This window comes from Azospirillum cavernae, assembly GCF_003590795.1.
GTDB classification, from domain to species: Bacteria; Pseudomonadota; Alphaproteobacteria; order Azospirillales; family Azospirillaceae; genus Azospirillum; species Azospirillum cavernae.
On sequence record NZ_QYUL01000002.1, the window covers coordinates 954,744 to 1,008,948 of the forward strand.

Below are 54,205 nucleotides of genomic sequence, written 5' to 3' on the forward strand. Positions count from 1 at the left end.
ATCCGGCGGCGCGCAACGCGCTCTATGGCCAGCAACAGCGGCTGTTGGCCGACGACGCGGTCAACGGCTTCCTGTTCATGCTGCCCGCCGTCACCGTGCAGAACGCGAAAATCAGCGGCCTGTGGGTCAACCGCCCGATCCAGGCCAACGACGTCACCGGCGTGACCTGGAAGTGAGGGGGGAAATGACCGGGGAATCGGGGAGGATCGCGGCGTGCTGGCCTTCGCCCTGCGCCGGTCGCTGACGCTGGCGCTGACGGCGTGGCTGGCGACCATCGTCGTCTTCGCCGTGCTGGAGCTTGTGCCGGGCGATCCGGCCCTGCTGATGCTGGGCGTCAACGCGCAAGCCGACACGCTGGCCGCCCTGCGCGCCCAGATGGGCTTGGACCATCCGCCGGTCGAACGCTATCTGCGCTGGGTCGGCGGGTTGCTGCGCGGCGATCTCGGCGTCAGCCTGACCTACGCCCGGCCCGTCGCCGATCTGGTGGCGGAGCGGCTGGTGGTGACTCTGCCGCTGGCGCTGTTGTCCCTGGCGCTGAGCACGGCGGCGGCGATTCCGCTGGGGCTGCTGGCGGTGGCGCGGCGCGGGCGCGGCGGCGATTGGGCGGTGCTGGGCTTCGCGCAAATCGGCGTGGCGCTGCCCAGTTTTTGGATCGCCATCCTGTTGATCCTGGTCTTTTCCGTCACGCTCGGCTGGTTTCCCGCCGGGGGCTTTCCGGGGTGGGAGGCCGGGGCGCTGCCCGCGCTGCGCGCCCTGACCCTGCCCGCGCTGGCGCTGGCGATTCCCGAGGCGGCGATTCTGGCCCGCGTCACCCGCACCGCGATCCTCGACACGCTGGGGGAGGACCACATCCGCACCGCGCGGGCCAAGGGCGTCAGCCGGACGGCGGTGCTGCTGCGCCACGCCCTGCCCAACGCGCTGTTGCCGGTGGCGACCGTGCTGGGGCTGCAACTGTCCTTTCTGGTCGCCGGGGCGGTGGTGGTGGAGAATGTCTTCACCCTGCCGGGTCTGGGGCGGCTGCTCTATCAGGCCATCGGCCAGCGGGATTTGATCGTGGTTCAGGGGGTGGTCGTGCTGCTGGCGGTCTTCGTCGTGCTGGTCAACGCCCTGGTGGACATCGCCTGCGCGGCGGCGGACCCCCGGCCCAAGGCGGCGTCGTGAGGCGGCGGCTTCCCTGGTCCTTCTGGTTGGGGCTGGCCCTGGTCGGGCTGCTGCTGGCGGTGGCGCTGCTGTCGCTGCTGTGGACGCCCTTTCCGGTCGGGCAGGTGCGGGTGGTCGCCCGGCTGCGCCCGCCGGGGGGCGCCAACTGGTTGGGCACCGACCATTTCGGGCGCGACGTGCTGTCGCTGCTGATGGTCGGCGCCCGCAACTCGCTGGCCGTCGCGGCGGCGGCGGTTGGGCTGGGGGCGGCGCTGGGCGTGCCGCTGGGCTTGGCGGCGGCGGCGCTGGGGCGCTGGGGGGACGAGCTGGTGGCGCGGCTGGGCGATCTGGTCTTCGCCTTTCCCGCTGTGCTGTCGGCCATTCTGCTGACTGCCGTTCTGGGCGCGGGGGCGGTCAACGTCGTGCTGGCTTTGGGCCTGTTCAACGCCGCCGTGCTGGCGCGGGTGACGCGCGGCGCGGCGCTGGCGGTGTGGCGGCGGGAGTTCGTCCGCGCCGCGCTGGCGCTGGGGCGCGGGCCGCTGTCGGTCACGCTGGTCCATGTGCTGCCCAACGTTCTGGGCGTGGTGGTGGTGCAGACGACGGTGCTGTTCGCCGTCGCCATCGTGAACGAGGCGGCGCTCAGCTACCTTGGCCTTGGCGTCCAGCCGCCCAACCCAAGCTGGGGCAAGATGCTGGGCGACGCGCAAACCCACCTGTTCACCGCGCCCTTGCAGGCGGTGTTTCCGGGACTCGCCATCGCGCTCAGCGTTCTGGGCTTGACCCTGTTGGGCGACGGTCTGCGCGACTGGCTCGACCCGCGCCATCGCTCGTCTGGATTGCTTTAGCTGGCGGCGCGGCTGGCGCGGTCGGACAGCTCGATCAGGTCCATCAGCTCGTTGCTTTTCCAATAGCGCGACTTGCCGACCTCGGCGCGGGCGGTGGCGACCAGATCGTCGATGATCGTCTGTTCTTCGGGGCAGCGGTCACGGACCCGCTCCAGCCGGTGCGACAGCAGCGTCGTCATGTTCTGGCTGAAGGTGGGAATCCAGGCGCTGACCCGTTGGCCGAACACGCCGCTCAGCTCGTTGATGCGCAGCAGATGCTCCATCCGTTCGTCGAGCGGGTCGTTTTCCTCGAACTTCATCGCCTTTTCGACGTTGGCGCGCATCTCCTCCAGCAGGGTGTCGCGCCATTTCACCAGATCATAGGTCTCGAAACCGAAATCCCGCGTCATGCTCTGCCAGCGCCACAGCAGCCGGTCCAGCCACACCACGTCGGCGTGGTCGATCACCGGCTGACGCCGGGCCGCCGCCGCCTGGCCTGACCGCTCCATCGCCACCGCCGCGACCCGCGCGCCGATGAGCTTGCTGGCGTTGCCCCAGGCGTTGCGGAAGGCCGGTTCGCTGCGACGGTCCTCCATCAGACCGGCGGCGGCGGCGGCGTGGCTCAACTCGACCAACCGTTCGGTCAGCGCCTCCAACCGGGCCTTTTCCTTGGCGCTGGGGCGGATGGCCGAACCGGGAACCCGCTCGTTCAGCTTCAGAATGACGTTCAGCGCCGCCGTCAGGGCGCGGGTGACGCCGATGAAATGGCCGGTCAACGCCGCCGTCACCGCGTCGCCGCGTCCGGGATCGACGCCGCTCTGCCGGATGTACAGGGCGATGACGCCGTAATTGCGGTGGACGGACAGCACCGACAGCGGCAGCAGATTGGCCGCCTCGTCGCCGCAGCGTTCGCGCAGCGTCTCCGTGGCGTCGATCAGAGCGTCGGCCTTGCGGTTGTGTTCGGCCTCGCTGGCGTGGGGGCTGGCGGCGAAGCCGTCCAACCGTTCGGCGACCAGCTTCATCGGCCCGTCCGACCCGGTCAGGATGGCGTGCATCAGGCGCAGCGTGCCGATCTCGACCGGCGGGGTTTTTTCCAGGAAGCCCGACATCAGGCGGGTGCGGCGGGGCCGGTTGCGCGACAGGGTGGCCAGAGCCTCGTCGGTCGTCTTTTTGGCGGCGAGCAGGGTGTCGAGATGCTTGATCGCCGCCACCCGCATCCGCTCGCGCAAGACCATGGCGACCGGCGATTTCAGCACGCGGTCGATCACCTCGCCGCGCGCCATTTCGTCGAGCAGCTCTTGCGCCTCCACCGCCAGCAGGGGGAAGGCGTCGCGGCTCAACAGCTCCCACAAGGCGCCGGCGTCAACCCGCTGGACCATGCCGGGGATGGCGACGCCGGAATGGTAGAGCACGTCGTCGTCGATCAGGAAGGTTTCAAACAGGTTGGTGAACAGGCGGCGGGCGCGGTTGGTGCGCTGCCGGTTCAAAAATTCGATGACGTATTGGCGGACCAACTGGACGCGGTCGGTCGGCTCGCCGTCCATGCCCTCGATTTCGCTCAACAGGCTGTAGACGAGGCTGGACGGCAGGCGGTTGACCAACGCGTCGATCTTGCTGCGCAACGGGTCTGGGGGAGCGTCGGTCATACGCGGGGCGTCACGGAGGCAAAGGGTGGGCTGAAAACAGATCCGACCGGCCCGGTGGGGCGCCGGGCGATTCAGCCGAGGGGTTCAGCCGATCAAACGACGGCGGTGGTTAATTTTAGCGTAACGAATCAGTCGCGTCGATCAGGGTTGGCCCCCAAGTTTTGGAACTGGCCAGCCCCGATCCGACGTTGAGGACGCGATCAGCCGTTGTTGCGCTGCTTGGCGATCGGCTGGGAGAATTGCAGTTCGATGTCCCAGGGGAAGTGAATCCAGGTGTCCTGGCTGACCTCGGTGATGAAGGTGTCGACCAGCGGGCGCCCGGCGGGCTTGGCGTAGACGGTGGCGAAATGCGCCTTGGGCAGCATCTTGCGCACGATCACTGCCGTTTTTCCAGTGTCCACCAGATCGTCGATGATGAGCCAACCCTCGCCATCCCCGGCGTTGGAGCCTTCGGTCCCCTTCAGGACCATCGCCTCGCGCTGGTTCTGGTGGTCGTAGCTGGACACGCAAACGGTGTCGATCATGCGGATTTCCAGCTCGCGCGCGATGATCGCAGCGGGCACCAGACCACCGCGCGTGATGGCGATGATGCCCTTCCACGGGCCTTTGTCGATCAAACGCCAGGCCAGCGCCTTGGCGTTGCGGTGCATCTCTTCCCAGGACACCGGGAAATGCTTGTTGAAGGGGGCTTCGGCCACGGGATGGACACTCCAAAAACAGGTGAACCCTGTATATCGCAGGCGGGCGGGGCGGGCAATCCGGGCGGCGGTCGCGAAATTGGACAAAAAAAGCTCTTGCGGGGTGGGCGGCTTTTGAGTAGGTTGCGCGCCTCGACGCCGACGGCCTCCGCCGACGCCGGGACGCGTGATGGTTCAGGTATGCGCCCGTAGCTCAGCTGGATAGAGCATCAGACTACGAATCTGAGGGTCAGGAGTTCGAATCTCTTCGGGCGCGCCACCTGAAACACTCCGCACACGACGACAAGGCCGCCTTCGGGTGGCCTTCGTTGTTTTGAGAGAGAGTTTCGCGTCTTGGCGGCGTCCGCCGCTGGTGACGAAATTCTTTCAGAGAAGGGCTTGCGCGGCCCGATGGATTTGAGTAGGTTGCGCGCCTCGACGCCAATGGCGTTCGAGACATGGTTGGACAAGGCGCCCGTAGCTCAGCTGGATAGAGCATCAGACTACGAATCTGAGGGTCAGGAGTTCGAATCTCTTCGGGCGCGCCATCCTCCCAAAACAGCACGATACGACGACAAGGCCGCCTCAGGGCGGCCTTCGTCGTTTCCGGGCGTCGTTTTCAGGGGCGGCTTGTCGTCGCCGCGCCCAGCAGCGTAACGGCGTCCGGCCCGGCCCGATCCGCGAGGACTCGGTCGAACGTGACCAAACGCGCCGCCTTGGCCTTGCCCGCTTCAAACAGAATCACCCCGTCGGCGAAGTCGCCACCGGCTTCCAACAGGCGCAGACCGGCTTCGGCGGCGGCCCGGTTGGTGTCTATGCTGCGGCTTTCGATCAGGCGGCGGATGGCGGTCGCGATGTCCGCCGTCGGGTAGCGGTAGGCGCGTTTGAGGACCCAGACCAGTTCGCACAGCACGATTGTGGAAATGAAAATTGCTTCGGCGCTCTCAATCACGCGGGCCGCTTCGGTGGCTTGCGCCTCGTCGTCCCAGGTCAGAAAGCGAACCAGAACGTTGGTGTCCGCCGCGATTTTCACCGTTCGCCCGCCTCTTCGATGGCGCTTTGCATCTCTTCCAGAGACAGGGGGCGCTGCCCCACCCGCCGCAGAGCGCCGCGCAGGTCGGCCACATCGGCGCGCGCGCCAGCGGGCCGCAACTCCACCCGGCCATCGGGCAACAGTTCCACATCGACTCGTCCGCCGGGCTTGACGCCGAGATGGTCAAGCACAGCCTGCCGCAGCGTCACTTGCCCTTTCGCGGTCACGGTCAGTTCGGCTCTCATGGCGCGCCTCAAAGTAAGGGGAAGGCTGCCTTACTTTAAGGCGGCGGGCGCCGAGCGTCAAGAACGCCCCCGCCTCCGCTCAATGCGTGTGGCTGTGGTGGGCGTCGGGGAAGTGCGGGTGGCTGTGGCGCAGCGGGCGGTGCCGGTGCGGGTGGCTGTGCGCGGCTTCGGCGGCGGCGGGGAGCGGGCCGTCATGCTCATGCTGGTGATGCGCGTCATGGACGTGCGGGTGGTCGTGGTCGAGGTCGCTATGGTCATGCTCGTGCGCGTGGGATTCGGTCAGATGCAGCCAGACGCCCAACCCCATCAGGGCCGCCGCGATCAGCAGAGGAATGGTCACGGGTTCCCGGAACAGCGCCAGCGCGGCCAGTGCGCCGACGAAGGGCGCGGTCGAGAAATAGGCCCCCGTTCGCGCCGCGCCAATCCAGCGCAGGGCCAGCACGAACAGCGCCAGACTGACGCCATAGCCCAGCAGGCCGACGGCCATCGTCGCCGCCATCAGGGCGGGGCCGGGCAAGGAATCGCCAAGTGCGAGCGCCAGGGCGACGTTGACGCTTCCCGCTGCCAGCCCCTTGATCATGGCGACGTCCACCGGATCGGCCAGCGCGACCTTGCGGGTCAGATTGTTGTCGAGCGCCCACATCAGGCAGGCCCCGATGATGGCGGGCGGCCCCCATCCGGCGAAAAGCCCGCCCAACGACAGGGTGGCCAGCGACGGGGCGGCGCCATCCCCGGGCCAGGACAGCGCGACGGCCCCAGCGACGATGGCGGCCATTCCGGCGACCAGACGGCGGTCGAAGCCTTCCTGAAAGACGAACCATGCCAGCAGGGCGGTCAACACCCCTTCCAGAGTCAGCAGCAGTGAGGCGGTGGAGGCCGCCGTGCTGGTCAAACCGATCATCAGCAGCACCGGCCCGGCGATTCCGCCAGCGGCGACGGCGGCCAGCAGCCAGCCCCATTCGGCGCCGCGCAGGTTCCGTTCCCCGCGCTTGCCCGGTCGCGTCAGGCCGCGACCCAGGCGGAAGGCCCCAAGGCCAAGGCCGGAGCCAAGATAGAGCGTCCCGGCCAGCATCCAGGGCGACAGGTCGGCGACCAGCAATTTGGCCAGCGGCGTGCTGAGGCCGAACAGAACCGCCGCCGCGATGGCGAGCGATGGGCCAAGACCGATCATGATAACGACGCCTTGTTGTGGAGTCAGCGGGGGCGGGCCAGTGTAGGCGCTTCGCCCGGCGCGGATCCCGCAAAGTTTTCGTGATGGCGGACCCGAGTCGGGTGATCCGGCGGAGCGTGGGGGGCGTAGCAAGCACAGCCGGAGCGCCAAGACGTCCCTCTGGCGTCCACGATCACGAACGGATCACCGCGATGACCGCCCGCACCCGCTTTCGCTCCAGCGCGCTCGCCGCTGTCCTTGTCCTGATGGGAGGCGCTTCCGCCATGGCCGCCACCGCCTATGACTTCACCTTTCAAGGCATCGACGGCCAGCCGCTGCCGCTGTCGCAATTCGCGGGCAAGACCGTTCTGGTGGTCAACACCGCCTCGCAATGCGGCTTCACCCCGCAATACAAGGGGCTGGAAGCGCTGTGGGAAAAATACCGCGCCCGTGGGCTGGTGGTGCTGGGCGTGCCGTCGGACGATTTCGGCGGGCAGGAGCCGGGCAACGCCGCGACGATCAAGGATTTCTGCGAGGTCAATTACAAGATCGACTTCCCGCTGGCCGACAAGACGGTGGTGTCGGGCGACAAGGCCCACCCCTTTTACCGCTGGGCCGGGGATGAACTGGGCATCCTGGCCAAGCCGCGCTGGAACTTTCACAAATATCTGATCGGCCCGGACGGCAAGCTGGTCTCCTGGTTCTCGACCATGACCGACCCGGAATCGGACAAGGTCCGGGAGGCGATTGAGAAGCTTTTGCCGAAATCGTGAGGCGCGCTCACTCCACCGCTTGGCGCAGAGCCGCCGCACCGGCCCAGGGGGCCAGCGGCAGGGCGGCGGCGAGGATGCCGGCCAGCAGCAGCAGGTGCGGGCGCGGCGTCAGCCCGTTGATGGCGGCGTCGATGGCGCCCGCCCCGAAAATCAGCACCGGGATGTAAAGCGGCAGGATCAACAACGACAGCAGGACCCCGCCGCGCCGCGCCCCCAGCGTCAGGGCCGCGCCGATGGCCCCGATCAGGCTGAGAATCGGCGTGCCGATGGCCAGCGTCAGCACCAGAACGCCAAAGCCCGCCCCGTCCATGTTCAACAGAACCGCCAACAGCGGGGCGGCGGCGATCAGCGGCAGGCCCGTCACCAGCCAATGGGCCAAGGTCTTCGCCAGCACCACCGCCTCCAGCGGCAGGGCGGTCAGCGACATGAGTTCCAGCGAGCCGTCCTCATAATCAGTTTGGAACAGCCGCTCCAACGACAGGAGCGAGGCGAGCAGGGCGGCGACCCAGATCACCCCCGGCGCGATGCGGGCCAAAATGTTCGGCTCCGGCCCGACGCCGAAGGGAAACAGCACGACGCACAGCACAAAGAACATCACGGCGATGGTGGCGTCGGAGCCTTGGCGCAGCGCCAGCCGCAGGTCGCGCCCGACCAGACGCAGAAAGCGGTTCATGGCGCGGCACCCTCTCGAACGTCATCATCCTGGCCGCCATCATCCTGGCCGTCGTCTTCGTCGTCCGTCTGCGGCGTGAAGTCGTCGAGTCGCAGCTCCTCCCCGCCCGGAGTCGCGATGTCGGTGTGGGTGGACAGCGCCACCATGCCGCCCGTGGCGCGATGCTCGGCGATCAGCCCCTCGAACAGGGCGATGGCGGCGCGGTCGAGCGCGACGGTGGGTTCGTCCAGCAGCCACAAGGGCGCGGGCGCGGCCAGCAGGCGGGCGAGATTCAGGCGGCGTTTCTGCCCGGCGGACAGGCAGCGGCCCGGCACGTCGGCGATCTGCGGCACCCCCAGCCGGTTCAGCGCGTCGCGCGCGCGCGCCATTGGGTCGGCGGCCCCGCCCAACGCCGCCCAGAAGGCGAGGTTTTCGGCGGCGGTCAGCACCGGCTTCACCGCGTCGAGATGGCCGACATATTGAACGTTGGCGCGGTGGGCGTCGGGATCGTCGGCCACCAGGGCGCCGTCCCAGCGCAAGGCCCCGCGAAAGGGCCTCAACAGCCCGCCCATCACCCGCAGCAGGCTGGATTTGCCGCTGCCGTTGGGGCCAAGCAGCACCAGCGCGCCGCCGGGTTCCAGGCGGAAATCCAATCCGGTGAACACCAGCCGGTCGCCGCGCAGGCAGGTCAGCTCGGATCCGGTGAAAACGGGCATGGCGGTTCGGCGGGCGGAGCGGTGGAGGGGGAAAGGGGACCGGCGCTGCTATAGCACAGCCCAGGACCGGAGCCGGAAAAAAGAAACGGCCACCGCGAGGGGGTTCTCACGATGGCCGCGCGTCCAGTCGGGGTCTGACTGGTGACTGCTCGGTCGTACAGCGGCCTGTCCGGTTGCGGGTGGCGTTAGGGGGGACGCCCAATGTGCAACAGGCGGCTGCCGTTTGGTTGCCACTACGACTAATCCAAGAAAGTGGCAAAATTTGGATGAATTGGGGCGGCGGCGTCCCTCTTGTGATTTTTTTGAGGCATTGTTCTGAATCAATGGTTTCCCAAGGCGGTTTGGCCATCGTTCCCCGGCAGCCGTGCCCTGGTTGCGCCGTGGCGCTGGACTCGCTCGGTCGCCGTATTTCGTCCCTCTTTGCCGGATTGGCCTCGCATGACCACGCTGCTCGCCCTGTTCAACGGTCTGCCCGACATCGCGCGGATCATGCTGCTGCTCAGTCTGATCGCCGCCGCCGGATTGGCGTTTGGGCAAATCAAGATCAAGGGCGTGGGGTTGGGCATCGGCGGGGTGCTGTTCGCGGGAATCGCGGGCGGGCATCTGGCGGCCGTCGCCGGGGTGAAATTCGACCTGCACGTCCTGCATTTCCTGCGGGAGTTCGGGCTGATCCTGTTCGTCTACACCATCGGGGTTCAGGTCGGGCCGGGCTTCTTCGCGGCGCTGAAGCGGTCGGGGTTGACGCTGAATCTGCTGGCGGCGGCGCTGGTCGGCTTGGGCGTTCTGGTGGCGGTCGTCATTCACAAGGTCGCGGGCGTGCCGCTGCCCGCCGTGCTCGGCCTGTTTTCCGGGGCCGTCACCAACACCCCCTCCCTGGGCGCGGCGCAACAGATTTTGGCGGAGGTCGGCGCGCCCGCCGCCGCGCTGGAGACGCCGAGTCTCGGCTACGCCATCGCCTATCCCTTCGGCATTGTCGGCATTCTGATCGCCATGATGACGGTGCGCGCCGTCTTCCGCCTGGATCCGGCAGCCGAAGCGAAAATCTTCGACGACCGCCGCCGGGCGGAGGCGGAGACCCTGGAAACGCTAGACGTCGCCGTGCGCAACCCGACGGTCTTCGGTTCGGCCCTGCGCGACATCCACCTGTTCGGCGATCTGGGCATCGTCGCCTCGCGCATGATGCGCGGCGGGCGGCTGTGCGTGCCGCACCCCGACACGACGGTCCAACCGGGCGACGTCTTTCATCTGGTCGGCCCGCGCGCCAAGCTGGAACGCCTCCGCGCCTTTCTGGGCGAGGTGTCGGATGTGACGTTGACCACCAAGGGCACGGATGTGCGGTGGGACCGGCTGGTCGTCACCAGCAACCATGTGCTGGGCAAGACCATCGGGCAGTTGAACCTAGCCGACGCTTACGACGTGGTGGTCAGCCGGGTGAATCGCGCGGGCGTCGAGCTGGTGCCGTCCCCGGCCCTGACGCTGCAATTCGGCGACATCATGACCGCCATCGGCAAGCCGGAGGATCTGGCCCGCGTCGCCCATCTGGTCGGCAACGCGCCGCGCCGCTTGCAGCAGGTCGATTTCATCCCGGTGTTCATCGGTATCGCGCTGGGCGTGCTGCTCGGCTCGATTCCCGTCTATGTGCCGGGGATGCCCGCGCCGTTGAAGCTGGGGTTGGCGGGCGGGCCGCTGGTGGTGGCGATCATTCTGGCGCGGCTGGGGCATTTCGGCCCGCTGGTCTGGTTCATGCCGCCCGCCGCCAATCTGGCCCTGCGCGAGATCGGCATCGTGCTGTTTCTGGCGGTGGTCGGCTTTCTGTCGGGCGACCGCTTCCTCGACACCCTGCTGCACGGCGACGGGCTGGCCTGGATCGGCTATGGCGCGGCCATCACCTTGATTCCGTTGCTGATTGTCGGGCTGGTCGCGCGGGCGGTCTTCAAGCTGAACTATCTTACGGTCTGCGGCCTGCTGGCGGGCAGCATGACCGATCCGCCCGCGCTGGCCTTCGCCAACGCCTTGTCGCCGTGCGAAGCGCCGTCGCTGGCCTACGCCACCGTTTACCCGCTGGTGATGTTCCTGCGCATCCTGGCCCCGCAACTGATTGTGCTGTTTCTGTGGTAAGGGCGTGAAAAACTGTGAAATCCGCGTTGCGGAACCTATGCGTCACGGTCTAGCCTGTGTTGCATTGGTACGACCACAACCGATCCGGTCCTTCGCATGCATCGACACCCGCCTGTCAGTGACGCCGCCACCGCCGCCGTCGTCGTCGAGGATCTCCACAAACGGTTTGGTGAACTGGAAGTTCTGAAAGGGGTGTCGCTGACCGCGCGGGAGGGCGACGTCATCACGATGATCGGCTCGTCGGGATCGGGCAAAAGCACGCTGCTCCGCTGCATCAACATGCTGGAGATCCCCGACGATGGTCGCGTGACCATCAGCGGCGAGACCATCGGCCTGAAGAAGATCCGCAACGGCCGCGCCACCGTCCCCGCCGACGCCCGCCAGGTGGAGCGCATCCGCACCAAGCTTGGCATGGTGTTCCAGAGCTTCAACCTGTGGACCCACATGACGATCCTGGAGAACGTCATCGAGGCGCCGGTTCATGTGCTGGGCGTGCCGAAGGCCGAGGCCATCGACCGGGGCCGCATGCTGCTGGACAAGGTCGGCATTCTGGCCAAGGCGGAATCCTACCCCATTCAACTGTCCGGCGGTCAGCAGCAGCGCGCCGCCATCGCGCGCGCGCTGGCGATGGAACCGAAGGTCATGCTGTTCGACGAGCCGACCTCCGCCCTGGATCCCGAACTGGTCGGCGAGGTGCTGCGCGTCATCCGCCAATTGGCGGACGAGGGCAACACCATGATTCTGGTGACGCACGAGATGGGCTTCGCCCGCGAGGTGGCGTCCAAGGTCGTCTTCCTGCACCAAGGCCGGATCGAGGAGGAGGGCGCGCCCGACAAGGTGCTGACCAACCCCGATTCCGAGCGGGTGCGGCAATTCCTCGCCCGTCACCTGTCGGGAGCGGCGTGAAGCGCGGTTTCGCTTGAAACTTTTGACGAAATGGTCAGCTTTGTCGCGGGGGGTCCGCAGAACCCTCGACCAGACCAAACACCACGCAACCGCTTGAATCAACCATGCCCGAATCAACAAGGGCAATCCTGAACAGAGGAGAGTTTCCGTGAAGAAGATCGTTGCCGCTCTGGCGCTTGGCGCCCTGATGGTTGTCACCGGCGGCGCCGCCGAAGCCAAGGATTGGAAGAAGATCCGCATCGCCACCGAGGGCGCCTACGCCCCCTGGAACGCCACCGATCCGTCGGGCAAGCTGGTCGGCTTTGAAATCGACCTCGCCCAGGATCTGTGCAAGCGCATCGGCGCCGAATGCGAAGTGGTCGCCCAGGATTGGGACGGCATCATCCCGGCGCTCCAGCAGGGCAAATACGACGGCATCATGGCCGCCATGTCGATCACCGCCGAGCGCAAGAAGGTGATCGAATTCTCGAACCCCTACGGCACCGAGCCGTCGATGTTCGGCATCCCGAAGACCTCGCCGCTGGCCGCCGCCAAGTTCGGCGCCGAGCGCGTCGATCTGACCAAGGACACGGCCGAGAACAAGGCGGCGCTTGCCAAGCTGGGCGAAGTCCTGAAGGGCAAGACGGTCGGCGTCCAGACCTCGACCATTCAGGCCAACTTCATGGAAAAGCTGCTGCCGTCGGTGGCGATCCGCACCTATGACAAGCTGGACAACGCGGGCATCGACATGGCCGCCGGTCGTGTCGACGCGATCTTCGGCGACCGTTCGGCGGTCAGCGCCGTTCTGGAAGCCGACGCGGCCAAGGGCATGGTTCTGTTTGGCCCGGCCTTCTCGCGCGGCGTGCTGGGCGACGGCGTCGGCGTCGGTCTGCGCAAGGCCGACAAGGACCTGAAGGAGAAGTTCAACAAGGCGATCGCCGACGCCACGAAGGACGGCACGATCACCAAGCTGAGCACCAAGCATTTCGGCTACGACATCGCCATCAAGTAAGGATACCGGCCCCTTTCCCATCCCGTGGGAGAGGGGCCGTCCGTTTTCGCCCTCACGTCCTACCTTGAGCGGCCCATGCTCGAACTTCTTTCATTCGGCCCGAACGGCTGGGGCGGACAGCTTTTGAGCGGATTGGCGATGACCATCGCCGTGTCCGTCTCGTCCTTCACGCTGGGCATTCTGTTCGGCTCGGCAGGGGCGGCGGCCAAGCTCAGCCACAGCCTGATCCTGAACGGGATCGCCGAACTTTACACCACCGTGGTGCGCGGCGTTCCCGAGTTGCTGGTCATCTATCTGCTGTTCTTCGGCGGCAGCGGCATGATTATGGCCGTCGCCGGGATCTTCGGCTACGACGGCTACATTGAGATCAACGCCTTCTCCATCGGCGTCGCCTCGGTCGGTCTGATTTCCGGGGCCTATTCGACCGAGGTCATTCGCGGCGCGGTCCAGTCGGTTCCCTTTGGCCAGATCGAAGCGGCGCGCGCCTGCGGGATGAGCCGTTGGCTGATCCTGCGCCGGGTGCTCGTGCCGCAGACCTTGCGCTACGCCCTGCCGGGGCTGGGCAATGTCTGGCAATTGACGCTGAAGGACACGGCGCTGATTTCGGTGACGGCGCTGGCCGAGATCATGCGCGTCGCGCATGTCGCCGCCGGATCAACCCGCCAGCCTTTCCTGTTCTACACCACCGCCGCCGTTCTCTATCTGCTGCTGACCACCGTTTCGACGGTCGCCTTCGAGCAGGCCGAACGGCGCGCGAATCGCGGCGTGCGGAGGGCCTGAGGCATGGATTGGGAACTGATGTGGGACAGCCTGCCCCGCCTGTTGGGGGCCATGCCGCTGACCCTGCTCCTGGTCTTCGCCGCGCTGTTCTTTGGCGCGGGCGTGGCCTTCGCCACGGCGCTGCTGCGGCTGTCGGGGAATCGCGTGGCGGAAACCCTGACCGCGGCCTATGTCTTCGTCTTTCGCGGCACGCCGCTGCTGGTCCAGATCTTTTTGATCTATTACGGGTTGGGCCAGTTCGAGGCGGTGCGCGACAGCTTTCTGTGGCCGATGCTGCGCGAGCCGATGTGGTGCGCCATTCTGGCCCTGACGCTGAACACCGGGGCTTACACCAGCGAGATTCTGCGCGGGGCCATCCTGTCGGTGCCGCTGGGGCAGGTGGAGGCGGCGCGGGCCTGCGGCATGTCGCGGGTGTTGACCTTCCGCCGGATCGTGCTGCCGGTGGCGATTCGCCAGATGCTGCCCGCCTATGGCAACGAGATGATCTTGATGGTGAAGGCCAGTTCGCTGGCCAGCACCATCACCATGCTGGAAATCACCGGGCTGGCCCGCAAGATCATTTCGCAAAGCTTCGCCGTGTTCGAGATCTTCATCCTGGCCGGGGCGATCTATCTGCTGCTGAACTTCCTGGCCGCGCGCTTTATCAAATACACCGAATGGCGGTTGACGCCCTATCTGCGGGCGCGGGCGTGATTTTGGCGGCTTGATCCCGCCCCGCGTTGGTCCACCTTGAGGATGAGAGGGGCGGTTCGCTCCCCTCTCAACAACTGACGGGCAATCAGCAGATGGGGAGGGAGCACGCCATGACCGTTCTTCTGCGTTCCGCCGCCAATCCGAGCGGATCCACCACCGAACAGCTTCTGAAAACCGTGCGCGCCGATGTGATCGAGCGGATGCAGGCCTACGCCGCCGATCCCCGCCCGGAAATCGCCCGCATCCTGGCCAACAACATCCGCATTTTGACGCTGCTGACCGAATCCATCGAGTTGGCGGAGGCCAACACGAGGATTCTGTCGTCCAACGATTGAGGGCGTTTGGCGGGCTTGATCCGTCGGCCTGACGCTCCATCTGACGGGGCATGACCGACACGACCCACTCCCCCGCCAAGCCGCCCCCGTCTTTCGTTCCGCTTCGGCAACGATGGTGGCCGCCCCTGCTGTTCTGGCTGCTGGTCAATGTCTGGGGCTTTGTCGAGCGGGGCGGGCAGCCCTTCGCCGGGCATCAGCCCTCGCCGTTGCAGCCGCCGGGCTGGGTGTTTCCGGTGATGTGGTTCACCCTGAACGTCTTTCAGATCTGGGGCGGTTTGCGCCTGCTCGACCCGGCGCGGCCGATCCGCCACCGGCGGGCGGTGATCGCGCTTCAGGCCGTCACCTGGGTGATCTACGCCACCTTCAGCGCCGTCTATTTCACCTTGGGCAGCTCGATTCTGGCGGCGGGCTGGACGGTCGGCTTTTTCGTGCTGACGGTGGCGTCCATCGCGCTGGTGGCGCGCGACGACCGCAGCCTCGCGGCGATCTGGCTGCCGCTGATCCTGTGGACCGGCTTCGCGTCGGTCGTCGGGGTTCACAACGCCCTCATCAACCCCGACCCGCTGTTCGGCACGGCGGCGCTGAGGCTCAGCCGCGATAGCGGTGGGTTTGGCCGGTAAAGTCCGTCACGCTGTAAACCCCGGCCTCGTCCGTTTCCTGGATCCAGGCCGGGGCGGCGGGGGCCTTGCCGTGGCCACCGGGGATGTCCAACACGTACGTTGGCTGGCACAGGCCCGACACCCGCCCGCGCAGGCTTTTGACCAGGGCCTGCCCCTCGGCCAGCGTGCCTCGGAAATGGCTGGTTCCGGCGGCCAGATCGGGGTGATGCAGGTAATAGGGCTTCACCCGGTTGCGGACCAGGCCGCGAAACAGCGCCTCCAGCGCCGCCGGATTGTCGTTGACGCCCTTCAGCAGCACGGTTTGCCCGAGCAGCGGGATCCCGGCCTCCACCAGACGGGCCAGCGCGGCGCGGACCTCCGCCGTCAACTCGTCGGCGTGGTTGATGTGGACGGCGACCCAGGTCGCCAGATCCGGCGCGGTCAACGCGGCGATCAATTCGTCGGTGACGCGGCCCGGATCGGCGGCGGGGATGCGGGTGTGCAGGCGTACGACGCCGACCTGCGGCATGGCGGACAGGGCTTGCGTGATCGTCCGCAAGCGGCGCGGCGACAGCAAGAACGGATCGCCGCCGGTGACGACGACCTCCCACACCGACGGGTTGTCCCGGATGTAGGTAAGCGCGGCGTCCAACTCGTCCCCGCTCAGCGCCTCGCCGCCGGGGCCGACCATCTCGCGGCGGAAACAAAAGCGGCAATAGACCGCGCAGGCGTGCAGCGGCTTCAGCAACACCCGGTCGGGGTAGCGGTGGACGATGCCCTTGACCGGGCTGCGGGCGACGTCGCCGATGGGATCGGCCAACTCTTCCGGCGTGGCGTACGCCTCGGCGGGGGAGGGGACATATTGGGCGTACAGCGGGTCGTCGGGCGTACGCCCCTGCAACTGGTCGCGCAAATACGGGGTCAGCGCCACGGCGTAGCGTTCGGCCACCGTTTCGACGGCCTTGCCCGCCTCAGCGGTCATCAGCCCGGCGGCCACCAGATCGGAAACGCTGTGCACGGCCTTCATTCCTCTTTCCCGCCCCGGCGGATTGCGTCATTAGGAAAGGGATCGCTCTTACTCCCGTGAGACCCATGCTGTCGACTCTTCCCCGCCTGATCGGTCATCGCGGCGCCAAGGAAAACGCGCCGGAGAACACGCTCGCCTCGATCCGCGAGGCCGCCCGCCAGGGCGCCCGCTGGGTCGAACTGGACGTCATGCTGTCGCGCGACCAACGCCCGGTCATCATCCACGACGACACGCTGGACCGCACCACCAGCGGGACCGGCCCGGTGCCGCTGCGCGACGTCGCCGACCTGCGCGCGCTTGACGCCGGAACTTGGTTCGATGCGAAATTCGCGGGCGAACCGCTGCCGACCCTGGAAGAGGCGGTGGCGCTGATCGACGCGCTGGGGCTTGGCCTGAATCTGGAAATCAAACCCTATCCGGGGCAAGAGGTCGCGACCGCCACGGTGGCGCTGGAAACGCTGCGCGCCCTGTGGCCCGCTGGTCGCCCGCTGATGTTCTCCAGCTTCGAGATCCCCTGCCTGGAGGTGGCGCGAAGCCTGTGGCCGGAAATCCCGCGCGGCTATCTGATTTGGGAGGAGCCGGAGGATTGGGCGGCCATCGCCGACCGCGTCGGCGCGGCGACCTTCAACGTCAATCATGAATGGCAGACGCCCGAGACCATCGCCGCCTACCGCGCCACCGGGCGGGCGGTTCTGGCCTACACGGTCAATGAGGCGGAGCGGGCCAAGACCCTGTTTGACTGGGGCGTGGCGGCGATTTTCACCGACGCGCCGGGGCGTTTGGAGTCGGAACTGTCCGGTTCTTCCGTTCGCGACGAGCGGAAATCCTGAACGTTTTTTGCGTGAGGGTTCGAATCCGCTCGTAGGGAGCGCCGATTCCTCATATATAGAACCGCTTGGCGCACCCTGCCGGAAGCCGTCCGGTTTTCGACGGGGCCTTTTGTCGTCGGGTGTCCGCCGTGTTGATCCGGCGTCCTGGTTTGGGCGCGCGTTCGGTTTTTGGAGGGTTCGTTGAAGGCGTTGAAGCCGTTGCCGATGTCCGGTCGGGATGTTCTGCCGCTCGTCGAGGGTGGCAAGGGGATTGCCGTCTCCAACGGCGAAAGCTCCGGCGCCTGGGCGGCGGCCGGTGGGGTTGGCACCTTTTCCGGGGTCAACGCCGACAGCTATGACGAAGACGGCAACCTCCTGCCGCAGATCTACAAGGGCAAGACCCGGCGCGAGCGCCATGACGAGTTGATCGCCTTCGGCATCGAGGGCGGCATCGCCCAGGCCCGCATGGCGCACGAGGCGTCGAACGGCCAGGGCCGCATCCACATGAACGTCCTGTGGGAAATGGGCGGGGCCGAGCACATCCTGAACGGCGTGCTGGAAGGGGCCAAGGGCCTGATCCATGGCGTCACTTGCGGCGCCGGCATGCCCTACAAGGTCGCCGAAATCGCCGTTCATCACGGCGTGCATTATTACCCCATCGTGTCGTCGGCCCGCGCCTTCCGGGCGCTGTGGCTGCGCGCCTACAACAAATTCCGCGAGAATCTGGGCGGCGTCGTCTATGAGGATCCGTGGTTGGCGGGCGGCCACAACGGCCTGTCCAATTCCGAGGATCCGCAGAAGCCGGAGGATCCGTTCCCCCGCGTTCTGGCCCTGCGCCAGATGATGAACAGCTTCGGCCTGAACAACACCCCCATCGTCATGGCGGGCGGCGTCTGGTGGCTGTCGGAATGGGAAGACTGGATCGACAACCCCGATCTGGGGCCGATCGCCTTCCAGTACGGCACCCGTCCGCTGCTGACGCAGGAAAGCCCGATCTCCACCGCGTGGAAGAATCGGCTTTTGAACCTGAAGCCGGGCGACGTCTTCCTCAACCGCTTCTCGCCGACCGGCTTCTATTCGTCGGCGGTCAAGAACCCCTTCCTGCTCGATTTGATGGCGCGGTCGGAACGGCAGATCGCCTATCTGCCCAAGCCGGTGGGCGAACATTCCGCCGAATTCCCGGTCGGCCCGCGCGGACGCCCGGTTTACGTCACGGAAACCGACAAGGTCCGGGCGGAAGGCTGGCTCAGCCAGGGCTTCACCACCGGCCTGAAGACGCCCGACAGCACGCTGATTTTCGTCACGCCGGAACAGTCGGACAAGATCCTGCGCGATCAGGTCGATTGCATGGGCTGCTTGTCGGCCTGCGGCTTCTCCAACTGGATGCAGAACGACGCCGGGACCACCGGCAAGAAGGCCGATCCGCGTTCCTTCTGCATTCAAAAGACGCTCCAGGCGGTCAGCCACACCGACGATTGCGAAAATCAGTTGATGTTCGCCGGACACAACGCCTATCGCTTCGCCTCCGATCCCTATTACGCCGACGGTTTCATCCCGACGGTGAAGCAGTTGATCGAGCGGATCGCGTCCGGCTACTGATTTTTGCTTGTGAGTTCAGGGCTTTCCCCAATGGGCCGTGCGACGCGCAGTGTTGCGTCGCACGGCCCATTGGCTTTAGAATGGCTCGAATGTGACGGAGCGACCCTCCGCCGCGCGACCCGCGATTGACGCCGTTCGGCTGAGGGGGGCTTTGCCCATGATGACCGCCAACCGCCCTTACAAGCTGGTCCTGGACCGTCTGAACGGCGTTGGCCTGCGTCCGACCCGTCAGCGTTTGGGGTTGGCCCGGCTGTTGTTCGAGGGCTGCGACCGCCACGTCACCGCCGAACAATTGCATGGCGAGGCGCTGTCCGCCGATCTGCGGGTGTCGCTGGCGACCGTCTACAACACGCTGAATCAGTTCACCGAGGCCGGTCTGCTGCGCGAGGTGGTGGTTGAAGCGGGCAAATCCTATTTCGACACCAACACCAGCGAACACCATCACTTCTTCCTGGAAAACACCGGGCGCTTGGAAGACATTCCCGGCGATCATCTGGTGGTGCAATCCCTGCCGAAAGCCCCGGTGGGGACGCGGATCGCGCGGGTGGACGTGATCGTCCGCTTGGTCGAAGACGCCAGCCCGGCGACTGCTCCTTTTTGCGATTGATTCGCAAATTGTGCGACGCTGCGGCGTCTTGGCGCAGTCTTTAGAGTTCTTCCAGATTGTTGACGCGACCAACGGTTGGCGCCACTATTCCCGTCACGCCCGCGCGGGTGTGACGCACGCACGGTGACGCTGGGCGCAATCGTCTGGAGGACCCCGTCATGGCGTTGAAGGGCAGCAAGACCGAAGACAATTTGAAGGCCGCGTTTGCCGGTGAAAGCCAGGCCAACCGCCGTTATCTCTATTTCGCGCAGAAGGCCGACGTCGAAGGCTACAACGACGTGTCCACCGTGTTCCGCTCCACGGCGGAGGGGGAAACCGGCCACGCCCACGGTCATTTGGAATTTCTGGAAGAAACCGGCGACCCTGCCACCGGCCTGCCCATCGGCGCGACGTCGGACAATCTGAAGGCGGCCATCGCGGGCGAAACCCACGAATACACCGACATGTATCCCGGCATGGCCCGAACCGCCCGCGACGAGGGGTTCGACGAAATCGCCGATTGGTTCGAAACGCTGGCCAAGGCGGAAAAAAGCCACGCCGGGCGCTTCCAAAAGGCGTTGGACAGTCTGAACTGAGGAACGCCGTCCTCCTCTCCCCCGTCCCCCTTCTCCGTTGGCGGCGGGGGAGGGGTGGGGCTTGCGCGTCCGACGCCGCGACACCCATTCCTCCGAGGAGACCGTTCCATGCGCGAAGGCAGCCTGGGGGCGCCGGTCCGTCATCCGCTCGACTGGCAAAACCCTGATTTTTTTGACGAGGCCAAGCTCGACGCCGAGGTGCGCCGGGTCTTCGACATCTGTCACGGCTGTCGGCGCTGCTTCAATTTGTGCGACAGCTTCCCCCGTCTGTTCGATCTGGTGGATCAGGCGGGCGACGCGGAACTGCACGGCGTGCCGTCCGACGCGTTCAAGGGCGTGGTGGACGCCTGCACGCTGTGCGACATGTGTTTCATGACCAAATGCCCCTATGTGCCGCCGCACGAATGGGCGTTGGATTTCCCGCATCTGATGGTGCGTTACCGCGCGGTCGAGGCGAAAAAGAACGGGATTCCCTTTGCGCTCAAGCAATTGACGCAAACCGACCGCAACGGCGAACTGGCGCGCCCGGTCGCCGCCATCGCCAATTGGGCCTCGGCGGAGACCAACAGCCTGACACGCCCGCTGCTGGAACAGGTGGCGGGCGTCCACCGCGACGCGCATTTGCCGCGCTTCACCGGCAAAACCCTGACCATGCGGGCCAAGGCCGAACCGCTGGCGCTGAATCGCGACGCCCCGGCCTTTGGCAAACGCAAGGCGGTGCTCTACGCCACCTGTTCGGGCAACTACAACAACCCGTCCATCGGCATGGCCGCCCGCGCCATTCTGGCCCGGAACGGCGTCGAGTCGGAGGTGGTCTATCCCGGCTGCTGCGGCATGCCGCAGCTTGAACAGGGCGATCTGGCGCGGGTGGACGGCAAGGCGGCGACGGTCGCCACCGCGCTCGCCCCCTGGATCGACCAGGGTTACGACGTCATCGCCCTGGTGCCGAGCTGCGCCCTGATGCTGAAGCTGGAATGGCCGTTGATCGCGCCAAAGGGTGCCCCCCACCGCGCGGCGGTCGAAAAACTGGCCCAGGCGACCTACGACGTCAGCGAATACATCGTCGACATCGCCCGCAAGGAAGGGCTGGCCCCCGGCCTGGAACCGCTGCCGGGCGGGGTGGCGCTGCACATCGCCTGCCACGCCCGCGCCCAGAACATTGGGCAAAAGGCGGCGGAGATGCTGCGGCTGATCCCGAAGGCCGATCTGAAGGTGATCGAACGCTGCTCCGGCCATGGCGGCTCTTGGGGCGTGCTGACCGAGAATTTCCCGCTGGCGCTCAAGGTCGGCAAGCCGGTCGCCGCGCAGGCTTTGGCCTCGGGCAAGCGTTTCGTCGCGTCGGAATGCCCAATCGCCGGGCCGCACATCATGCAGGGGATCGAGCGGTTGGCCGATCCTGAACTGCCGTCCCCCCGATTGGAAAACCTGCACCCCGTCGAACTCTTCGCCCGCGCCTACGGCATTGCCGTCTGAGCCGGACCCACCAGGAGCCAGCCATGGCCGCCAAGACCGAAATCACCCGCGCCGACATCCTGCCGATGGCCCAATACACCGCCGAGCGGGCGGAGCGCCGGAAGGCGCTGGTGGCGCTGAAAAAGAACCGCCGCCTGTCGGTCGGCCCGCACGCGACCTTCTTTTTCGAGAATTACGAAACGATGTGGCAGCAGATCCACGAGATGCTGCGCATCGAAAAGGGCGGGGAGGAGCAGATCGCCGACGAGCTGCGCGCTTACAATCCCCTGATTCCCAAGGGGCGGGAACTGGTCGCCACGGTGATGTTCGAGATCGACGACGCCGACCGCCGCCACCGCGTGTTGAGCGCGCTGGGTGGCGTCGAGGCCCATATGGAGATCAAAATCGGCGGCGAGACCGTTCCGGGCCGCTCCGAGGCCGACGTCGAACGCACCAACGCGGCGGGCAAGACCTCGTCGGTGCATTTCATCCATTTCGACTTCACCGACGCGCAGGTGGACGCCTTCCGGCATCCAGGCGCGCCGGTGATGGTCGGGATCACCCACCCCAACTATGGCCATCTCGCGGTGATGCCGGAGGCGGTGCGGGCGGCTCTGGCGGAGGATTTTGCGTGAGGGGACGTTTTCCCCCTCCCGAACCCTCCCCCGCTCACGCGGGAGAGGGAACTCCGCTGAACGCCGACAAGGAACCAACCCCCTCTCCCGCAACGCGGGGGAGGGATGGGGAGGGGGCCATCCACACGCGCGCGTCTCACGCCGCTTGGGTCGCCGCCTCGCCGCCTTGCAGGGCCGCCGCCGCCAGATGGGCGGCGTGGCTGCGGATGTCTTCCGGCCAAGCCTGGATCAACGCGCTGAAGCGGTCGGCGTCCTGGGCGTAGAAGGCGCGGACGGCCTCCTCATACTGGGGCAGATCACCGGCCATGACGGTCATGAAACGGTGGACGGCCTCGCTGGCGCGGCGGGCGCGGTCCTTGTCCAGGCTGGCCCGCTTGGCCTCTTCCACCAGCTTGCGCAGGGTGACGGAGGCGCCGCCGGGCTGGGTCGCCAGCCAATCCCAATGGCGGGGCAGCAGGGTGACTTCGCGCGACACCACGCCCAGCTTGGGACGGCCCGGCCCGCTCTTGCGCGCGGCCTCCGCCGGGACGGGTTGCGGCAGACGGGCGAGCACGTCGTCCAGGCTGCCGCGCAGGTCCAACTCGATCCGGGCGCTGGTCGCGGCCTCAAAAATCAGGATGGGGGCGGAATCGTCGCTGTCGCTGTGCGCCTTCACCGCGCGGGCCAGCGTGGTCAGCGGACCAAGGGCGATGCGGCGCGATCCGGCGAAGGCGATGCAGGCGGCGGTTGGGCTTAGGGTGCTTAAGCTGGTGTTGGCAGGCGTGTCGCTGCTGGTCACGGTGATCTCTCCTGGCCTTGCCTTGGCGCGCCCGTGCGGCGTCGTGAAGGCGGCGGGCGTTGTTTAGCCCGGATGATGGAGCAGCGTCAATAACACCGGGGTAAAATCACTCGATTTTTTCACCGGGGTAGGTTCCCCAGAATTCCGACCGTTGCAGCCAGCCGCGATAGCCCTTGATGTCGATCTCGCACCAGTCGCCTTGGCATTTTTTCAGGGAGCCGATGACGCCGATCTCGGCCCGGGCGACGACCGGCGCGTCGCTTTGCGGGGCTTTGCGCAGGGAACGCACCTGCCCGATGACCAGCGCGCCGCGCTTTCCGGCCAGCGCGCTTTGATGCACCCAGCCCTCGCTGCCCTCCCAATCGCGGATGCGCCGCCAGGTGTCGAACTCCTGGATGATTTCCACCGGCATCTCCTTGCGGGTGAACACCCAGTCGATGGGGTAGCTGCCGTTGGGGCCGGAGCGCAAATTGACCTCGCCGACGCGCAGGGTGACGAATCGCGGAATCGCCAAGCCGGAGGCGTGGGTCGGATCCTTTTCCTTGCGCGGTTCGGCGGCGCTGACCGGGAACGCCAAACCGCACCCGGCCCCGATGAGCAGGGTCAGCGCGACAAGGGCGAAGCGGCGAGCGGGCATGGAACACACCGAATCAGGGGCGGGCGATTTTGGAACGGACATCGGTCTTGGAACCAGGGGAACCGGGCCGCACTATAGTAAGGTTGGCTTGGTCGGGGCAAGGATCGCCGCCCAAACCGGGCCGCCGCGCTGGTTTCAGGGCGGTCATTCGTCACAGCGATCTGGACAGTGAAACAACCGCTTGGTATGGCAACCGCAGGCCGTCTTGCGCATCGCAGGCGCGGTCATAAGGTTAGGGGAGGCGCCGCTCGATGACCGACAAGAAAAAGCCGCTCGTCGTCGTTACACGCAAGCTGCCGGATGTCGTCGAAACCCGGATGATGGAGCTGTTCGACACCCGTCTCAATCCAGACGACGCGCCGCTCAGCGCCGCGCAGTTGGTGGACGCGGTGGCCAACGCCGACGTGCTGGTTCCCACCGTGACCGACCGCATCGACCGTGAGTTGCTGGACAAGGCCGGGCCGCGCCTGCGCCTGATCGCCTCCTTCGGCACCGGCGTCGATCACATCGACCTGAAGACGGCGCGCGAGCGCGGCATCGTCGTCACCAACACGCCGGGCGTGCTGACCGACGACACCGCCGACATGACGATGGCGCTGCTGCTGGCCACCGCCCGGCGCTTGGCCGAGGGCGAACGGCTGGTCCGGTCCGGCCAATGGGCTGGCTGGGGGCCGACCACCATGCTGGGCCACCGCATGACCGGCAAGCGGCTGGGGATTCTCGGCATGGGGCGGATCGGCCAGGCGCTGGCCCGACGGGCGCGGGCGTTCGGCATGTCGATCCACTACCACAACCGCCGCCGCGTTCACCCGGATCTGGAACAGGAGCTGGAGGCGACCTATTGGGCCAGCCTGGACCAGATGCTGGCCCGGATGGACATCGTGTCGATCAACTGCCCGCACACCCCGGCCACCTATCATCTGCTGTCGGAACGCCGGCTGAAGCTGCTGCGCCCGCATTGCTACGTCGTCAACACCTCGCGCGGCGAGGTGATCGACGAGGTGGCGTTGACCAAGATGCTGTCCAAGGGCGAAATCGCCGGGGCGGGCCTGGACGTGTTCGAGCATGAACCGGCGGTCAACCCGAAGCTGCTGCGACTCGACAACGTCGTCCTGCTGCCGCACATGGGATCGGCGACCATCGAGGGCCGCATCGACATGGGCGAGAAGGTCGTCATCAACATCAAGACCTTCATCGACGGCCACACCCCGCCGGACCGGGTGCTGGAAACCCTGCTGTAAGGGCGATCCTGAGTTTCCCTCTCCCGTTTTGGGAGAGGGAAAAACAAGCGTGGCTTACGCCGCGAACAATTGTTCGTCGCTGAGCGCCATCACCGAACCCGATCCCGCCACCACCGTCGTCCGCAACGCCGCGACGCGGGGCAGGAAATGGTCGGCGAAGAAGCGGGCGGTCAGCGGCTTGGCCGACAGGAACGCCGTGTCGGGATCGCCCTCGGCCAGCTTCGCCACGGCGACGCGCCCGGCGCGGGCCAATTGCCAGCCGCCGACGACCAGCCCCAGCAGTTCCAGCAGAGTGACCGAGGCCGCCGCCGGAACGCGGACGTCGTCGGCCCCCGCCGTCAGCAGCCATTCCACCGCGTCGCCCGCGTGAACCGTGCTGTCGAGCAGGGCGAGGCCGGTGACGCGCAGCGAGTCGTCGGCGCCGTCGGCCAACTCACGGCCCAACGCGGCGATGTCGGCGAGCAGGGCGCGCGCCCCGGCCCCGCCGTCGCGCAGGATCTTGCGGTTGACGAGGTCGTTGGCCTGGATCGCCGTGGTGCCTTCGTAAATCGTCGTGATGCGGGCGTCGCGGTAATGCTGGGCGGCGCCGGTTTCCTCGATGAAGCCCATGCCGCCATGCACCTGCACGCCGTCCGACGCCAGGAGCTGGCCGGTTTCGGTGCACCAGCCCTTGGCGATGGGGGTCAGCAGATCGACCAGCAGACCGGCGCGCTTGCGTTCGGCCTCGTCCGCGTGGTTGTGGGCGACGTCCACGGCGGCGGCCGCCGTGTAGAGGATGCCGCGCATCGCCTCGATCCGCGCCTTCATGCCCATCAGCAGGCGGCGCACGTCGGGGTGATGGACGATGGCGAAGGGGGCGTTCCCGGTCCAGCCCAGCGGCTTGCCCTGCACGCGGTCGCGGGCGTAGGACAGCGCCTGCTGATAGGCGCGCTCGGCGATGGCCAACCCCTGCATCGCCACGTTCAGCCGGGCGTGGTTCATCATGGTGAACATGTATTCCAGGCCGCGATTCGGCTGGCCGACCAGCCAGCCGACAGCCCCGCCCTCGTCGCCGAAGGACAGAACGGCGGTCGGGCTGCCATGGATGCCCAGCTTGTGCTCCAGCGACACGCAGTTGACCTGATTGCGGGCGCCGATGGAGCCGTCGGCGTTGACCAGGAATTTCGGCACGACGAACAGCGAGATGCCCTTCACCCCCGCCGGCGCGTCGGGCAGGCGGGCCAGCACCAGATGGACGATGTTCTCCGTCAGGTCATGGTCGCCGTAGGTGATGAAGATCTTCTGGCCGCTGACGAGGTAATGATCGCCGTTCGGCACGGCGCGCGAGCGGGTGGCGGCGAGGTCCGACCCGGCTTGCGGCTCGGTGATGTTCATCGTGCCGGTCCATTCGCCCGAAATCATCTTGGGCAGATAGATCGCCTTCAGCGCGTCGTCGGCGTAGAGCTGCATGGCGTTGACGGCGCCTTGCGTCAACATCGGGCAGAGCGCGAAGGCCATGTTGGCCGACTGCCACATCTCCTGAACGGCGGTGTTCAGCAGGTTGGGCAGGCCCATGCCGCCCTGTTCGGGATCAAAGGGCAGGCTGTTCCAACCGCCCTCGACCAGCGTCTGCCACGCGGCGCCCCAGCCGTCGGCGGTGCGGGCGACGCCCGCCGCGTCCAGCTTGGCCCCTTGGCGGTCGCCAATCTCGTTCAGCGGGGCCAGCGTGTTTTCGGCGATCTTGGCGGCCTCGCCGAGAATGCTGTCCACCATGTCGGCGGAGGCGTCCTCAAAACCCGGCAGCGCCGCGACGTCGGCCATGCCGGCGAGATGGTCGAGAACGAAGCGGATCTCTTTGAGCGGCGGAACATAGGCGGTCATGAGGACGCCTCCCTAAGAATGGGGTGAAGAACGCCCTCTCCCGGTTCGGGAGAGGGCGCAGGCATGGGCGCGTTACAGCTCGGCGGACAGTTCGGGCAGGGCCTTGAACAGGTCGGCGACCAGACCGTAATCGGCGACCTGGAAGATCGGCGCTTCCTCATCCTTGTTGATGGCGACGATGATCTTGCTGTCCTTCATGCCCGCCAGATGCTGAATCGCGCCGGAAATGCCGACGGCGATGTAGAGATCCGGGGCGACGATCTTGCCGGTCTGGCCGACCTGATAGTCGTTCGGCACGAATCCGGCGTCCACGGCGGCGCGCGACGCGCCAACGGCGGCGCCCAGCGTGTCGGCGATGGCCTCCAGCAGGTGGAAATTTTCGCCCGACTGCATGCCGCGTCCGCCCGCCACGACGATGCGGGCGGCGGTCAGTTCGGGGCGTTCCGACTTCGACAGATCCGCCGAGACGAAGCGCGACAGGGCCGGGTCGGCGACGGCGGCGACCGCCTCGACCGGCGCGGCGGCGGCCCCATCACCGGCGGCGTCGAAGGCGGTGGGGCGCACCGTCACCACCTGGACCGAATCCGCCGATTCGACGGTGGCCAGCGCGTTTCCGGCGTAGATCGGGCGGACGAAGCGGTGCGGCGAGACGACGCCGGTGATCTCCGACAGCATCGCGACGTCAAGCAGCGCGGCGACGCGGGGCAGGGCGTTTTTCGCCGTCGAGGTCGCCGGGGCCAGAATGTGGCTGTAGCCGCCCGCGAGGCTGACGATCAGGGCGCTCAACGGCTCGGCCAGCGGGTGGGCGTAGAGCGCGGAGTCGGCGACCAGCACCTTGGCGACGCCGTCGATTTTTGACGCGGCGTCCGCCACGGCGGCGACGCCCGATCCGACGACCAGGACATGGAGGTCGCCGCCGATGGCCTTGGCGGCGGTGACGGCGTTGCGGGTCGCGGCCTTGAGCTGACCCTGTTCATGTTCGGCGAGGAGGAGGACGCTCATGGGATGACCTTCGCTTCGTTCTTCAGCTTGGCGACCAGGGTGGCGACGTCGGGAACCTTGACGCCCGCGCTGCGGGTCGGCGGCTCCTCGACCTTCAAAACCGTCAGGCGCGGGGTCAGATCGACGCCGAGCGCGTCGGGGGCGACGATCTCCAGCGGCTTCTTCTTCGCCTTCATGATGTTGGGCAGGGTGGCGTAACGCGGCTCGTTCAGCCGCAGATCGGCGGTGACGACGGCGGGCAGGGGCAGGGCGATGGTTTCCATGCCGCCGTCCACCTCGCGGGTCACGGTCAATTCGCCGTTGGCGGCGGCGATTTTGGAGGCGAAGGCCCCTTGGCCCCAGCCCAGCAGCGCGGCCAGCATCTGGCCGGTCTGGTTGCAATCATCGTCGATCGCCTGCTTGCCGACGATGACCAGACCGGGGGCTTCCTTGGCGACGATGGCCTTCAGCGCCTTGGCGACGCCCAGCGGCTGGGTTTCCAGGTCGGTCTGCACCAGGATGGCGCGGTCGGCCCCCATGGCCAGCGCCGTGCGCAGGGTTTCCTGCGCGGCGGTCGGGCCGACGGCGACGACGACGATCTCGGTCGCCGCGCCTGATTCCTTGAGGCGGACGGCCTCCTCGACGGCGATTTCGTCAAACGGGTTCATCGAGAATTTGACGTTGGCCGTCTCGACGCCGGTTTGATCGGTCTTCACCCGGATTTTGACGTTGTAGTCCACGACGCGCTTCACGGCGCAGAGGATTTTCATGGCGGGGATCCTCGGGGGAGTGGTGGTGTTTTTGTGGCGTGGGAGCGCTGGGCGGAGTTTGCCCCCTCCCCATCCCTCTCCCGCGCAGCGGGGGAGGGTTAGGGAGGGGGAAACGGCGGCCCGCAAAGAGGGGCCGAACGCGCCCTTTACAGTTCCTCGGTCTGCTTGCGCAGGACGAACTTCTGGATTTTGCCGGTCGAGGTCTTGGGCAGCGGGCCGAAGACCACGGTGCGCGGGGCCTTGAAATGGGCCATGTGGGCGCGGCAGAAGGCGATGATGTCGGCCTCGGTCGCGCTGGCGCCGTCCTTCAGGCTGACGAAGGCGCAGGGCGTTTCGCCCCATTTCTCGTCATGGCGGGCGACGACGGCGGCCTCCATCACGTCGGGGTGCTTGTACAGCACATCCTCCACCTCGATGGACGAGATGTTCTCGCCGCCGGAGATGATGATGTCCTTCGAGCGGTCCTTGATCTCGACATAGCCGTCGGCGTGCCAGACCGCCAGATCGCCGGTGTGGAACCAGCCGCCCGCGAAGGCTTCGTCGGTCGCCTTGGGGTTCTTCAGATAGCCCTTCATGACGTTGTTGCCGCGCATCATGATCTCGCCCATCGTCCGCCCATCCTTGGGCATCGGCGCCAGCGTGTGCGGGTCGGCGATCATGATTTCTTCCAGCATCGGGCCGCGCACGCCCTGGCGGGCCTTGATCGCCGCCTTGTCGTCGATGGACAGGTCGTTCCAGCGGTCATGCCAGACGCAGACCACGGTCGGGCCGTAGCATTCGGTCAGGCCATAGACGTGGGTGACGTCCCAGCCCATGCGCTCCATCCCTGCGATCACGGCGGCGGGCGGCGCGGCGCCCGCGACCATCACCTTGACCTTGTGGTTTATGCCCTCCTTCAGCGCGGCGGGCGCGTTGTTCAGCATGTTCAGCACGATGGGGGCGCCGCAGAAATTCGTCACCTTCTCCTCGCGGATCAGATTCAGCACGGCGTCGGGACGGACTTGACGCAAGCAGACGCTGGTTCCAGCGGTGACGGCGATGGTCCAGGGGAAGCACCAGCCGTTGCAGTGGAACATCGGCAGCGTCCACAGATAGACCGGCGCGTCGCCCATGTTCCAGGACAGCGCGTTCGACACCGCGTTCAGATAGGCCCCGCGATGGTGGTAGACGACGCCCTTCGGGTTGCCGGTGGTGCCGGAGGTGTAGTTCAGCGCGATGGCCTGCCATTCGTCGGTCGGCAGGATCCAGGGATGTTCGGTCCCGACGTCGGCGAGGAAGGATTCGTAATCGCGGTCGCCGATCAACTCGCCGCCGACATAGGTCGGATCGTCGATGTCGATCACTGGGATCGGCGCGTCGAGCAGGGCCAGCGCCTTTTTCGCCACGCCGGAGAATTCGCGGTCCACGATGAGAAGCTTGGCTTCGGCATGCTTCAGGATGAAGGCGATGGCCTCGGCGTCGAGCCGGGTGTTGATCGCGTTCAGCACGCCGCCGGTCAGCGGCACGCCGAAATGCGCCTCGAACAGTTCGGGCGTGTTGGCGGCCAGCATGGCGACGGTGTCGCCTTTGCCGATGCCGACGTTGGCCAGCGCGGCGGCCAGACGGCGCACGCGGGAAAAGGTTTCCGCCCAGTTGCGGCGGACGGCGCCATGGATGACGGCGGTGCGGTCGGGCCAGACCGACGCGGCGCGCTCCAGATAGGTCAGCGGCGTCAGCGCCACGAAATTCGCGGCGTTGCGGTCGAGGTCGCGTTCGTAAGCGTTGGCTTCACTCATCGGACCATTCTCCCCAGGGGTGATTCTTGTTGGCTTTGTTCGGCTTCGGCTTTCGCCAAAAACGCCAGCGGGCCGGGCGTTGCGGCTCTGGACCGTTCCTGTAGCAGCTCAGCTTTGCGAAACTTTCTCCAGATTATGACCAATTGTTGCGCTCGCCCGGCGGGCAGGGACGTCACCGCAGCCAGACAACGTCCCCGGCGAACAGATAGCCCGCGCCATAGACGGTTTTGATGAGGCGGGGGGAGCGCGGATCCTCTTCGATCTTTTTGCGGATGCGCGACACGCGGACGTCGATGCTGCGGTCATAGGGAAAATCGTCGCGGTCCAGATCGGGGCCTTGCAGATGCTCCCGCGACAGAACCCGCTTGGGCGCTTTCAACAGAGTCAGCAGCAGGGCGGCTTCGGCGGCGGTCAGGCTGTCCTGGCGCCCGTCGTCGGCGGTCAGCGTCAGGTCGCCCAGATCGAACACCCAGCCGCCAAAGCGCGCCCGTCCGGTTTCCGCCGTGGCCGCCGCCGCCGTCAATTGCTCGCGCCGCCGGATGGCGCTGTTGACGCGCGCGACCAGTTCGCGCGGCTCGAAGGGTTTGACGACGTAGTCATCGGCCCCCAGCTCCAGCCCCAACACCCGGTCGGACGTGCCGCCGCGCCCGGACAGGATGATGACGCCGAAACGGACATCCTCCCACAGCTCGCGCACCAGGGTCAGGCCGTCCATGTCGGGCAGGCCGAGATCGACGATGCACAGGTCGGGGGCTTGCCGCTGGATCGCCTGCCGCGCCTCGCGCCCGCTGCCCCAGGCCGATACTTCGTAGCCATAGCTTTCCAGCACCCCGGCGACGAGGTTGCGGATGTCGGCCTCGTCCTCGACCAGACAGATTCGTTTTTTCTGCGTCACGCCTCGTTCCCCCCACCGCGCGCGTCGGCTTGCGCGTCGGCTTGCGCTTGCGTCCGCGCGGGTTCGCTGGCGTGGCCGATGGCCGCGACCAGGTCCCGCTTGTCCCACGGTTTGCGCAGTATGACCGCGTCGGGGGGCGGCTCGCCAGACTCGACTGAGAATCCGCTGACCAGAACCACCCGCAACGCCGGGCGCAGCCGCCGCGCCCGCCGGGCCAGCTCGATCCCCGACAGGCCGGGCATGACGATGTCCGACACCAGCAGCGACAGGCCGTCGATCTGTTCGATCAACTCCGCCGCCTCGTCGCCGCTCGCCGCCTCGACGACGGAAAAGCCCAGCTCGACCAGTTGCTGGCGCATCACCTGCCGCACATCGTCGTTGTCCTCCGCCACCAGGGCCAGCTTGCCGCGCCAACCGCTGTCCAGCGCGTCGGGCAGGGGCGTCGGGGTAGGGAGGTCGGGCAGGCGGGCGACCGGCTCGGCGCGCGGCAACAGCAGGGTGACGGTTGTCCCCCGGTCGGCGGCGCCCTGGCCGGGCTGGCTGTCGATCTGGAAATAGCCGCGCGATTGCTTGACGAAGCCATAGACCATCGACAGACCGAGGCCCGAGCCTTGCGTCTTGGTGGTGAAGAAGGGTTCGACGGCGCGGGCCAGCGCCTCCGCCGTGAAGCCGACGCCGCTGTCGCGGACGCGGATCTCCAGATAATCGTCGGGCCGCACCGGCTCGTCGAAGACCAGCCCGTCGGTCACGCCGCGCCGGGCGATGGCGATGTCCAGCCGCCCGCCGTCGGGCATGGCGTCGCGCGCGTTGATCGCCAGATTGACCAGGGCGTTTTCCAACTGGGTCTGGTCGGCGATGGTCCAGAAATCCGGGCCGTCTCCCGGCACATGGATGTCGATGCTGCTGGGGAAGGAGCGGCGCAGCAGAACCGCCATGTCGCGCAGCAGGCCGCACAATTCGATGGGTTCCGGCTTCAACGGCTGTTGGCGGGAAAAGGCCAGCAGACGCCCGGTGATGTCGGCCCCGCGCCGTCCGGCGCGTTGGGCCGGTTCGAGATAGGCGTCCAGCCCCTCCACCCCGGCGTAACGCTCCCGCGCCGCCGACAGGTTGCCGATGATGATCGACAGCAGATTGTTGAAGTCATGAGCCAGCCCGCCGGACAATTGGCCGACCGCCTTCAAACGCTGCGCCTCGATCAACTGGCGCTCGGTCTGCTTTTCGTCGGTGACGTCGAGGGTCAGGACGAACAGGCCGGAGACCGCGCCGTCGGCCCCAGGATGGGGAATCAGCGTCGTTTTGGTGATGAGCGTTTTTCCGCCGCGCGGCAGGCTGTACTCGAACGTCACCACCTCCCCCGCGCGGCAGCGGTCGAGATGGGGGGCCAGCGCCTCGTGCGCGCGGCGTCCGACGATGGACATCAAGGCTTGGCCGATGACCTCGGCCTTGGTCCGCCCGACCAGCTCAGCCCAGCGGCGGTTGGCGAAGGTCAAACGCTCGTCGCGGTCCAGACCGGCGATGCTGGCCGGGATGGCGTCGAGGATGACGCGCTGGCGCCCCTCCGACTCGGCGAGCGCGCGGCGGGCGGTGTCCTGGCTGGCCATCGCCGCGCGCAGGCGGGTGTTGGCGTCCTCCAGCGCGGCGGTGCGGTCGCGCACCCGGCTGTCCAGCGTGGCGATGTTGTCGCGCACCCGCCCGACCATGCCGTCGAAGGCGGTGGCGAGCAGGCCGATTTCGTCGTCGCGGCGGATGCCGCTTTCGGCGTTCAGGTCGCCCGCCCGCACCTGCGCGGCGGCGTCGGCCAGCCGCCGCAGCGGGGCGACCAGCCGCCGCACCGCGACATAGCCAAGCAGGCCGCCGGTCAGCATCAGCGCCACGGCGATGGCGAGAATCCGATTGCCCAGCGCCACCGACGACCGCCGCAACTCCTCCACATAGACCGAGGAGGCGATGTACCAGTCGAATCCCTGGAAATGCCGGACCCAACTGATCTTTTCATAGGCGTAGTTGCCGGGATCGTCGGGCTTGTCCCACAGATAGGTCAGCGGCTCGCCCTTGGCGGCGGCGATTTTCAGCTCTTCGCCGATGGGCTTGCCGGTGACGGGGTTCACCAACGTGCCGAAGGCGGTGTTTTCGATGTTGGCGTTGGGATGGATAATCATCCGGTTCGCCGAATCGAAGATGTAGAGATAGCCGGTGCGGGCGATGCGCAGATTGCGCAGGGCCTGGCGCAGATCCTCGATGGCTTCGGCCTTGCGGCGCTCGACCTCGGCGTCGACGTCGGCCAGATAGGCCCCGGTGCCGACGACGACGCCGCGTTGGGGCAGGTCGCGGAAATAGCTGAGCTTGGGCGCGCGCTCGTCGCCGTTGGGCCGCCACCAGGGATAGGTCAGGAAGCCTTCGCCCTCCCGCCTTGCCGTGGCGATGATGGTGGGCAGGATGTAACGGCCGGTGTTGTCGCGCAGGTCGGACTTGTCATGGCCCTGATAGTCGGGCGACGGGTGGGACAGGATGACCGAGTTGTAATCGGTCGCCCAGATGTAGCCGTCGCTGCCGTAACGCAGGGCCTGAAGCCCTTCGGCGACCAGCCGATTGGCCTCCTCCCGCGTGATTTCGCCCCGGTCGGCGCGGGCGTGGACATGGTCGATGGAACCGGCGGCGGCGGACACCATGTCGCGCAGGCGGGTCTTGTAGGACTCCACCGTGATCGCCCGTTGCTCCTCCAACCCGCCCCGGATTTTGCTGACCAGCTCGAACACGTTGTCGAGGATGGTCCGGCTGGCGTCGCGCTCGATCTCGTAAGCCGTCTCTTCGATCAGCGGGACGGACAGCAGATAGACCGCCGACGAAAACAGCCCCAGCGTCAGCAGGATGGCCGAAAACAGCCGAAGAAACAGACGCGAGCGGAACAAACGCGAGCGGACCATGGGACGGCGTGACCGGCGGCGGGAGGGGCGGGAGAGAAAACCCCCTCATAGTTCCAGCTTCCCGCCGGTCGCTCAATCGCAAACGATGCGAAAATTGCTGAATCTCCCCTGCAACAATTCGTCATATTTCCGGGAAATTTGGGCAAAACTGTTGGCGTAGGCGATGGCGCAGGATCCCCCATTGAGGGGCCAAGCAACGAGAAAAGACGGCCATCGTCTGGAGGAAGCATGTCAAACCCCGTCTACGCGCGGGTTCGCCAGAACCCAAAATTCCATGAGTTGGTGAAGAAGCGGAGCCGTCTGGCCCTGGGCCTGTCGGCCATCGTGTTGGTGTCCTATTACACCTTCATGATGGTCGTCGCCTTCGCGCCGCAGGTTCTGCGCGCGCCCTTGTCGGAGGAGTCGGCGTTGAGCGTCGGTTTCCCCGTCGGGGCGGCGATCATCGTCGTGTCCTGGCTGCTGACCGGCGTCTATTCGCACTTCGCCAACGGCGAGTTCGAGACGCTGAACGACGAGATCACTCGGGAGACCCTGCAATGAGCCGCGCGATTGGAAAGACGGCGGGGCTTGGCCTCGGCCTTGCTGTGGTCCTGACGCTGGCGCTGAGCGTTCCGGCGCTGGCGGCGGGCGGCGATTTGGGCGCGGTGGACAAGCAGCCGGTCAACGTCTCGGCCATCGCCATGTTCCTGGCCTTCGTCGTCATGACGCTGGGCATCACCTATTGGGCGGCGAGCCGGACCAAATCCACCTCTGATTTCTACACGGCGGGCGGCGGCATCACCGGCTTCCAGAACGGGTTGGCCATCGCGGGCGACTACATGTCGGCGGCGACGCTGCTGGGTCTGTCCAGCCTGGTGTTCGCCAAGGGCTATGACGGCTTCGTCTACACCATCAGCTTCTTCGTCGGCTGGCCGATCATCCTGTTCCTGCTGGCCGAACGGCTGCGCAACCTCGGCCATTTCACCTTCGCCGACATCGCGTCCTACCGGCTGGACCAGAACAAGATCCGCACCTTCGCCGCCATCGGCTCGCTGACCGTGGTGTGCTTCTATCTCATCGTCCAGATGGTCGGCGCGGGGCAGCTCATCAAGCTGCTGTTCGGTCTGGATTACAACGTGGCGGTCGTGGTCGTCGGCGTGCTGATGGTGGTTTACGTTACCTTCGGCGGCATGATCGCCACCACCTGGGTGCAGATCATCAAGGCGGTTCTGCTGCTGGGCGGCGGGATCGCGCTGACCTTCCTGGCCCTGTCGCGCTTCGGCTTCAGCCTGGAGGCCATCGCCAAGAGCGCCATCGCCTCGCACAAGGACGGGATCAAGATCATGGGGCCGGGCACGCTGCTGGCCGATCCGGTCTCGGCGGTGTCGCTGTCGTTGGGGTTGCTCTTCGGCACGGCGGCCCTGCCGCACATCATGATGCGCTTCTTCACCGTTCCCAACGCCAAGGAAGCGCGCAAGAGCGTCTTCGTGGCCTCGGGCTTCATCGGCTTCTTCTTCCTGCTGGTCTGCATCCTGGGCATGGCGGCGATCACCATCGTCGGCACCGATCCGCAGTTCTTCGAGGGTGGAATCGTCGGCGGCAAGCTGATCGGCGGCGGCAACATGCCGGTGATGCATCTGGCCAAGGCGCTGGGCGGCGACCTGTTTCTGGGCTTCCTGTCGGCGGTCGCCTTCGCCACCATCCTGGCGGTGGTGTCGGGTCTGGCCTTGGCCGGGGCGTCGGCCATCGCGCACGACCTTTACGCCCGCGTCATCCGCAAGGGAACGGCGACGGAGCGCGAGGAGATGCGCGTGTCCAAGATGGCCTCGCTGGTGCTGGGCGTGCTGGCCGTCGTGCTGGGCATCGCGTTTGAAAAGCAGAATGTCGCCTTCCTGGTCGGCTTGACCTTCGGCATCGCGGCGTCGGTCAATTTCCCGGTGCTGATCCTGTCGATGTACTGGAAGGGTCTGACGACGCGCGGCGCGCTGGCCGGTGGTCTGGCCGGTCTGGTGTCGGCGGTGACGATGGTCATCCTGTCCAACGCCGTTTGGGTGGTGGTGCTGAACAACCCGGCGCCGATCTTCCCCTACGAGCATCCGGCCCTGTTCTCGATGACGCTGGCCTTCCTGGTGACGATCGTCGTGTCCAAGCTGGACGGCAGCGCCTCGGCGGCGGCGGAGCGGGTGGCGTTCGACGACCAGTTCGTCCGCTCGCAAACCGGCATCGGCGCGGCGGCGGCGTCGAACCACTGACACTGACCGCCGGGTTCCGATCCGAGCGTTCGGGCGTTTGAAGAAATCCTCTCCCGCGACGGCGGGGGAGGATTTTTTTATGCGGGTCAGGCCCCCGCCGACACCGTGTTGTCCTTGCGGCGAGACAGTTGGACCTGACCGTCCAGGCATTTGACGTAGCCGGTCTTGCCCAGCTTCAACCCGTCGAGGATCGTCACCAGGGCGCGCGGGATGGCCCCGAACTCCTTCGATCCGCGCGATTGGCTGTTGTAGTTGGCGATGTGGGCGCGCAAATCGGCCTTGGACACCGGCTTGCCGTCGTTTCCGATCATGATCTGGCGCTTTCTGGTTTGTGAGGTGGCGGAAGGCTGGGTTACGCCGATGGGCTTGTTTCTGCAACCGCGCCCGCCGCCGTCCGTTCGATCCGGGTGGCGGGAAACAGGATGCGCACCGTGGTGCCCCGCCCCAGCGCGCTGTCGATGGTCAGACTGCCGCCGTGCAATTCGATCAGGTTGCGGCTGATCGACAGGCCAAGGCCGCTGCCGCCGAAGCGGCGGGCGATGGAACTGTCGGCCTGTTGGAAGGGTTCGGCGATGGTGAGCAGCGCGTCCGGGGCGATGCCAATGCCGGTGTCGCGCACGGTGATGACCAGATCGCCGCTGTCGATTGGAATCCCCACCTCAACCTCGACCCGCCCGCCCGACGGGGTGAATTTCACCGCGTTGGCCAGCACGTTCAACAGCACCTGCCGCACCGCGCGTTCGTCGGCGAACAGCCGGGGCAGGGCGGAGGGCGCGGTCACGTTCAACCGCAAATTCCCACGTTCGGCCGGAAGAATGGCGAGCGCGCGGCAGGATTCCAGCGCGTCGGCGACGTCGATCCATTCCTCGTCCAGGGTGAAGCGTCCGGCCTCCAGCTTCGACATGTCCAGAACGTCGTTGATGAGGTCCAGCAGATGGTGCCCGCTGTTCTGCACATGGCGGGCGTAGTCGCGGTAACGCGGACTGCCCAGCGGCCCGAACAGCTCATGCAGCATGATGTCGGAAAAGCCGATGATGGCGTTCAGGGGCGTGCGCAGCTCGTGGCTCATGGTGGCCAGAAAGGCGCTTTTGGCGCGGTTCGCGGCCTCGGCCTGCTCCTTGGCGGCGGCCAGACGGTCTTCGGCTTCGACGCGGTCGGTGATGTCGCGCACCAGCATCAGCATGCTGGGGCGGGCGCCGAAATCATCGGCCAGCATCTGGGTGCGCGCCTCGAACCAGCGCACGCCCGCCTGTACGGTGAGTTGGTATTCCATGCGCTGCGGCTGGCCGGTCGCCAGGGTCTGGCGCAAGCTTTCCATCAACTGCCGCCCCCGCCAATCCGGCAGCACCTCTTCGGCCCGGCGACCAATCATCCGTTCCGGCGGCAAAATCAGCAGATCGTTGGTGTTGGCGAAGATTTCACGGTAACGGCCTTCGTCATCCAGGATGAAGACCAAATCGGGCAAGGCGTGAACCAGGGCGGTCAAACGCGCGGTGCTGGCGCGCAGGGCCTCTTCGGCCAGACGGCGTTCGGTGACGTCGCGGGTGACGCCCAGATACAGGCCGTTGTCCAACCGCACCGCGTTGACCTCGGCGCGCAGGGTGGCGCCGTTCTTGTGACGCAGGGCCATTTCGCCACGGAACAAGCCGAGCCGTTTGACGGTGCGAAAGCCTTCGACGCTGCTTGGTCCCATCGGATGGTCGCGCGCGATGAGGTCCAGCACCCGCATCGCCAGGATCTCGTCGCGCGTGTAGCCCAAGGTTTGGAAACCCGCCGGGTTGACGTCCACATAGCGCCCGGCCTCGTCGCTGATGAAGAAGCCCTCCATCGCCGCGTCCAGATAGGAGCGCAGCCGGGCTTCGCTGTCCCGCAGGCTGTTTTCAAAGCGTTTGCGTTCGGTGATGTCGCGGGCTTCCGTCACCAGCAGCGTGACGCGCCCGGCCTCATCGAAGATTGGCTTGATCGAGACGTCCATGATGCGGACGTCGTCGGTCGTGTGGATGTCGGTTTCATAGCGGACGAACTGTCCGGCGGCGGCGGTTTCGATGGAATGGCGAAACTGTTCTGCGATTTCGGGTGTGCGCGCCCAGCCTCGAACGTTCCAGGCCGGGCGCCCGATCACCGCTTCGGGCGGCAGATTGGCCAGCGCGCAAGCGGGCTGGTTCATCGCCACGACCAGCCCGTCGGGCGACAGCAGGCCCATGATCTGAAAGCTGCTGTTGAACAGGGCCTGGGATTGCCGTTCGCTGGCGTCCAGGGCTTTGGTGGTTTCCTCCAACCGACCAAGATGGCGCAGGAGTTGGGCGACCAGGGCGATCAGCAACGCCGACATCGCGGCTGTTTCCAAAACGCGACGCCACAGGTCGGCGCGCCAACTGGCCAGATAATCGCCCGAACTCAGGCGGACCAGCACATGCAGCGGCAGCCCTTCGACCGCGCGCACGACGCCGATGCGGTCCTCGCCGTCGTAGGGGGAGACTCCGCTCAGCGTGTGGGTTTGCTCCCCATCCTCGAAGCGCGGCAAAAAGCGCGCGTTGGCGTAAGGATCCGCTTCGATCAGCGAGACCGCGCGCGAGTTGGCGAGCACCGCGCCGTCGCTGCGCCACAAGGTGACGAAGCCGCGCGGCCCGATGTCGAGCGTGGCGTAAAAGCGGGCGAAGCGGCGCAGGTCGATGATGGCGGCGGCGATTCCGGCGAATTGGCCGTCCGCGCTTGGCAAGCGGCGGCTGACCGCGATCCGCCACCCGCTGTTCTCCCCGTCGCGGAAGGGAACGGACAGGTGAAAGCCGCTGGTCTTGGCCGCGCGCGGCGCCTCGAACAGATCCAGCCCGCCGACTGAAGACAGAGAGGGCGCGCCCGTGCTGTAGCGGATGGACCCGTCGCGGTTGGCCAGCAGAAGGGTGCGGACGGCGGGGATGGAATCAGGGGGAGGCGCCCCGTCCGACGCGGCGCTTTCGCCCGCCGTCTGCGGCGACGGGGGGGAATAGGCGTTGTCGATCAGGGCCAGAACCGACTGTTCGGCGGACCGGATGGTGTTGAGGACGTCGGCTTCCAGGGTGATCGCCAGATTGCGGCTTTGGCGCAGGGCGTCTTCCTCCACCCGCGTGCGGGCGCGTCGCAGATCCTCATAGGACACCAGGGCGAAGCCGCCGATCACCGCCGCCAACAGGCCGATTCGCCAAGCGACGACGCGCTTGGACACCGTGGCGGGCTTCGATCCAGGGAATCGCCAGCCGAAGGAGCGGTGGGGCGAACCGATCCCATGGTCGGGGGTGTCGGGCACTGGACAATCCGCTCCGTTGGTTCCATCGGCGCCGTCTGCGGGCGCAAGCCCGTTGGGACGTTCGTATGGCGGAGTGTAACACGGCCCCCCGCCCGGTCCATCCGTTCCCCGAACCGTTGGAGAAGACCCTGATCGGAACGCCTGACCGCCGGGCGTCGACGGGGTGGGACGTTTTCCTCGACAAACCGGGCCGTCCGCGCTTCTCTGGGGACCGCGTGATCGGTCGCCCCGCCAGAGAGGTTTTGTGTTGGAGTTCCTTCAGGACATCGTCAACAGCCCGCTGTTCGGGTTGCTGCTGTTCGATCTGGCCATCGTCTGGCCGCTGTGGCGCATTCTGCGCCGGGCCGGTCTGTCGCCCTGGTGGGCGTTGCTGGCGCTGGTTCCCTTCGGGCTGGTGCCGGTGATCGGCGTTCTGGCGCACAGCCGCTGGCCGGTTCTGCCGGTGCGGGAGAAACGCGCGACCAAAGCCCGCAGGAGCCTGTGATGGCCTTCATCAACGATCTGGAACCCTGGCAGTTTTATCTCATCATCTCGCTGGTCATGACCTACAGCATGGTCGCGGGCGGCTGGGTGGTGGCCAAGGCCGGGCGCAGCCCGCTGTGGGTGCTGTTCCTGCTGGTTCCCTACGTCAATGTTCTGGCGATTTGGCTGTTCGCCTACATCCATTGGCCCTTCGTGGACCGCGTGGCGGCCCCGCCCCCGGCGGAGGACGACGCGGACGCCTGAAAGCAGGGACGGAACGGGGGTTGAAGGCGGGGGGGAAAGGCCTTACGGTCGCGCCCTATGTCCCTTTTCCCACACCGCAAGAGCAGTCCCATGAGCGGCGCGTCCAAGAAGCAGGTCAAGAAAGTTGTGCTCGCCTATTCGGGCGGCCTCGACACCTCCGTCATTCTGAAATGGCTTCAGGAAACCTATTCCTGCGAGGTGGTGACGTTCACCGCCGACCTCGGCCAGGGCGAGGAGCTGGAGCCGGCCCGCAAGAAGGCGGAGCTGCTGGGCATCAAGCCGGAAAACATCTTCATCGACGATCTGCGCGAAGAGTTCGTGCGCGACTTCGTCTTCCCGATGTTCCGCGCCAACACGCTGTATGAGGGCACCTATCTGCTCGGCACCTCGATCGCCCGGCCGCTGATCGCCAAGCGCCAGATCGAGATCGCCAACCTCGTCGGCGCCGACGCCGTGTCGCACGGCGCCACCGGCAAGGGCAACGACCAGGTCCGCTTCGAGCTGGGCTATTACGCGCTGCGCCCCGACATCACCATCATCGCGCCGTGGCGCGAATGGGAGCTGAACAGCCGCACCACGCTGCTGGACTACGCCGAAAAGAACCAGATTCCGATCGCCAAGGACAAGCGCGGCGAAGCCCCCTATTCGACCGACGCCAACCTTCTGCACATCTCCTACGAAGGCAAGGCGCTGGAAGACCCGTGGGTCGAGCCGGACGAGGACATGTACACCCGCTCGGTCGCCCCGGAAAAGGCGCCCGACACCCCGACCTACATCGAGGTGGACTTCAAGAACGGCGACGCCGTCGCCATCAACGGCGTCGGCCTGTCCCCGGCGCAAATCCTGACCGAACTGAACCGTTTGGGCGGCGAGAACGGCATTGGTCGCCTCGATCTGGTCGAAAACCGCTATGTCGGCATGAAGTCGCGCGGCGTGTACGAGACGCCGGGCGGCTCCATCCTGCTGGTCGCCCACCGCGCCATGGAAAGCATCACCCTGGATCGCGGCGCCGGCCACCTGAAGGACGAGCTGATGCCGCGCTACGCCGAGCTGATCTATTGCGGCTATTGGTGGTCGCCGGAGCGTCTGGCGTTGCAGGCCCTGATCGACCAGACCCAGGATGTCGTGAACGGCACGGTCCGTCTGAAGCTGTTCAAGGGCACGGTGTCGGTGGTCGGCCGCAAGTCGCCGAACTCGCTCTACCGCATGGACTATGTGACCTTTGAGCAGGACAGCGTCTACAACCAGAAGGACGCCGAAGGCTTCATCAAGCTGAACGCGCTCCGCCTGCGTCTGGGAGCAATGGCCAAGCAGAAGTTGGGGTAAGCAGAGAAGCGTTGGCGGGGAGGGCGCGGCCCTCCCGCGACCCTCCCGCCAAGGGCCGAAAGGCCCTTGGGACCCGGTTGTGGGGTCAGTCGGACGTCAGGCTCAAATTCCCTGCCTCGTCCAACGGGAAGAAGGGGTTCCAGGCGATTTCCCACAGATGGCCGTCGGGGTCGGCGAAATAGCCGGAATAGCCGCCCCAAAAGACGTCCTGCGCTGGTTTCACGATGCGCGCGCCCGCCCGTTCGGCCTCGGCCATCAGGGTGTCCACCTCTTCCTTGGAACGCAGATTGTGCGCCAGCGTGATTCCGCCGAAGCGTGCCGGATCGCCCGCGTCGGTCAGATGGGCGTCTTCGGCCAGCGCCGCGCGGCCATAAAGGCCCAGCGCCATGCCGCCCAACTGGTAAAAGGCGACATTCTCGTTGCCCGCCGGAGAGGGCGTCCAACCCAACCCCTGCTCGTAAAAGCGCTGCGCGCGCGGCAGATCGGCGACGCCCAGGGTGACAAGGCTGATGCGTGGCTGCATTGGGGTCCTCTGGGAAAGGGAAAGGCGGGTCAGGAGGGCGGAGTCTCCACCGCGCCGCACTGGCGTCGGTGGGCAAGCAGGCAGTCTTCCAGTTTCGATTGCCGCGCCAACGCCCCGGTCAGCCAATAGCCGAGCGCCAACAGAATGGCGACGGCCACAAGCGCCCCCAGATTGGCGGCGACGCGGGCGCGGTCGTTGGCAGGCGGCGGGGTGGGCATCGGGGTGGCTCGATCATGCGGGCTTGCGGGATCCTACCGCGTTTGCGTCAACCGCGCACGTTCGCCTGCCGCTGGGTGTAGACTGACCGACGACCCGATCCTTTTTTGTTTCGGCAAGGCGGAGGCAAGATGACCGACAGCGCGCAAGACCGCCGCCTTCAGGCGATGACCGACGCCTTGCGGTCGATCATCCACGAAGCGGGATCCGCCCGATCCGCCCTGTGCGAACACGAACTCGTCATCCGCCTCGACACTATTCTGGCCGTGGCGCGGGCGGCGCTGGACGCCGATGAGGCGGCGCAGGGCGGAATGCCCCCTTTCAGCCCTTGACCGCGTCGGGCGCGGCGCCATCGCTCACCAACCGCAACAGGGCGTGCGCGACCACCTGTTCGCTCATCACCGTTTCGCTCGCGCCGCAGGCCCGCAGATGGGCGGCTCCGGCGTCGGAATGGGCGCGGGCCAGAATCTCCAAGGTCGGGTTGGTTCCGCGCGCCTGCTCAACCACCTGCCCGGCTTCGAACGCGTCGGGGATGACGACGACCAGCCGCCGCGCCGCCGCGAGGTTGGCGGCTTGCAGCACGGTCGGATCGGCGGCGTTGCCGAACAGCACCTCCGCGCCGTCGGCGCGGGCGGCCTGTGACGGGGCGGCCCGGTCCTCGATGACGACGAAGGGCGCGCCGCTGTCTTTCAGACCGGCCCCGATCACCGACCCCACCCGGCCATAGCCGACCAGAATGGTGTGCCCTTCCAGACGCGTCGGCTCCAGGGTCGGCGCGGCGTCGGCGGTCGCGGCTTTGGGCGTCGCCGCCTCTTCCACCGGGACGAATCGGAACAGCAGGGCGAACAGGATCGGGTTGAGCAGAATCGACAGAATGGCCCCGGCCAGAATCAAATCTTGCCCGATTGGCGGCAGAATCCCCAAACCAACGCCCAAACCGGCGAGAATGAAGGAAAACTCGCCGATCTGCGCCAAGCTGGCGGAAATGGTCAGGGCCGTGCCGGTGGAGCGGCCAAAGGCCCGCACGATCAGGAAGGCGGCCAGCGACTTCCCCACCAGAATGATGAGCAGAGTCGCCGCCAATTCCAACGGCGCGCGGACCAGGATGGACGGGTCGAACAGCATGCCGACCGACACGAAGAACAGCACGGCGAAGGCGTCGCGCAGCGGCAGGGTTTCTTCCGCCGCGCGCTGGCTGAGCGCCGATTCGCTGAGGATCATCCCGGCGAAAAACGCGCCGAGCGCAAAGGACACGCCGAACAACTCGGCGGCGCCAAAGGCCACCCCCAACGCGATGGCCAGCACGGCCAGCCGGAACAGCTCCCGCGATCCGCTGTGCGCCACCCAATGCAGAATCCAGGGAATCACCCGCCGCCCGGCGATCAGCATCACGGCGACAAAGGCCGCGACCTTGCCCAGCGTCACCAGCAACACCCCGGTCAGGCCAAGCCCGAAGGGGCCGCCCGCGACCCCAACCGCTCCGCCCGCGTCGCCTTTCATCGCCCCGGCCACCGCTGGAATCACCACCAGGGCCAGCACCATGGCGAGATCCTCGACGATCAACCAGCCGACGGCGATCCGCCCGCGTTCCGTCTCCACCAGCCGCCGCTCCTGCAAGGCGCGCAGCAGAACCACCGTGCTGGCGACCGACAGGGCCAGACCGAAAACCACGCCCGCCATCAGCGACCAGCCCATCAGCCAGCCCAACCCAACGCCCATCAGCGTCGCCACGGTGATCTGAACCACCGCTCCGGGCACGGCGATGGTCTTCACCGACAGCAGATCTTTCAGGGAGAAATGCAGACCGACGCCAAACATCAGCAGGATGACGCCGATCTCGGCCAATTCGTTGGCCAAGCCTTGATCGGCGACAAAGCCCGGTGTGAACGGCCCGACCACCACCCCGGCCAGCAGATAGCCGACCAGCGGCGATATCCGCAGCCGGTGCGCCAGCGCGCCAAAGATAAATGCAAGGCCGATGCCGGCGACGAGGATGGCGATCAAGGGACCGGAATGCATGGATCTCCCGCGCAAGGTTGGGGGCGAAGGGAAGGGGCGAGGGTATAAAGATTGGGAGGGCAGGTCCAGAGTTCAACCAAATCAACCGTCAACGCGCGAAACAGACCCCAGAAACGCGAAACGGCCCCGGTGAGGGGGCCGTTTCCAGAGATGCTTTTGCGCGCAGCCCTTATTGCGGGGCCATGCGGATGGCGCCGTCCAGGCGGATGACGTCGCCGTTCAGCATTTCATTCTCCAGAATATGCGTACTGTAACATGGCCAATCATCATTCAACATTTTCTGTTTGAAATCATTGAGATAGTGACGCTACACATATACTCGGGTAACATGGAAAAACGCAGATAGACACACCTCTCGTTACCCAACGCGTTACCCGAAGGAGGTGCCTCATGCCCAAAGTGAAGCTGACCACCAAGGCGGTCGAGAGCGCGAAACCGCCCGCTCCCGGCCAGCGCCTCGAATTGTTCGACGCGTCACTGCCGGGGTTTGGCCTGCGGGTTGGCGACTCGAATAAATCGTGGTTCGTTTTCTATCGCTTTGCCGGAAAACAGAAGCGACTGACCATCGGTCATTTTCCATCCATCGGCCTTGGGGAGGCGCGGGATAGGGCCGCGAAGGCGTTGCAATCGGTGGAGGTCGGCATTGACCCGGCCGTAAAGAAGCTGGCCGACAAGATAGAAAAGCAATCAGCAGCGGAGCGCAAATCAGCAACCGGCTACGCGCCGGGGTCTTTCGGCGAAATTGCAACCCTTTACATCAAGCAGGAGTGCCCCTTGCTGCGACGGGGGCGAGAGGTCGAATCGATCATCAATCGAGAAATACTCGCTCGCTGGAAAGATCGGGCGGCGGTCGATTTGCGGCGCAAGGATCTTGTGTCACTCCTAGATCCGATAGTCTCGGCGGGACATGCGCAGAAGGCGCACAGGGTTCGTGGCCTCGCGCTCAGAATCGTGAATTGGTCCGTTGATCGCGGCGATCTGGAGGCAAACCTACTCGCAAGTCCAAGCCGGGGCCGGAGGCGGGGCGGGGCTATCCAACGGAATGGTCGGGATAGGGTGCTGGCTGCCGATGAGATCCGCGATATCTGGCTGGCATGCGATGATTTGAAAGGCCCCTTTCCTGGGCTGGTCAGGGTGCTGATGCTGACGGGCCAGCGGCGCGATGAAGTGAGCGGAATGCGGTGGTGCGAATTGGATCTCGATGCGGGGCTGTGGACCATCCCGTCTGAGCGCTACAAGACCGGCGTCGTCCACGCCGTGCCGTTGACCCAGACGGCTCGCGACATCATAGCCAGCCAGCCAAGGGTCTCCGACAAGTTCGTGTTCACGACGGCGCCAGACAGCGGGTTTAGCGGATATAGCTGGGCAAAGACCGTTCTCGACAAGAAGGTCAAGGAGCGGCGAGCCTCCAGGGGGCTTGAAGACATGCAGCCCTGGAGGCTGCATGATCTGCGGCGCACCCTGCGCACCGGCCTGTCAGAGTTGCGGGTTGGAGGCGATGTCGCTGAGCGCGTGATTGGACACGTCATTGGCGGGGTGAGGGGCGTCTACGACCGGCACGCCTACATGGACGAAAAGCGTGACGCGCTGGAACGGTGGGGCGCCAAAGTGATGGGGTTGGTTGACCCATCGCCAGACGATCACCTCACGGGCGCCAGCGTCGCCAGAAAGGTCGAAACTTGACCGATGGCCCGCGCATGGTCGTTGCTGGTGCCTCCGGTCACGCCAAGAGGACCGGCAAGCATTCTCAGCTTCACCATGGCGTCGCCCAGGGTGATGGGCGGCGTGGCGTGGATAGCCTCGGCGGCATCGGTGACAGCGACCCAATCGGCATCGGCATCGCTGGCTGGGTTGGTCGCGGCTTCGGCTTCGGCGAAACTCAGCCCAAGGGATGGAATGACGCTGGTTTCGGTGGTAATTGGCGGGCGCGCCACCTCAACACCCTTGCGCTCCGCGCCCCAACGGCTATCTTCGGTTCCGATCTTCATGGGTTCTTCAGTCCTTCGGGGATCGCGTTGCGATCGGGTTTCATTTCGGTTTCCTGATCCGACACGGACGCCCGGCTGTTATAGCAGTCGGGCGTTTGTCGTACCCGGAACAATTGCGGAGCGCAGTTAAGCGGCGCGGTGACGCCTGTCGCCGACTTTCTGAAAACATCATCGCCTTTCGGCTGGGGTTTGGCGCGCTCGTCAAGTCGCTCAACCTCGGGTCTCTGCTCATTAGCGCATACGGGAATACTCCGATTGCCTCAATCTCGCTTGCCATCCAATTGTATGAGGGAAGGGTCAAGTGACAAAGAAAAACCAATGACCGATTTCGGTCATTTCGGTCAGAATAATTGCGTCGAATCGTAACGCAATTATTACAATCTCGCCACTTAATGAGCGAATGTTAACAGAACAGCAATTTAACACCATAACAGCGTGTCCGCTCCTGTCACATGTTGCGGGCGCGTGTTTGTGGAAATTGGTTGAAAGCGTGCATGTGCAGCATTTTGCCGCGCGACAATTGATCGTGCGCGAGGGCGACCCAGGCGACGACTTGTACATTGTTGAATCTGGCAGCGTGCTGGTGACGTCGCGAGACGTCCGTCTCGCCCTGCTGGAGTGGCCCGCGCCGATTGGTGATCTGGGGATCTTCGCGGACCGACCACGGACGGCGACCGCCATCGCTGAAACCGACTGCACCTTGTTGCGGATCGCGACGCCCGATCTGATGGATGCGCTACGGCTCACGCCCGAGGTGTGGGAGGGCGTCGCGCTCTGGTTCGCGGAGTTCGCCTACGCCAAAGCCATGGACGAAAAAGTTAGGACGCACAACCTGCGCTCACAGCTCGCCCGACTGCTGCTCTCTCGCGCCGACCCAGCCACCGGCGCTGTGTCGCTTACCCAAATCGAGCTGGCCGAGATTCTGGCCGTCCGGCGCTCGACGATCCAGCGCCACCTTGACGCGTTTCGCGTCGCGGGCCTGATAACCAGATCTGGCCGTGTGGCGATCCTGGATCACCAGGGACTGGAGCGCGAGGGCCTACTTTGACGCGTAAATGCGCTTGCGTCGCGCCGGTTGCTCCAGCGATGCTTTTTCCGACACCAACGGGAGTTGCGCGCGTGGAAAACGGAGACTTATCGCGACTTGGCTGGAATCTCGGACCGGACGCCGGAAACCTGAAGGCGCTGTCGGCGCTGCTGGGCTTCGTCCAAGCGGGACTGGATGGCGTCCCGCCGGATGTCCTGGATTACCGGGATGAAGAGCTGCGCAACGCCGTGAACGCGGCCATCGCCGACGGCGCGATCCCCGACCATTTCCGCGACCGCTTTGATGGTGTTGTGGCGGCTGTGGAATCACTCTACGCCGACCGCCAGTTCACAGCGGCTGTGGTGGCGTTCGAGCAACCCCCCGACGACCTGCCCGCCGACGTCCGCCCCAGTCTGATCGACGCCGCGTTGCAAGCTGGCGCCCCAACCCTGGAGCTTGCGCGCTCGATCTGCGCGGCGGTCCTGTCAGCGGCGCGGGCGCGATGACAGCGACGCTAATCCTGCCGTCGGCAGCATCGCTTGCGCCCCGGAGGCTGGAAATCCCGGCCTTTGTTCGGCGGTTGGGCGACCCGCCGCCCAAACCGCCGCAGGCCGTCACGGTTACAATCCACCGGCAGCCGGTTGGTTTCGCGGCTGGGCCTCAATCTGAAATCCTGAACCTTTGGCCTTCTATCCGGACGGCGCCGCCGGTCACGCTCGCCCATGATCTGGCCAACTCCGGGCTGTTGCGCCATTGCGGGTTCCTCAATGCCGAACCGGGCGGGCCGCTGGTGTTCCGCCGGATCGCCGACGCCACGGTTCGGGCGCTGGGTCGGGATTGGGCTATGCAGCAGCTTGGAAAACCGAACGACGACGACCCATACAGCGAATACGCGGTCCAATTGGCCGCGCACTATGAAGAGGCGATCAAGGGCGGGGAGCCTGTTTACAACCATTGCGTCATCCACGGACTCGCCCGCCCCGTCGTTTACAGCCACCTGCTGGTCGGCTGGACCTCACCATCCGGCCAGAAAGCGCTTCTCACGGTGATCGACTGGCCAGGCGCTTAGGCGGCTTAGGCGGCCTCGCTCATCGTCATGGCGGCGAGATCGCCAAAAAAGTGCGACCTTGTGAACAAGACGAAATGCATCGGGAACTCGCCATTCCCGACTTGGTGATAGTTGATCGACGTCGCGTCATCCATGTGGCGGATTCCCATCCTGCTGGGCGACCACACCGGCACGATGTGAGGCTCGACCACCGACACCATCGCGTCAGGCTGCCAAAGCAGCCACGACGCCAGCTTGTTCGCCCGCTGCGCCGTCCGAAACAGGCCGCGCTTTCCCGCGCCCGGCTTCGTCCAACCGGCATTGGTCCATACCACCCGCCCGCGCAGACCAAGAGCAACCTCCGACGTCACGTCGCAAAACTCACCCACCGGGGCTTGCTGTTCCGGCTCGTCGTAGAACACCGATAGGTCGGCGAACCGCTGGCCTATCGAGCGCTCCCGGCAATCGTAGAGCAAGCCCGCCTGGACCGTCACCGTCTCGCCCTCGGCGTTGCGTCCGTCGATCCAATAGGCGTTGCTGCGGTTCAGGCTGCGGTGCCGGACGGATGCGGCCGGAAGGATCTCATCCCACGTTCCGGCAGCGCGCGCGCGATCATTGACCGCGAGCAACCCTTCCATGTGCGGGTTGACCCATAGCGTGACTCCCGCCGATTCTGCCAGGGCGCACAGGTGATCGCGCGCAGATGTGAGAAGGCCAGAAAGAGGGCCGACCGGGACGGGCAGATCGGCGAGACGGGCGGGGGCGTTGAGCGTAAAGTGGTGCATCTGCATCTCCATGCGTTGCGCGACCCAAAGGCGAGTCGCTGGTGCATGGTGACGCGAAGGGCGCGCCTTACGAAACTGCGCGGACGCAAGATAACTATATTTTACATTAAATGCGGATAGTTGCGCCGATCTTCGTCGGCAACTCCACGAACGCCAGCGCAACGAGGTGTCGCGATCACCCCGCCACTGTAGCCGTGTCCATCCCTATCTGCTCGCGCCCCTAACCGGCTCACACCCCCGGTCGTCTCAGTGAACGCATTTTACCCCCGCCCGGCGCGCTGCTGAGCCAGCGCGGGCTTCCGGTAGCGGCTCCTGGAGTAGGTGTTGGCCGTCGTTCAAGACGGTTGTGGTGTTAGTTGGAATTTCCCGCGCGTGCAACGGGTGAGTTCTGGTTCACGGGCCGACCCAGGCTCGCCACGCATCGCCACGCTGGCGCAGCGCGTCAACGTAGCCGACCAACGCATCCCGACCGGCGGGATCGACGCAGGCGACCGACGACACTCCGGGCGCAGTGAAGATGCGGCCCGGCGGCGGGATGGCCACCATCAACTCGGGGGGCGGTTCGAGGCGCTGCGGGACCGGAACCTCGACGGGAGGAGGCGGTGACGAAGCGCAGGCAGCAAGCGCCAGGACGGCGCAGATGGTCAGGGCGAGACGAGCCATTGATTGAGCGCCTCCACGGTCGCTGCGTTGGGTTTCGGGCGGGGCTTCATGACCGCTGTGGCGCGCTGCGATGCGGCCTGAGACGCGGCCAGTGCGTCGGAGCGCATTTTCTCGGCGGCGGCGTTCTGGGTGGCGATGGCCGCGTCTCGCTGGGTGACAAGTGCCTTTTGCGCGGCGACATCGGCCTCAGACCACGACAGGCGAAGCGTCTGGACGCCGACAGCGATGGCGAGCAATGCCGCAAGGGCGGCGGCCCCCATGGCCCCGGCCCGCGTGCCGAGAAGGCTGAGCAGGAAGGTCATCGGATCACCCCTTCGTCAAGATGCCAATAAACCCGGCAACCGCCATACCAAGCGGGATGATCGCCTCGGCCTGTTCGGGGGACAGGGCGACGCCAAAGGCCGTCAGCAAGGTGGCAATGCCGCGCCACGTAGTCGGCTCCTGTAGGCGGGCGAGCAGGTAATCGCGCGCTTTTGGGGACATGAGGGACTCCTCGGACATGAAAAAGCCCGCACCGAATGGCGCGGGCGGTGGTTGGATTCTCAAGTCGGCAGGCGCATGCTGGGCTGCACCCGGATCATGGAGGCCCGTATGCCAAAGCCGCAGTACAGCGCTCGCGTGCATGCGCAAGCAGTCCTGTCGCGGTCGCAGATCCTCTGCCTGCTGACGGCGGACATGGATGGAGATATCTACCCGGAGGCGACGGACACGCCTGAGTGGCTACTGGCAGAGATGGAGATTCGCGGGTTGATCGGTCTGGGTCATGCTCCCGGCGTGTGGAGGCTGACCAGAGACGGCCTTGATGCGCGTGAAGCGCTGCTGGAATAAGGCTGAGTCACCCTGCGGCGGGCAAGCCCATCGCCCGCGCCGTCACCGGCCCAACCAGGCCATCGGCGACCAGTCCATGCGCCGTCTGCCACCGGGCCACAGCGGCCTTGGTCGCGGGGCCATAGACGCCACCGACCTGCGCGCCGACGACACGCTGAATCGCCCGCACCCGGTCGTCAGCCATCGGTGGCGCGGCCTCACCATTGACCAGCGGCCAAATCCGCTCAAACCAAGCTCGCCGGTCGTCCAGCCCGTTGTAACCGCCGTTGATCCGGCGGGTGATGGCGCGGATGTCGTTATTGTCGGCGGCGGCGTTCAGGTTGCCTTCGCCCCACTCATGCAGGGCCGGTTTCAGGGCGTGTTCGGGGGCGACGACCAGGCCGGGACGCACCTCCGGCCCGGTGTGGCCATAGCCAATGGTCCAGGGCGCGCCGCCGCTGGCCGGATCGGGGTAGGCCGTCAGGCGAAGGCCTTCCGCGTCTTTGACCAGGTCGATGACGGGTTGAGGAACAGGGCGCATGGAAATCCTCCTTCTGCGCATGAAAAAAGCCGCCGGGCGGATGCCGGGCGGCTGAGAAAACTGGAATGTTGTCGCGGTTGGGTTCAGCCGCCGGGCCAACCCAGATCAATTCCGACGGCGTAAGCCGTCAGCGCGTCATCGACGGTCTCGGCGGCATCGATGGCGGCGCTCAACTCCTCCTCGCGGGCGAAGCAGGCCTGCACGAAAACCCCGATGGCCAGCAAGGCGGTGGCCAGTGCGGCCTTGCCGACGCGGGCGAAGCCATCCGCCGTCTTCCAGACCGTCTCGAAGCTGCCACCGGCCAGCTCGACCTGACTGGCCAGGGTCAGATTGCTGGCCACGTCGTCGTAACTGGCCTTATCGCTGCGCCAGCGTTGGCCGCCAATCAGGACGCCACGGTCGCGCTCGGTCTTGCGACGCGCGACCACAGCCGCGCGCAGTTGGGCGAGCAGATAGTCGAGCGTCGGCGGCTGGACGGCGCCGTCAACGCACACATAATCGTGCGTGGCCCAGGCCGACAACGCGTCAGGAACCCGCACCCACAGAATCGATGGGTGATACAGGCCGGTCGGATCGTCGGTTACAAACTCGGCGCAAACGCCGGCATCAATGCGTGCCCACATCATCCACCCCACTTGATACACACCGCCCCGACGCGACCGGGCGTTCCGGCCCCGCCGGTGAAGGCCAGAGATCCGCCGCTGCCGCCCCCGCCGTAACTGACCCCACCGAAGGTCGCGAATTGAGACCGATATTCGGGGTTGTAGTCACCGCCGATTCCTGTGCCGTCCGCGCCACGCTGGTTGAGATCGTTCGGTCCTGCCGCCCCGCCGGTCGCCGACAACAGCGTTCCGAAGGACGCGGACCCGCCGGGCTGCCCAAGTGATCCGCCCGCCGGAACGACGATGGTGAAAACCTGGCCTGGGGTCACAGGAAGATTGTACTTGATCGACACGCCGCCGTTTCCGGCGGGTCCGCCCTCGGATGAATCGTACTGGCTGGTGTCGTAACCGCCGCCACCGCCGCCGCCCACCACCGTCACCTGGGTCAGCAGCGTGACGCCCACCGGCACCGTGAATGTGGTCGTGCCAGGCGTGGAAAAGATCCATTCGCCCGCTCCAGCGCCTGCGGTGAAGGCCGTCGGCGCGGACCAATCGGACCAGCCCAGCGTGGCGCCTTGATGTTGACACTGGAAATAATAGACGGTCAGCGGCGTGAGAGCGGCGGTCGATGGCAATGTGACGGAGGTCAAGGCCCCGGCGCTGATCCCGCTGTCGTAGACGACCGTGTCGAAGCTGGGCACCGTCGAGACCCGCCAGCGTGACGCCGCGTGCGCGTCCGCTCCGGCGACAACCGAAAACGGCGAGCTGGTCAGGGTCGGCTGGAGCGCGGCCCCAGCCGACCCGTTGGCGGGCGTCAGGTTTGTCGGTCGGGCGACAAAGGAAAAGATCGCCGCGCAGGTGAAGGCCGTCGGCGTGCTGGGGGCCGACCAATGCCCCTCGACGTCAGCGTAAGCAGCCCGCCACCAATAGACGCCGGTCGTCGCCAAAACCAAGTCGGGGACGGCGTAAGAGGCCACGGCCCCCACCGTGCCGCTGTGCAGGATGGTGGCAAAGCTGGGACTTGTGGCGATCTCAAACCGCGCTTGCCCCTGAGCGACCCCGTAGAGCGAATAATAGGGCGACGCCGACAGCGTCGGCGTGCCGCTGACGCCGATCGCGCCCGCCGCCGGACCCAGGTTGATGGGTTGCCGCACCTGCGCCGTCGATGAAATCGTTCGGATGGCCTGGAGCAGCTGGGTATGGTCGCCGCCCGCTGGCGTGAGGCCTGCGGTTTGGATCACCGTCAGCATCTCATTCTGGACGCCGTTGAGCCAGTCGGCGGTGATGACGGTGGCGGGAAGGCCGGTGGCGGGGCTGCCCTCCGTAAAGAGCGACCGCCCCGAGGAGGTCGCGGCGGTCGGATGATCGATGGCGTCCATTCTCACACCTTGATTGTGGTTACGGTTTTGGCCAGCGGCAGATCGATCACGACGGTGACGGTCTCCATCACCGGGCTGCCGTCCACCACAAGAGGGTTCCCCTCGGAATCCGTCGCCTGCCGCGTCACCAGAACCGGCTGCGGCGTCGTCTGGCTGCCTCCCGCAGCAAAGCGATATCGGGGCGGGATGTTGGGCAGGTTGAAGGTGGTCGCCCCGTCACCGGCGCCCCAGCGCGTTCCGATCACGCCGAAGAGGTCGACGTAGGTCTGGCGGGACACCGCGCGACCGTCGCAGACCAGGCGATCCGGCGGCGTCACATCCCCCGCAAAGACCTCCAACGTCCCGGTGGGCGTCACCGCGCTCCGGCTGAACAGGGCGTTCAACTCGGTGCGGATGATCTCCAGCGTCTGACGCAGAGCGCTCAGGCGGGGTGCGGTGCGGAAGAGGCTGGGGTCTACAGAGCTGGTCACGTCATGTCTCCCAAATGGTGAACCCATGATCCCAGCCGACCAGGCCGTCATCCCACGGCGCGGCGTCTGGCGAGGTGTAGGAAAAGCGCACCAGCGTGTGCGCCGCAGCAACCCGACGCAGGGCTGCCTCGAAAGCCGCCTCGCCCCACGCGGCGAGCGATTCGCCCGCCGCCGATTGACCGGCGCGCGCGTGCGTGGATGTCCATTGGACCAGGCCGATGGACCAGACAAAGGACCAAGCGTCGCCACAGCAGGGACTCCCGGCTTGAGCGCCACCGGCGCGCGCCGGGCCGTATTGGGTGATCGTGACGTCGAAGCCCAGCGCCTTGGCGTAGGCGGTCAGGTAGGGGACGCTTTGGCCGCCCACGCCGATCAACTGCGCCACCACCGCCGCGCGGCGCTGCTGCAACGTGGTCTGGCCGCTGACCGCGAGCGTGGCCTCCCAATCCGGCAGCAGCTGGTGCGCGCCCGCCGGAAAGGCGTCGCTCAGCAGCGCCGCCGCGTCCGCGCTCTGCCGTTCATAGACCGCCGCCAGCCCGTCGAGCACCTGGGCTTGCGTCGTGCCTTCCTCGCGCGGCCAAATTCGCCCGGTCGGCAGCAGGGCTTGCAAGGCCGCGCGGAAGTCGGCGCGGCTGTAACGTGGCGGCATGGCGACCTCAAACGAAGGTGATGACGCCCAGCGTCAGCATGTGGCCGGGCGGCGCTGAGACGTCGTCCAGCGGCGCGTT

The 54,205-nt window shown here is 66.3% G+C and carries 61 protein-coding genes and 2 tRNA genes (2 of these 63 only partly in view); 31 read left to right on the forward strand and 32 right to left on the reverse strand.

Translation table 11 applies throughout. The features are described 5' to 3' along the window. The 3 genes in view from D3877_RS15765 to D3877_RS15775 are tightly spaced (at most 37 nt apart) and all read left to right on the forward strand, a layout consistent with a single transcriptional unit that may run on beyond the window. Nucleotides 1-176 carry the 3' portion of an ABC transporter substrate-binding protein gene (locus D3877_RS15765; RefSeq protein ID WP_238474911.1) on the forward strand. The gene continues 1,321 nt to the left of window position 1, outside the view, so only the last 176 of its 1,497 coding nucleotides appear in the window; its start codon lies off the left edge, out of view; the stop codon is at nt 174-176. 37 nt (nt 177-213) lie between these two features. Beyond that, a complete protein-coding gene (locus D3877_RS15770; protein ID WP_119831688.1) occupies nt 214-1,161 on the forward strand; it encodes an ABC transporter permease in 948 nt (315 codons plus the stop codon). Continuing rightward, nucleotides 1,158-1,985, forward strand: coding sequence for an ABC transporter permease (locus D3877_RS15775; RefSeq protein ID WP_119831689.1), 828 nt, complete (start codon nt 1,158-1,160; stop codon nt 1,983-1,985). The genes D3877_RS15770 and D3877_RS15775 overlap by 4 nt, the downstream gene beginning before the upstream one ends. Here the strand turns inward: D3877_RS15775 and D3877_RS15780 are convergent. Beyond that, entirely contained in the window at nt 1,982-3,610 is a 1,629-nt protein-coding gene (locus D3877_RS15780; RefSeq protein ID WP_119831690.1) for a hypothetical protein, read from the reverse strand. The genes D3877_RS15775 and D3877_RS15780 overlap by 4 nt on opposite strands. Nucleotides 3,611-3,810: 200 nt before the next feature. Continuing rightward, nucleotides 3,811-4,308: a xanthine phosphoribosyltransferase gene (gene gpt / locus D3877_RS15785; RefSeq protein ID WP_119831691.1), complete on the reverse strand. Its 498-nt coding sequence runs from the start codon at nt 4,306-4,308 to the stop codon at nt 3,811-3,813. 182 nt (nt 4,309-4,490) lie between these two features. Between gpt and D3877_RS15790 the strand changes: the two genes are divergently transcribed. Both D3877_RS15790 and D3877_RS15795 read left to right on the forward strand, forming a co-directional pair. After that, nucleotides 4,491-4,567: transfer RNA gene (locus D3877_RS15790), tRNA-Arg, on the forward strand. A gap of 191 nt (nt 4,568-4,758) precedes the next feature. Further along, nucleotides 4,759-4,835 (forward strand) — tRNA-Arg (locus D3877_RS15795). Nucleotides 4,836-4,906: 71 nt separating this feature from the next. Here the strand turns inward: D3877_RS15795 and D3877_RS15800 are convergent. The 3 genes from D3877_RS15800 to D3877_RS15810 form a co-directional block, all read right to left on the reverse strand. Then, on the reverse strand, nt 4,907-5,320 hold the full coding sequence (locus D3877_RS15800) for a type II toxin-antitoxin system VapC family toxin (RefSeq protein ID WP_119831692.1): 414 nt from the start codon (nt 5,318-5,320) through the stop codon (nt 4,907-4,909). Beyond that, entirely contained in the window at nt 5,317-5,565 is a 249-nt protein-coding gene (locus D3877_RS15805) for an AbrB/MazE/SpoVT family DNA-binding domain-containing protein (protein WP_199720820.1), read from the reverse strand. The genes D3877_RS15800 and D3877_RS15805 overlap by 4 nt, the downstream gene beginning before the upstream one ends. A gap of 79 nt (nt 5,566-5,644) precedes the next feature. Next, on the reverse strand, nt 5,645-6,736 hold the full coding sequence (locus tag D3877_RS15810; RefSeq protein WP_119831694.1) for a DMT family transporter: 1,092 nt from the start codon (nt 6,734-6,736) through the stop codon (nt 5,645-5,647). Nucleotides 6,737-6,927: 191 nt separating this feature from the next. On the opposite strand from D3877_RS15810, the gene D3877_RS15815 reads away from it, so the two are divergent. Beyond that, the gene (locus D3877_RS15815) at nt 6,928-7,488 is read left to right on the forward strand and encodes a glutathione peroxidase (protein WP_119831695.1); all 561 of its coding nucleotides are present in this window, start codon (nt 6,928-6,930) and stop codon (nt 7,486-7,488) included. Between the two features lie 7 nt (nt 7,489-7,495). Here the strand turns inward: D3877_RS15815 and ccmB are convergent, their stop codons facing one another. Continuing rightward, nucleotides 7,496-8,161: a heme exporter protein CcmB gene (gene ccmB, locus D3877_RS15820; RefSeq protein WP_119831696.1), complete on the reverse strand. Its 666-nt coding sequence runs from the start codon at nt 8,159-8,161 to the stop codon at nt 7,496-7,498. Next, complete coding sequence (gene ccmA, locus D3877_RS15825; protein WP_119831697.1) at nt 8,158-8,856, reverse strand: heme ABC exporter ATP-binding protein CcmA; 699 nt, start codon at nt 8,854-8,856, stop codon at nt 8,158-8,160. Before ccmA ends, ccmB begins: the two co-directional genes overlap by 4 nt. A gap of 438 nt (nt 8,857-9,294) precedes the next feature. Between ccmA and D3877_RS15830 the strand changes: the two genes are divergently transcribed. The 7 genes from D3877_RS15830 to D3877_RS15860 all read left to right on the forward strand — a co-directional run bounded on the left by D3877_RS15830 (nt 9,295) and on the right by D3877_RS15860 (nt 15,299). Beyond that, complete coding sequence (locus D3877_RS15830) at nt 9,295-10,974, forward strand: putative transporter (RefSeq protein WP_199720821.1); 1,680 nt, start codon at nt 9,295-9,297, stop codon at nt 10,972-10,974. 96 nt (nt 10,975-11,070) lie between these two features. Then, nucleotides 11,071-11,880 (forward strand): ABC transporter ATP-binding protein, encoded by an 810-nt coding sequence (locus D3877_RS15835; protein ID WP_119831698.1) that lies wholly within the window; start codon nt 11,071-11,073, stop codon nt 11,878-11,880. A gap of 148 nt (nt 11,881-12,028) precedes the next feature. Continuing rightward, the gene (locus tag D3877_RS15840) at nt 12,029-12,871 is read left to right on the forward strand and encodes a transporter substrate-binding domain-containing protein (RefSeq protein WP_119831699.1); all 843 of its coding nucleotides are present in this window, start codon (nt 12,029-12,031) and stop codon (nt 12,869-12,871) included. A 75-nt stretch (nt 12,872-12,946) separates the two neighbouring features. Next, nucleotides 12,947-13,651 (forward strand): ABC transporter permease, encoded by a 705-nt coding sequence (locus tag D3877_RS15845; protein ID WP_119831700.1) that lies wholly within the window; start codon nt 12,947-12,949, stop codon nt 13,649-13,651. Between the two features lie 3 nt (nt 13,652-13,654). Then, nucleotides 13,655-14,344, forward strand: coding sequence for an ABC transporter permease (locus tag D3877_RS15850; RefSeq protein ID WP_119831701.1), 690 nt, complete (start codon nt 13,655-13,657; stop codon nt 14,342-14,344). A 110-nt stretch (nt 14,345-14,454) separates the two neighbouring features. Then, nucleotides 14,455-14,679 carry a histidine kinase gene (locus D3877_RS15855; protein WP_119831702.1) on the forward strand — a complete coding sequence of 75 codons (225 nt, stop codon included), beginning with the start codon at nt 14,455-14,457 and terminating at the stop codon, nt 14,677-14,679. Nucleotides 14,680-14,729: 50 nt separating this feature from the next. Further along, a complete protein-coding gene (locus D3877_RS15860) occupies nt 14,730-15,299 on the forward strand; it encodes a TspO/MBR family protein (RefSeq protein WP_119831703.1) in 570 nt (189 codons plus the stop codon). Here D3877_RS15860 and D3877_RS15865 read toward each other — a convergent pair. Further along, a complete protein-coding gene (locus D3877_RS15865; RefSeq protein WP_119831704.1) occupies nt 15,268-16,305 on the reverse strand; it encodes a lysine-2,3-aminomutase-like protein in 1,038 nt (345 codons plus the stop codon). The two genes, D3877_RS15860 and D3877_RS15865, sit on opposite strands and share 32 nt — an antisense overlap. Before the next feature lie 65 nt (nt 16,306-16,370). Between D3877_RS15865 and D3877_RS15870 the strand changes: the two genes are divergently transcribed. The 6 genes from D3877_RS15870 to D3877_RS15895 all read left to right on the forward strand — a co-directional run bounded on the left by D3877_RS15870 (nt 16,371) and on the right by D3877_RS15895 (nt 21,982). Further along, the gene (locus tag D3877_RS15870) at nt 16,371-17,135 is read left to right on the forward strand and encodes a glycerophosphoryl diester phosphodiesterase (RefSeq protein ID WP_119831705.1); all 765 of its coding nucleotides are present in this window, start codon (nt 16,371-16,373) and stop codon (nt 17,133-17,135) included. 204 nt (nt 17,136-17,339) lie between these two features. Further along, on the forward strand, nt 17,340-18,713 hold the full coding sequence (locus D3877_RS15875) for an NAD(P)H-dependent flavin oxidoreductase (RefSeq protein WP_238474912.1): 1,374 nt from the start codon (nt 17,340-17,342) through the stop codon (nt 18,711-18,713). 160 nt (nt 18,714-18,873) lie between these two features. Then, nucleotides 18,874-19,320, forward strand: coding sequence for an iron response transcriptional regulator IrrA (irrA, locus tag D3877_RS15880; RefSeq protein ID WP_119832487.1), 447 nt, complete (start codon nt 18,874-18,876; stop codon nt 19,318-19,320). Between the two features lie 158 nt (nt 19,321-19,478). After that, entirely contained in the window at nt 19,479-19,895 is a 417-nt protein-coding gene (locus D3877_RS15885) for a rubrerythrin family protein (protein WP_119831706.1), read from the forward strand. A 108-nt stretch (nt 19,896-20,003) separates the two neighbouring features. Continuing rightward, a complete protein-coding gene (locus D3877_RS15890; RefSeq protein WP_119831707.1) occupies nt 20,004-21,368 on the forward strand; it encodes a heterodisulfide reductase-related iron-sulfur binding cluster in 1,365 nt (454 codons plus the stop codon). A 23-nt stretch (nt 21,369-21,391) separates the two neighbouring features. Next, complete coding sequence (locus D3877_RS15895) at nt 21,392-21,982, forward strand: DUF3501 family protein (protein ID WP_119831708.1); 591 nt, start codon at nt 21,392-21,394, stop codon at nt 21,980-21,982. Between the two features lie 136 nt (nt 21,983-22,118). Here the strand turns inward: D3877_RS15895 and D3877_RS15900 are convergent, their stop codons facing one another. Together D3877_RS15900 and D3877_RS15905 are read right to left on the reverse strand one after the other, a co-directional pair. Next, nucleotides 22,119-22,760, reverse strand: a complete 642-nt coding sequence (locus D3877_RS15900; protein ID WP_119831709.1) for a DUF2239 family protein — start codon at nt 22,758-22,760, stop codon at nt 22,119-22,121. A gap of 106 nt (nt 22,761-22,866) precedes the next feature. After that, nucleotides 22,867-23,397 (reverse strand): SH3 domain-containing protein, encoded by a 531-nt coding sequence (locus D3877_RS15905; RefSeq protein ID WP_119831710.1) that lies wholly within the window; start codon nt 23,395-23,397, stop codon nt 22,867-22,869. 251 nt (nt 23,398-23,648) lie between these two features. On the opposite strand from D3877_RS15905, the gene D3877_RS15910 reads away from it, so the two are divergent. Then, complete coding sequence (locus D3877_RS15910; RefSeq protein WP_119831711.1) at nt 23,649-24,638, forward strand: 2-hydroxyacid dehydrogenase; 990 nt, start codon at nt 23,649-23,651, stop codon at nt 24,636-24,638. Between the two features lie 54 nt (nt 24,639-24,692). Here D3877_RS15910 and D3877_RS15915 read toward each other — a convergent pair whose 3' ends face one another. The 6 genes from D3877_RS15915 to D3877_RS15940 all read right to left on the reverse strand — a co-directional run bounded on the left by D3877_RS15915 (nt 24,693) and on the right by D3877_RS15940 (nt 33,843). Continuing rightward, the gene (locus D3877_RS15915) at nt 24,693-26,498 is read right to left on the reverse strand and encodes an acyl-CoA dehydrogenase (RefSeq protein ID WP_119831712.1); all 1,806 of its coding nucleotides are present in this window, start codon (nt 26,496-26,498) and stop codon (nt 24,693-24,695) included. Between the two features lie 72 nt (nt 26,499-26,570). Next, nucleotides 26,571-27,500, reverse strand: a complete 930-nt coding sequence (locus D3877_RS15920; protein WP_119831713.1) for an electron transfer flavoprotein subunit alpha/FixB family protein — start codon at nt 27,498-27,500, stop codon at nt 26,571-26,573. After that, complete coding sequence (locus tag D3877_RS15925) at nt 27,497-28,249, reverse strand: electron transfer flavoprotein subunit beta/FixA family protein (protein WP_119831714.1); 753 nt, start codon at nt 28,247-28,249, stop codon at nt 27,497-27,499. The genes D3877_RS15920 and D3877_RS15925 overlap by 4 nt, the downstream gene beginning before the upstream one ends. 146 nt (nt 28,250-28,395) lie before the next feature. Continuing rightward, nucleotides 28,396-30,024 (reverse strand): acyl-CoA synthetase, encoded by a 1,629-nt coding sequence (locus D3877_RS15930; protein WP_119831715.1) that lies wholly within the window; start codon nt 30,022-30,024, stop codon nt 28,396-28,398. Nucleotides 30,025-30,196: 172 nt separating this feature from the next. Then, nucleotides 30,197-30,919, reverse strand: a complete 723-nt coding sequence (locus D3877_RS15935; protein WP_119831716.1) for a response regulator transcription factor — start codon at nt 30,917-30,919, stop codon at nt 30,197-30,199. Further along, complete coding sequence (locus D3877_RS15940; RefSeq protein WP_238474913.1) at nt 30,916-33,843, reverse strand: cache domain-containing protein; 2,928 nt, start codon at nt 33,841-33,843, stop codon at nt 30,916-30,918. Before D3877_RS15940 ends, D3877_RS15935 begins: the two co-directional genes overlap by 4 nt. A gap of 228 nt (nt 33,844-34,071) precedes the next feature. On the opposite strand from D3877_RS15940, the gene D3877_RS15945 reads away from it, so the two are divergent. Beyond that, nucleotides 34,072-34,383: a DUF485 domain-containing protein gene (locus D3877_RS15945; RefSeq protein ID WP_119831717.1), complete on the forward strand. Its 312-nt coding sequence runs from the start codon at nt 34,072-34,074 to the stop codon at nt 34,381-34,383. After that, nucleotides 34,380-36,074, forward strand: a complete 1,695-nt coding sequence (locus tag D3877_RS15950) for a cation acetate symporter (RefSeq protein WP_119831718.1) — start codon at nt 34,380-34,382, stop codon at nt 36,072-36,074. Before D3877_RS15945 ends, D3877_RS15950 begins: the two co-directional genes overlap by 4 nt. Before the next feature lie 86 nt (nt 36,075-36,160). Here the strand turns inward: D3877_RS15950 and D3877_RS15955 are convergent, their stop codons facing one another. After that, nucleotides 36,161-36,385: a hypothetical protein gene (locus D3877_RS15955; RefSeq protein ID WP_119831719.1), complete on the reverse strand. Its 225-nt coding sequence runs from the start codon at nt 36,383-36,385 to the stop codon at nt 36,161-36,163. A gap of 41 nt (nt 36,386-36,426) precedes the next feature. Then, nucleotides 36,427-39,357: a PAS domain S-box protein gene (locus tag D3877_RS15960; RefSeq protein ID WP_119831720.1), complete on the reverse strand. Its 2,931-nt coding sequence runs from the start codon at nt 39,355-39,357 to the stop codon at nt 36,427-36,429. Between the two features lie 247 nt (nt 39,358-39,604). Between D3877_RS15960 and D3877_RS15965 the strand changes: the two genes are divergently transcribed. From D3877_RS15965 to D3877_RS15975, 3 genes are all read left to right on the forward strand, one after another. Next, complete coding sequence (locus D3877_RS15965) at nt 39,605-39,841, forward strand: hypothetical protein (protein WP_119831721.1); 237 nt, start codon at nt 39,605-39,607, stop codon at nt 39,839-39,841. Then, nucleotides 39,841-40,083, forward strand: a complete 243-nt coding sequence (locus D3877_RS15970) for a hypothetical protein (protein WP_119831722.1) — start codon at nt 39,841-39,843, stop codon at nt 40,081-40,083. The genes D3877_RS15965 and D3877_RS15970 overlap by 1 nt, the downstream gene beginning before the upstream one ends. Before the next feature lie 90 nt (nt 40,084-40,173). Further along, complete coding sequence (locus tag D3877_RS15975; RefSeq protein ID WP_119831723.1) at nt 40,174-41,409, forward strand: argininosuccinate synthase; 1,236 nt, start codon at nt 40,174-40,176, stop codon at nt 41,407-41,409. Nucleotides 41,410-41,494: 85 nt separating this feature from the next. Here the strand turns inward: D3877_RS15975 and D3877_RS15980 are convergent, their stop codons facing one another. Continuing rightward, nucleotides 41,495-41,932: a VOC family protein gene (locus D3877_RS15980; protein WP_119831724.1), complete on the reverse strand. Its 438-nt coding sequence runs from the start codon at nt 41,930-41,932 to the stop codon at nt 41,495-41,497. Nucleotides 41,933-41,961: 29 nt separating this feature from the next. Then, on the reverse strand, nt 41,962-42,150 hold the full coding sequence (locus tag D3877_RS15985) for a hypothetical protein (RefSeq protein ID WP_119831725.1): 189 nt from the start codon (nt 42,148-42,150) through the stop codon (nt 41,962-41,964). Nucleotides 42,151-42,279: 129 nt separating this feature from the next. Between D3877_RS15985 and D3877_RS15990 the strand changes: the two genes are divergently transcribed. After that, complete coding sequence (locus D3877_RS15990; protein WP_119831726.1) at nt 42,280-42,480, forward strand: hypothetical protein; 201 nt, start codon at nt 42,280-42,282, stop codon at nt 42,478-42,480. Here the strand turns inward: D3877_RS15990 and ybaL are convergent. Then, nucleotides 42,470-44,167, reverse strand: coding sequence for a YbaL family putative K(+) efflux transporter (ybaL, locus tag D3877_RS15995; protein ID WP_119831727.1), 1,698 nt, complete (start codon nt 44,165-44,167; stop codon nt 42,470-42,472). The two genes, D3877_RS15990 and ybaL, sit on opposite strands and share 11 nt — an antisense overlap. Nucleotides 44,168-44,557: 390 nt before the next feature. On the opposite strand from ybaL, the gene D3877_RS16000 reads away from it, so the two are divergent. Beyond that, entirely contained in the window at nt 44,558-45,850 is a 1,293-nt protein-coding gene (locus D3877_RS16000; RefSeq protein ID WP_119831728.1) for a tyrosine-type recombinase/integrase, read from the forward strand. On the opposite strand, the gene D3877_RS16005 is transcribed toward D3877_RS16000, so the two are convergent. Then, entirely contained in the window at nt 45,808-46,155 is a 348-nt protein-coding gene (locus D3877_RS16005; protein ID WP_119831729.1) for a hypothetical protein, read from the reverse strand. The two genes, D3877_RS16000 and D3877_RS16005, sit on opposite strands and share 43 nt — an antisense overlap. 490 nt (nt 46,156-46,645) lie before the next feature. Here D3877_RS16005 and D3877_RS16010 point away from each other — a divergent pair, with 490 nt between their 5' ends. From D3877_RS16010 to D3877_RS16020, 3 genes are all read left to right on the forward strand, one after another. Continuing rightward, nucleotides 46,646-47,203, forward strand: a complete 558-nt coding sequence (locus D3877_RS16010; protein WP_158599926.1) for a Crp/Fnr family transcriptional regulator — start codon at nt 46,646-46,648, stop codon at nt 47,201-47,203. Nucleotides 47,204-47,274: 71 nt separating this feature from the next. Beyond that, on the forward strand, nt 47,275-47,688 hold the full coding sequence (locus tag D3877_RS16015) for a hypothetical protein (protein ID WP_119831731.1): 414 nt from the start codon (nt 47,275-47,277) through the stop codon (nt 47,686-47,688). Continuing rightward, the gene (locus tag D3877_RS16020; protein WP_147395199.1) at nt 47,685-48,251 is read left to right on the forward strand and encodes a hypothetical protein; all 567 of its coding nucleotides are present in this window, start codon (nt 47,685-47,687) and stop codon (nt 48,249-48,251) included. The genes D3877_RS16015 and D3877_RS16020 overlap by 4 nt, the downstream gene beginning before the upstream one ends. Nucleotides 48,252-48,256: 5 nt before the next feature. On the opposite strand, the gene D3877_RS16025 is transcribed toward D3877_RS16020, so the two are convergent. The 4 genes from D3877_RS16025 to D3877_RS30265 form a co-directional block, all read right to left on the reverse strand. Beyond that, nucleotides 48,257-49,027 carry a hypothetical protein gene (locus D3877_RS16025; RefSeq protein ID WP_238474914.1) on the reverse strand — a complete coding sequence of 257 codons (771 nt, stop codon included), beginning with the start codon at nt 49,025-49,027 and terminating at the stop codon, nt 48,257-48,259. 381 nt (nt 49,028-49,408) lie between these two features. Continuing rightward, nucleotides 49,409-49,678 carry a hypothetical protein gene (locus D3877_RS16030; protein WP_119831733.1) on the reverse strand — a complete coding sequence of 90 codons (270 nt, stop codon included), beginning with the start codon at nt 49,676-49,678 and terminating at the stop codon, nt 49,409-49,411. After that, entirely contained in the window at nt 49,660-49,980 is a 321-nt protein-coding gene (locus D3877_RS16035) for a hypothetical protein (protein ID WP_119831734.1), read from the reverse strand. The genes D3877_RS16030 and D3877_RS16035 overlap by 19 nt, the downstream gene beginning before the upstream one ends. 4 nt (nt 49,981-49,984) lie before the next feature. After that, nucleotides 49,985-50,161 carry a hypothetical protein gene (locus D3877_RS30265; RefSeq protein WP_199720822.1) on the reverse strand — a complete coding sequence of 59 codons (177 nt, stop codon included), beginning with the start codon at nt 50,159-50,161 and terminating at the stop codon, nt 49,985-49,987. A 75-nt stretch (nt 50,162-50,236) separates the two neighbouring features. On the opposite strand from D3877_RS30265, the gene D3877_RS16045 reads away from it, so the two are divergent. Beyond that, complete coding sequence (locus D3877_RS16045) at nt 50,237-50,506, forward strand: hypothetical protein (protein ID WP_238474915.1); 270 nt, start codon at nt 50,237-50,239, stop codon at nt 50,504-50,506. A gap of 7 nt (nt 50,507-50,513) precedes the next feature. On the opposite strand, the gene D3877_RS30390 is transcribed toward D3877_RS16045, so the two are convergent. From D3877_RS30390 to D3877_RS16075, 6 genes are all read right to left on the reverse strand, one after another. Then, nucleotides 50,514-51,026, reverse strand: a complete 513-nt coding sequence (locus tag D3877_RS30390; RefSeq protein ID WP_119831736.1) for a peptidoglycan-binding protein — start codon at nt 51,024-51,026, stop codon at nt 50,514-50,516. An 83-nt stretch (nt 51,027-51,109) separates the two neighbouring features. Further along, on the reverse strand, nt 51,110-51,652 hold the full coding sequence (locus tag D3877_RS16055; RefSeq protein ID WP_147395200.1) for a DUF4376 domain-containing protein: 543 nt from the start codon (nt 51,650-51,652) through the stop codon (nt 51,110-51,112). Next, nucleotides 51,649-53,007 carry a glycine-rich domain-containing protein gene (locus D3877_RS16060; RefSeq protein WP_119831738.1) on the reverse strand — a complete coding sequence of 453 codons (1,359 nt, stop codon included), beginning with the start codon at nt 53,005-53,007 and terminating at the stop codon, nt 51,649-51,651. Before D3877_RS16060 ends, D3877_RS16055 begins: the two co-directional genes overlap by 4 nt. Nucleotides 53,008-53,009: 2 nt before the next feature. After that, nucleotides 53,010-53,477, reverse strand: a complete 468-nt coding sequence (locus D3877_RS16065) for a phage tail protein (protein WP_238474916.1) — start codon at nt 53,475-53,477, stop codon at nt 53,010-53,012. Between the two features lies 1 nt (nt 53,478). Next, entirely contained in the window at nt 53,479-54,126 is a 648-nt protein-coding gene (locus D3877_RS16070) for a YmfQ family protein (protein WP_119831740.1), read from the reverse strand. 7 nt (nt 54,127-54,133) lie between these two features. Beyond that, nucleotides 54,134-54,205, reverse strand: partial view of a baseplate J/gp47 family protein gene (locus D3877_RS16075; protein WP_119831741.1) — the 3' portion only. Its footprint extends 1,029 nt past the window's final position; the window shows 72 of its 1,101 coding nt (coding positions 1,030-1,101); the start codon falls outside the window, past its right edge; the stop codon is at nt 54,134-54,136.

Bases quoted from the DNA above. Each gene is read 5' to 3' on its own strand.
- D3877_RS15780 (WP_119831690.1), bottom strand. From the start codon at position 3,610: ATGACCGACGCTCCCCCAGACCCGTTGCGCAGCAAGATCGACGCGTTG.
- D3877_RS15805 (WP_199720820.1), bottom strand. From the start codon at position 5,565: ATGAGAGCCGAACTGACCGTGACCGCGAAAGGGCAAGTGACGCTGCGG.
- D3877_RS15810 (WP_119831694.1), bottom strand. From the start codon at position 6,736: ATGATCGGTCTTGGCCCATCGCTCGCCATCGCGGCGGCGGTTCTGTTC.
- D3877_RS15815 (WP_119831695.1), top strand. From the start codon at position 6,928: ATGACCGCCCGCACCCGCTTTCGCTCCAGCGCGCTCGCCGCTGTCCTT.
- ccmB (WP_119831696.1), bottom strand. From the start codon at position 8,161: ATGAACCGCTTTCTGCGTCTGGTCGGGCGCGACCTGCGGCTGGCGCTG.
- ccmA (WP_119831697.1), bottom strand. From the start codon at position 8,856: ATGCCCGTTTTCACCGGATCCGAGCTGACCTGCCTGCGCGGCGACCGG.
- D3877_RS15830 (WP_199720821.1), top strand. From the start codon at position 9,295: ATGACCACGCTGCTCGCCCTGTTCAACGGTCTGCCCGACATCGCGCGG.
- D3877_RS15835 (WP_119831698.1), top strand. From the start codon at position 11,071: ATGCATCGACACCCGCCTGTCAGTGACGCCGCCACCGCCGCCGTCGTC.
- D3877_RS15845 (WP_119831700.1), top strand. From the start codon at position 12,947: ATGCTCGAACTTCTTTCATTCGGCCCGAACGGCTGGGGCGGACAGCTT.
- D3877_RS15850 (WP_119831701.1), top strand. From the start codon at position 13,655: ATGGATTGGGAACTGATGTGGGACAGCCTGCCCCGCCTGTTGGGGGCC.
- D3877_RS15855 (WP_119831702.1), top strand. From the start codon at position 14,455: ATGACCGTTCTTCTGCGTTCCGCCGCCAATCCGAGCGGATCCACCACC.
- D3877_RS15860 (WP_119831703.1), top strand. From the start codon at position 14,730: ATGACCGACACGACCCACTCCCCCGCCAAGCCGCCCCCGTCTTTCGTT.
- D3877_RS15865 (WP_119831704.1), bottom strand. From the start codon at position 16,305: ATGAAGGCCGTGCACAGCGTTTCCGATCTGGTGGCCGCCGGGCTGATG.
- D3877_RS15870 (WP_119831705.1), top strand. From the start codon at position 16,371: ATGCTGTCGACTCTTCCCCGCCTGATCGGTCATCGCGGCGCCAAGGAA.
- D3877_RS15875 (WP_238474912.1), top strand. From the start codon at position 17,340: ATGTCCGGTCGGGATGTTCTGCCGCTCGTCGAGGGTGGCAAGGGGATT.
- irrA (WP_119832487.1), top strand. From the start codon at position 18,874: ATGACCGCCAACCGCCCTTACAAGCTGGTCCTGGACCGTCTGAACGGC.
- D3877_RS15885 (WP_119831706.1), top strand. From the start codon at position 19,479: ATGGCGTTGAAGGGCAGCAAGACCGAAGACAATTTGAAGGCCGCGTTT.
- D3877_RS15890 (WP_119831707.1), top strand. From the start codon at position 20,004: ATGCGCGAAGGCAGCCTGGGGGCGCCGGTCCGTCATCCGCTCGACTGG.
- D3877_RS15895 (WP_119831708.1), top strand. From the start codon at position 21,392: ATGGCCGCCAAGACCGAAATCACCCGCGCCGACATCCTGCCGATGGCC.
- D3877_RS15905 (WP_119831710.1), bottom strand. From the start codon at position 23,397: ATGCCCGCTCGCCGCTTCGCCCTTGTCGCGCTGACCCTGCTCATCGGG.
- D3877_RS15910 (WP_119831711.1), top strand. From the start codon at position 23,649: ATGACCGACAAGAAAAAGCCGCTCGTCGTCGTTACACGCAAGCTGCCG.
- D3877_RS15915 (WP_119831712.1), bottom strand. From the start codon at position 26,498: ATGACCGCCTATGTTCCGCCGCTCAAAGAGATCCGCTTCGTTCTCGAC.
- D3877_RS15920 (WP_119831713.1), bottom strand. From the start codon at position 27,500: ATGAGCGTCCTCCTCCTCGCCGAACATGAACAGGGTCAGCTCAAGGCC.
- D3877_RS15925 (WP_119831714.1), bottom strand. From the start codon at position 28,249: ATGAAAATCCTCTGCGCCGTGAAGCGCGTCGTGGACTACAACGTCAAA.
- D3877_RS15930 (WP_119831715.1), bottom strand. From the start codon at position 30,024: ATGAGTGAAGCCAACGCTTACGAACGCGACCTCGACCGCAACGCCGCG.
- D3877_RS15940 (WP_238474913.1), bottom strand. From the start codon at position 33,843: ATGGTCCGCTCGCGTTTGTTCCGCTCGCGTCTGTTTCTTCGGCTGTTT.
- D3877_RS15945 (WP_119831717.1), top strand. From the start codon at position 34,072: ATGTCAAACCCCGTCTACGCGCGGGTTCGCCAGAACCCAAAATTCCAT.
- D3877_RS15950 (WP_119831718.1), top strand. From the start codon at position 34,380: ATGAGCCGCGCGATTGGAAAGACGGCGGGGCTTGGCCTCGGCCTTGCT.
- D3877_RS15955 (WP_119831719.1), bottom strand. From the start codon at position 36,385: ATGATCGGAAACGACGGCAAGCCGGTGTCCAAGGCCGATTTGCGCGCC.
- D3877_RS15970 (WP_119831722.1), top strand. From the start codon at position 39,841: ATGGCCTTCATCAACGATCTGGAACCCTGGCAGTTTTATCTCATCATC.
- D3877_RS15975 (WP_119831723.1), top strand. From the start codon at position 40,174: ATGAGCGGCGCGTCCAAGAAGCAGGTCAAGAAAGTTGTGCTCGCCTAT.
- D3877_RS15980 (WP_119831724.1), bottom strand. From the start codon at position 41,932: ATGCAGCCACGCATCAGCCTTGTCACCCTGGGCGTCGCCGATCTGCCG.
- D3877_RS15985 (WP_119831725.1), bottom strand. From the start codon at position 42,150: ATGCCCACCCCGCCGCCTGCCAACGACCGCGCCCGCGTCGCCGCCAAT.
- D3877_RS15990 (WP_119831726.1), top strand. From the start codon at position 42,280: ATGACCGACAGCGCGCAAGACCGCCGCCTTCAGGCGATGACCGACGCC.
- ybaL (WP_119831727.1), bottom strand. From the start codon at position 44,167: ATGCATTCCGGTCCCTTGATCGCCATCCTCGTCGCCGGCATCGGCCTT.
- D3877_RS16000 (WP_119831728.1), top strand. From the start codon at position 44,558: ATGCCCAAAGTGAAGCTGACCACCAAGGCGGTCGAGAGCGCGAAACCG.
- D3877_RS16005 (WP_119831729.1), bottom strand. From the start codon at position 46,155: ATGAAGATCGGAACCGAAGATAGCCGTTGGGGCGCGGAGCGCAAGGGT.
- D3877_RS16020 (WP_147395199.1), top strand. From the start codon at position 47,685: ATGACAGCGACGCTAATCCTGCCGTCGGCAGCATCGCTTGCGCCCCGG.
- D3877_RS16025 (WP_238474914.1), bottom strand. From the start codon at position 49,027: ATGGAGATGCAGATGCACCACTTTACGCTCAACGCCCCCGCCCGTCTC.
- D3877_RS16030 (WP_119831733.1), bottom strand. From the start codon at position 49,678: ATGGCTCGTCTCGCCCTGACCATCTGCGCCGTCCTGGCGCTTGCTGCC.
- D3877_RS16035 (WP_119831734.1), bottom strand. From the start codon at position 49,980: ATGACCTTCCTGCTCAGCCTTCTCGGCACGCGGGCCGGGGCCATGGGG.
- D3877_RS30265 (WP_199720822.1), bottom strand. From the start codon at position 50,161: ATGTCCCCAAAAGCGCGCGATTACCTGCTCGCCCGCCTACAGGAGCCG.
- D3877_RS16045 (WP_238474915.1), top strand. From the start codon at position 50,237: ATGCTGGGCTGCACCCGGATCATGGAGGCCCGTATGCCAAAGCCGCAG.
- D3877_RS30390 (WP_119831736.1), bottom strand. From the start codon at position 51,026: ATGCGCCCTGTTCCTCAACCCGTCATCGACCTGGTCAAAGACGCGGAA.
- D3877_RS16055 (WP_147395200.1), bottom strand. From the start codon at position 51,652: ATGATGTGGGCACGCATTGATGCCGGCGTTTGCGCCGAGTTTGTAACC.
- D3877_RS16060 (WP_119831738.1), bottom strand. From the start codon at position 53,007: ATGGACGCCATCGATCATCCGACCGCCGCGACCTCCTCGGGGCGGTCG.
- D3877_RS16070 (WP_119831740.1), bottom strand. From the start codon at position 54,126: ATGCCGCCACGTTACAGCCGCGCCGACTTCCGCGCGGCCTTGCAAGCC.